General features: G+C 33.3%; 29 protein-coding genes (2 of these 29 only partly in view). 22 read left to right on the top strand and 7 right to left on the bottom strand.

Annotated elements, in window-relative coordinates; genetic code table 11:
- From MY04_RS26570 to MY04_RS26545, 6 genes are all read left to right on the top strand, one after another.
- On the top strand, nucleotides 1-592 hold the 3' end of the coding sequence (locus MY04_RS26570) for a sodium/pantothenate symporter (RefSeq protein ID WP_066216073.1). Its footprint begins 911 nt before the window's first position; only the last 592 of its 1503 coding nucleotides appear in the window; the start codon falls outside the window, past its left edge; the stop codon is at nucleotides 590-592.
- Between the two features lie 73 nt (nucleotides 593-665).
- Nucleotides 666-3107 carry a TonB-dependent receptor gene (locus tag MY04_RS26565; protein WP_066216071.1) on the top strand — a complete coding sequence of 814 codons (2442 nt, stop codon included), beginning with the start codon at nucleotides 666-668 and terminating at the stop codon, nucleotides 3105-3107.
- Nucleotides 3108-3249: 142 nt separating this feature from the next.
- Nucleotides 3250-3993, top strand: a complete 744-nt coding sequence (gene fabG, locus MY04_RS26560; protein ID WP_066216069.1) for a 3-oxoacyl-[acyl-carrier-protein] reductase — start codon at nucleotides 3250-3252, stop codon at nucleotides 3991-3993.
- 11 nt (nucleotides 3994-4004) lie between these two features.
- The gene (locus tag MY04_RS26555; protein ID WP_084006157.1) at nucleotides 4005-4994 is read left to right on the top strand and encodes a 3-oxoacyl-ACP synthase III family protein; all 990 of its coding nucleotides are present in this window, start codon (nucleotides 4005-4007) and stop codon (nucleotides 4992-4994) included.
- A 12-nt stretch (nucleotides 4995-5006) separates the two neighbouring features.
- Nucleotides 5007-6545, top strand: coding sequence for a class I adenylate-forming enzyme family protein (locus tag MY04_RS26550; RefSeq protein ID WP_066216066.1), 1539 nt, complete (start codon nucleotides 5007-5009; stop codon nucleotides 6543-6545).
- 1 nt (nucleotide 6546) lies between these two features.
- On the top strand, nucleotides 6547-7473 hold the full coding sequence (locus MY04_RS26545) for an extracellular catalytic domain type 1 short-chain-length polyhydroxyalkanoate depolymerase (protein ID WP_066216065.1): 927 nt from the start codon (nucleotides 6547-6549) through the stop codon (nucleotides 7471-7473).
- A 109-nt stretch (nucleotides 7474-7582) separates the two neighbouring features.
- On the opposite strand, the gene MY04_RS26540 is transcribed toward MY04_RS26545, so the two are convergent.
- From MY04_RS26540 to MY04_RS26530, 3 genes are all read right to left on the bottom strand, one after another.
- Nucleotides 7583-9520, bottom strand: coding sequence for an acetoacetate--CoA ligase (locus MY04_RS26540; RefSeq protein ID WP_066216063.1), 1938 nt, complete (start codon nucleotides 9518-9520; stop codon nucleotides 7583-7585).
- A gap of 118 nt (nucleotides 9521-9638) precedes the next feature.
- Nucleotides 9639-9794, bottom strand: a complete 156-nt coding sequence (locus MY04_RS26535) for a hypothetical protein (protein ID WP_158297936.1) — start codon at nucleotides 9792-9794, stop codon at nucleotides 9639-9641.
- A gap of 45 nt (nucleotides 9795-9839) precedes the next feature.
- Entirely contained in the window at nucleotides 9840-11402 is a 1563-nt protein-coding gene (locus MY04_RS26530; RefSeq protein ID WP_084006155.1) for a PepSY-associated TM helix domain-containing protein, read from the bottom strand.
- Nucleotides 11403-11697: 295 nt separating this feature from the next.
- On the opposite strand from MY04_RS26530, the gene MY04_RS26525 reads away from it, so the two are divergent.
- Both MY04_RS26525 and mog read left to right on the top strand, forming a co-directional pair.
- Nucleotides 11698-12126: an RrF2 family transcriptional regulator gene (locus MY04_RS26525; RefSeq protein WP_066216059.1), complete on the top strand. Its 429-nt coding sequence runs from the start codon at nucleotides 11698-11700 to the stop codon at nucleotides 12124-12126.
- Nucleotides 12127-12307: 181 nt separating this feature from the next.
- Nucleotides 12308-12844 carry a molybdopterin adenylyltransferase gene (gene mog / locus MY04_RS26520; RefSeq protein WP_066216836.1) on the top strand — a complete coding sequence of 179 codons (537 nt, stop codon included), beginning with the start codon at nucleotides 12308-12310 and terminating at the stop codon, nucleotides 12842-12844.
- 99 nt (nucleotides 12845-12943) lie between these two features.
- Here the strand turns inward: mog and rbsK are convergent, their stop codons facing one another.
- Nucleotides 12944-13873 (bottom strand): ribokinase, encoded by a 930-nt coding sequence (rbsK, locus tag MY04_RS26515; protein ID WP_066216057.1) that lies wholly within the window; start codon nucleotides 13871-13873, stop codon nucleotides 12944-12946.
- Nucleotides 13874-14079: 206 nt separating this feature from the next.
- On the bottom strand, nucleotides 14080-15645 hold the full coding sequence (locus tag MY04_RS26510) for a sulfatase family protein (protein WP_066216052.1): 1566 nt from the start codon (nucleotides 15643-15645) through the stop codon (nucleotides 14080-14082).
- Nucleotides 15646-16125: 480 nt separating this feature from the next.
- On the opposite strand from MY04_RS26510, the gene MY04_RS26505 reads away from it, so the two are divergent.
- The 4 genes from MY04_RS26505 (at nucleotide 16126) to MY04_RS26490 (ending at nucleotide 27930) form a co-directional block, all read left to right on the top strand.
- Nucleotides 16126-18387: a GH92 family glycosyl hydrolase gene (locus MY04_RS26505; protein WP_066216050.1), complete on the top strand. Its 2262-nt coding sequence runs from the start codon at nucleotides 16126-16128 to the stop codon at nucleotides 18385-18387.
- Between the two features lie 290 nt (nucleotides 18388-18677).
- The gene (locus tag MY04_RS26500) at nucleotides 18678-22658 is read left to right on the top strand and encodes a fibronectin type III domain-containing protein (RefSeq protein WP_066216048.1); all 3981 of its coding nucleotides are present in this window, start codon (nucleotides 18678-18680) and stop codon (nucleotides 22656-22658) included.
- Between the two features lie 248 nt (nucleotides 22659-22906).
- Nucleotides 22907-26296 (top strand): SpoIIE family protein phosphatase, encoded by a 3390-nt coding sequence (locus MY04_RS26495; RefSeq protein ID WP_066216046.1) that lies wholly within the window; start codon nucleotides 22907-22909, stop codon nucleotides 26294-26296.
- A gap of 182 nt (nucleotides 26297-26478) precedes the next feature.
- On the top strand, nucleotides 26479-27930 hold the full coding sequence (locus MY04_RS26490) for a purine-cytosine permease family protein (protein ID WP_084006153.1): 1452 nt from the start codon (nucleotides 26479-26481) through the stop codon (nucleotides 27928-27930).
- A gap of 43 nt (nucleotides 27931-27973) precedes the next feature.
- Here the strand turns inward: MY04_RS26490 and MY04_RS26485 are convergent, their stop codons facing one another.
- Together MY04_RS26485 and MY04_RS26480 are read right to left on the bottom strand one after the other, a co-directional pair.
- Entirely contained in the window at nucleotides 27974-29044 is a 1071-nt protein-coding gene (locus MY04_RS26485; protein ID WP_066216045.1) for a glycoside hydrolase family 43 protein, read from the bottom strand.
- 216 nt (nucleotides 29045-29260) lie between these two features.
- Entirely contained in the window at nucleotides 29261-30259 is a 999-nt protein-coding gene (locus tag MY04_RS26480; protein WP_158297935.1) for an AraC family transcriptional regulator, read from the bottom strand.
- Between the two features lie 617 nt (nucleotides 30260-30876).
- On the opposite strand from MY04_RS26480, the gene MY04_RS26475 reads away from it, so the two are divergent.
- From MY04_RS26475 to MY04_RS26430, 10 genes are all read left to right on the top strand, one after another.
- Nucleotides 30877-33921 (top strand): SusC/RagA family TonB-linked outer membrane protein, encoded by a 3045-nt coding sequence (locus tag MY04_RS26475; protein ID WP_084006152.1) that lies wholly within the window; start codon nucleotides 30877-30879, stop codon nucleotides 33919-33921.
- A gap of 11 nt (nucleotides 33922-33932) precedes the next feature.
- The gene (locus tag MY04_RS26470) at nucleotides 33933-35489 is read left to right on the top strand and encodes a RagB/SusD family nutrient uptake outer membrane protein (protein WP_066216037.1); all 1557 of its coding nucleotides are present in this window, start codon (nucleotides 33933-33935) and stop codon (nucleotides 35487-35489) included.
- A gap of 224 nt (nucleotides 35490-35713) precedes the next feature.
- Entirely contained in the window at nucleotides 35714-38017 is a 2304-nt protein-coding gene (locus tag MY04_RS26465; RefSeq protein WP_066216035.1) for a hypothetical protein, read from the top strand.
- Nucleotides 38014-38538 carry a hypothetical protein gene (locus MY04_RS26460; RefSeq protein ID WP_066216033.1) on the top strand — a complete coding sequence of 175 codons (525 nt, stop codon included), beginning with the start codon at nucleotides 38014-38016 and terminating at the stop codon, nucleotides 38536-38538. Before MY04_RS26465 ends, MY04_RS26460 begins: the two co-directional genes overlap by 4 nt.
- Nucleotides 38535-39665 carry a hypothetical protein gene (locus MY04_RS26455; RefSeq protein ID WP_066216032.1) on the top strand — a complete coding sequence of 377 codons (1131 nt, stop codon included), beginning with the start codon at nucleotides 38535-38537 and terminating at the stop codon, nucleotides 39663-39665. Before MY04_RS26460 ends, MY04_RS26455 begins: the two co-directional genes overlap by 4 nt.
- A 5-nt stretch (nucleotides 39666-39670) precedes the next feature.
- Nucleotides 39671-40435 (top strand): hypothetical protein, encoded by a 765-nt coding sequence (locus MY04_RS26450; protein ID WP_066216030.1) that lies wholly within the window; start codon nucleotides 39671-39673, stop codon nucleotides 40433-40435.
- 84 nt (nucleotides 40436-40519) lie between these two features.
- On the top strand, nucleotides 40520-45286 hold the full coding sequence (locus tag MY04_RS26445) for a hypothetical protein (RefSeq protein ID WP_066216028.1): 4767 nt from the start codon (nucleotides 40520-40522) through the stop codon (nucleotides 45284-45286).
- A gap of 2 nt (nucleotides 45287-45288) precedes the next feature.
- Complete coding sequence (locus MY04_RS26440; RefSeq protein ID WP_066216026.1) at nucleotides 45289-49416, top strand: carbohydrate binding domain-containing protein; 4128 nt, start codon at nucleotides 45289-45291, stop codon at nucleotides 49414-49416.
- Between the two features lie 13 nt (nucleotides 49417-49429).
- On the top strand, nucleotides 49430-52747 hold the full coding sequence (locus MY04_RS26435; protein WP_066216023.1) for a hypothetical protein: 3318 nt from the start codon (nucleotides 49430-49432) through the stop codon (nucleotides 52745-52747).
- 27 nt (nucleotides 52748-52774) lie between these two features.
- Nucleotides 52775-57671, top strand: partial view of an RHS repeat domain-containing protein gene (locus tag MY04_RS26430; protein WP_158297934.1) — the 5' portion only. The gene runs 2345 nt beyond the window's last position; only the first 4897 of its 7242 coding nucleotides appear in the window; its start codon is at nucleotides 52775-52777; its stop codon lies off the right edge, out of view.

The following is a 57671-nucleotide window of genomic DNA, read 5'->3' as shown; positions in this document are numbered from 1 at the left end:
AGGAATAGCATTAGATAATGTACTCACAACTTATGTAAATCAAACACTCCCTTATGGGTTGGGACTTTTTATAACAATTGGGTTGATATCTGCAGGTTTGTCGACACTTGAAGGGTTAATTCAATCGTTAACAGCGACCATTAGTTTTGATTTACTCCCACGTTTATCTTTCACTAAAACGGAGGACACTTCCAATCATCTTTCTTCTAGAAAATGGGTAGTTATCTTTCTAATGTTGACCTCATTTGGTTTTTCTTATCAACAATTAATAGCACCTGATTTAAGTGTAGGCATCTTTGCTCAGAATGGAGTTTATGCCTACTTCTCGGCGGCATTTATTCCTGTACTTTGTGGATTATTCTTCCCCAAAGTGAATGCAAAAGTAGCCATGTCGAGTGCAGTAATTGCTATCATTGTTCATTTTGGATTGTATTATGGAAGAATCACTCCTTATATGCAAGAGGAAGTGAGAAATCCTGGTGTAGCTGCTGCCATTGCCATTATCACCGCAATTTGTTCGGCAATTATACTTCATCTCATCACAGGATTATCTAAATCTTCGGAACGAATAAAAGAGGTAGAAACCACATAAAACTAATTTCACTTCAACTAAACTAGCTAACCAACATATTTTTATTATTTTACAGTAATTTATCTAAACTGAAATGAAAAATTTATTACTCTCTTTGATCTGCATGCTTTTGTTTGCATTTCAATCTCATGCTCAAACTGGTACAACACTTAAAGGAAAAATTCAGGATGCTAATGGTGGACCTTTGATTGGTGCTACGGTTAAAGTAGTTGGAACTAAACTAATAACCGTAACAAAATCAGATGGAATGTTTCAAATTTTGAATGTTCCAAAAGGAGAACAAACCATTGAAGTTTCCTACATCGGATTTGAAACTCAAACCTCTAAAGTAACGATTGGAGATCAAACCCTTCCTGATCTTAGTATTGCTATGACAGAAGCAAGCACTATGATTGATGAGGTAGTTATTTCAGGATCAAGAAAAGCAGAAAAACTTACAGAAACGCCTGCAACTATTGAAGTAATCAATGCGGAAACAATTTCTCAAATGCCATCAATGACGGCAGGGGAATTACTATCAAGACAAAAAGGGGTAGATTATTTTAGAGCGGGTGTGGTTGGTCATGGTATCAATGTGAGAGGTTTTAACAGTAACTTCAATGCTAAGAATTTACAGATGACCGACGGTAGATTATCGACATTAATTGCTACTGGCTTGCCATTGGGACCAATGAATACTACCGTAAAGGAAGATATCGAACAAGTAGAATTGGTATTAGGACCTAATGCTGCTTTGTTCGGACCAAATGCGCACAACGGCTTATTAAACACCATCACTAAAGATCCGCGTAAACATGAAGGAACAACTATTGCCATGAACGTGGGTAACCAAAGTATGTTCTCTACCAGATTAAGACACGCAGAAAAGGTAAGCGATAAATTTGCTTATAAAGTAACAGCAGAATACTCAAGAGGAGAGGAGTTTGAATATGTAGATTCGGTGTACCTAACACCTACCAATCCTGTAGAAGAATTGGACTTGGATAGAAACTTCGAGTTCTTGAGAGGAGAGGCTTCAGTAATTTATTCACCTATTGATGATATGGATTTATCTTTAAATTATGGGGGTAGTAACAGTACATATTTAGCCCCTACCAATGTGGGTAGAAATCAGATAGTCGATTGGCAAGTGCACTATTTACAAGCCAAATTAAATTATAAAGGATTCTTTGCACAAGTATATCACACGATATCAAAAACAGATAAAACCTATTCCATTTCCGATTATACAAAAGGATATTATGGAGGGATTGGAGCAGGTTTATCAGAAGCAGAAGCTCGAGCTGCAGCGTTCGAGAGTGCTAAATTCGTAGACGACTCCAAACGTTGGAATGCAGAAGTGCAATACAATAAAGAAATCGGCATGTTTAACTTTGTAGTTGGTGGACAATGGCAAAGGGATATGGCGAATTCTCATGGTACTTATTTATTGGATAAAGACGAAAACGATTACATCACAATTGATCAAACAGGGGTGTATGGTCAAGCTGAAATGAAGCTGCCTACAGGAACAAAATTTGTAGCTGCAGTGAGAGCAGACAACCATCAAGTATATGGGTTTAATGTTCTTCCGAAAGCAGCTTTGGTACAGACATTTGGTAAAAACTCAGTGCGTTTAACTTACGGTCAAGGTATTGCAGCACCAACAATTCTAAACATGTATGGTGATTTATTCGGTGGATTAATTTTAGGTAATGCTGAAGGATTTACTATGGAAGATGGAAGCATGGTCGAGAAACAAAAAGTGGAACGTTTACAAACGATAGAGTTGGGGTATAAAGGTCAGCCAATCAAGAATAAACTATTTATTGATGCTAATGCTTACTACAATATGTCGGAGAATTTCTTGAGTCCAGTAACGAATATTGGAGTGGCATCAAAAAGAGGAAATGAACCTATCGAAAACGTTCAATCAGGTTATGATGCTTGGCAGGGTTTGGTATTCACTTACGTGAACTTCGGTCAGTTTGATACTTATGGATTCGATTTAGGAGTAAACTATTACTTCAGTGATAAATTGAGTGCTACTTTAAACTATTCTTACTTTGGATATGAAATCGACGAAAACAATATCGAAGACAACGATTTTAATAAGGATGGCGTAGTGAACTCGTTGGACTTATTGATTAATGCACCAACAAATAAAGCATCAATGGGGATAAACTATCATGGTAATAAATTCTTCGGTACAATATTCTCTCGTTGGGTACAAGAATACGATTACTTCTCAAGCTATCAAATTGCAGCAAAGACACAAGATTTAGTCTATAGAGGTGTTCCAGTAGTTGAAAATGCAAGAAGTGCAAATGCTTTCAACTATGGTCCACTAGGCGGATTTATCACATTCGATATTTCAGCAGGATATAAAATCAACGACCACTTAACTGTCGCTGGAATGGTAACGAACCTTTTCAATACGGAAATGAGAGAATTTACAGCAGCACCTCCAACAGGTAGATTATTCTCTTTAGAAGTGAAGTATAACATCCCAGGGTTCATCGGAAAAAACAACTAGAATTAAGAAGAAAGGGTGTTGTTTAAACTCAATCTGATAACACTTTAGTGTTGTCAGAAGAATTATCACAAGCCCACGGTTTCAACCGTGGGTCACCACAGTTAAAGCAACACCCTTAAACCCATCTAAAACTAAATACAACATGAATAAATTAAACAATAAGGTCGCTGTAATTACAGGGGGTGCCGCTGGCATAGGTAAAACCACCAGTCTACTTTTCGCAAAAGAAGGGGCACAGGTAATTATTTGGGATCTTAATCAAGAAAAAGCAGAGGAAACCATACAAATGATTAGTGAAACAGGAGGTCGTGCTCATTTTATGAAAGTAGATACCTCAGACTTTTCATTGGTTGAAAAAGCAGTGGAATATCTTATCAATGAATTTGGAAGAGTGGATATTCTTGTCAACAATGCAGGAATAACAAGAGATGCTTCACTTAAAAAAATGACGATTGAACAATGGCAACAAGTCATTGATGTCAACCTCACAGGTGTTTTCAATTGTACTAAACTCATTGCCGATCAGATGCTGAAACAAGAAAGTGGTCGGATTATTAATACATCTTCAGTAGTTGGTTTATACGGGAATTTTGGGCAGACCAATTATGTCGCCGCCAAATCGGGCGTTATTGGTATGACCAAAGTGTGGGCGAGAGAATTGGGTCGAAAAGGGATTAATGTAAATGCCGTTGCTCCTGGCTTTATTGCCACAGAGATGACTCAAAAAGTACCTGAAGAAGTATTAAAAGGAATTGAATCCAAAATTCCATTGGGTAAGATGGGCAAGCCAGAAGACATTGCTAAAGCTTACTTATTCTTGTCATCTGATGACTCGAATTATGTAAACGGAACAGTATTGAGTGTAGACGGCGGCATGGTGGTTTAAATTCTAGTATGATGAGAAAATCAAAAATTTTGGGTTCAGGGATATTCGTCCCCAAACGAACCATAAGTAATCAATATTTTGATGAAGCTTTGGGCGAAAACGTCAGTGATTGGTTAGAGAATAATGCGCAAATTTATCAAAGACACTGGTGTGAAGAAGATGAGTCTGTTTTAGACCTTTGTCTTCAAGCATCAAAAACGGCTTTAGAAAATGCGGCAATATCGGTAGAGGAAATCGATTTGATTATTGTCGCAACGGATACGCCGGAATACATTTCTCCTTCCACTTCCACTAAACTTCAAGATCTACTTCAAGCAAAAAATGCCGCGGCTTTTGATGTCAATTCTGCTTGTGCAGGTTTTATTACGGCTTTAGATATAGCCAATAAATACATCGCCTCGGATAAGAAATACAACAAAGTGTTGGTATTGGGTGCTTATGCGATGAGTAAATACTTGAACAAAACCGACAAGAAAACGGTCACACTTTTTGCTGATGGGGCAGGGGCGTTTGTTATGGGACACACTATTGATGAGAATGAAGGGTATTTATCAAGTAATTTGATTTCACAGGGACAGTATGCCGATTGGATGGGAATTTATGCAGGGGCTTCTCATCAACCGACCACCCCAGAAGTGATTGAAAATGGAGATCATCAACTCAAGTTTATCAAAAGGTTTCCAGGAGATTTGAATCATACCATGTGGGCGAAGATGGCTCGAGATCTTTGTGAGGAAATCAATATATCTCCTTCGGATGTCGATCATTATTTCTTCACCCAACTGAATATCAATAGCATTATTGAGACGATGAAATTATTGGATCAACCAATGGAGAAAACCACAACGGTGATGCATCAAAATGGCTACACGGGATCGGCTTGTATTCCAATGGCTTTTGACGAGGCTATTCAAAAGAAGAAAGTGAAAAAAGGGGATTTGGTTTTTCTCATCGGATCTGGTGGAGGACTGACCTTTGGAAGTATTGCTTATCAACTTTAAAAGAACAACATTATGAGTAAGGATTGGATCGGAAAATGGGCGGATTATTTAGGAGATAAGAAGGCAATTTATAGTGTTCATCAGAAAAGAACGGAAGTGTATGCGACGATTAACCAGAAGGGTGAACAGTTGGCATTGAATCTTTATGAAGCTGGGCTTAGAAAGGGTGATCGAATAGGAGTGATTGCTGAATTTTGTATTGAATATATTTATTTGTTAGCTGCTTCTCAAAAAGTGGGATTTGTACTTGTTCCAATCAATTATAGATTATCAAAAAGTGAGTTGAAATACATTATAAATGATGCTTCTCCTAAGCTTCTTTTTGTGCAAGATCAGTTGATTGAAAAGGTGCCTCAAAAGTCAGAATTACCTTCAGTAGACTATTTGATGATGACCTCCTTATTAGAAGATTTGTTTATTAAAAAGTCCTCTGTGCTTACCACTTCATTGTTCGAAGAGTTTGTTGTTGATGAAGATGATCCACTCTTTATTTTATACACTTCTGGTACTACAGGTTTTCCAAAAGGGGCTTTGTACACTCATAAAATGATGTTTTGGAATGCGGTAAATACCGGACTTCGTTTGGGTATTACAGATCAAGATCATACTTTGATTTGTGTTCCTCCTTTTCATACGGGAGGTTGGAATGTGATGCTAACTCCTATGTTTTTTCATGGAGGATCTGCCACTATCCTTTCTCATTTTGATATCGATTTGGTTTTTGATTTATTGGAATACGACCAAATTACTCAATTGTTCTTGGTGCCTACTATGCTAAAATTGATGTGTGATCATAAACGATTTAAACGCGCCGTTTTCCCTAAACTACAATTCATCATTACAGGAGGGGAAGCTTTGCCTTTAAGCATTATTGATCTTTGGAAAGAAAAAGGAATTGATATTCGACAAGGGTTTGGAATGACTGAAGTCGGACCCAATATATTCTCCTTACATCATGATGATGCCATCCGAAAAATTGGTTCGATTGGCACACCTAATTTTTATACTCAAATTAAACTAATTGATGATGATGGAAAAGAAGTGAATGATGGCGAAAAAGGGGAACTCGTTTGTAAAGGCGATTTAGTTACTCCGGGCTATTGGAATAATCCCGAAGCTACTCAAAAAGCATTTATTAATGGTTGGTTTAAAACTGGTGATGTCTTGACCCGAGATGCAGAAGGATTTTACTATGTCGTCGACCGAAAGAAGCATATGTTTATTTCGGGAGGCGAAAACGTCTATCCTTCTGAAGTTGAAAAAGTGTTGATGTTGTGCGATGGTGTAAAAGATGTTGTTGTTACTTATGTCCCAGACGAGAAGTGGGGGGAAGTAGGTTTTGCTTTTGTGATTCAACAAGAAGGTGATGAGTTATCGAAAGACCAGCTTCAATCACACTGTTTGGGACATTTAGCGAAGTTTAAACACCCAAAACATTATCAGATGGTTTCACAATTTCCTGTAGGTCAGACAGGTAAAATTGATCGAATTACTCTTAAAAAAGAAGCTGAAACGATGGTGAAAGAAGTATCCACTTTAAAACTTTCTTAAAATGAAATATCTATTTTTATCTTTCCTACTCATGATGATCATCAATACGATAGAAGCACAACACATGCAGAAAATAGAAGATTTTGGAACGAATCAAGGAGAACTTGATCTGTACTTTTATCAACCAAATGGAACTGATAATGAAGAGTTACCCTTGTTAGTTGTATTACACGGTTGTGGTCAAAATGCTGAGGAATATGCAAAATATAGTGGTTGGAATGTATTGGCCAATCAATCAAAATTTAGAGTCATCTATCCTCAACAAAAGCTGGAAAACCAACAATACGGGTGTTTCAATTGGTACAATAAAGAAGACGTGACGAAGGGAAGTGGCGAGGTGCAATCTATTGCAGAAATGGTTGATTTCATCAAAAAGAAGCATCCCACTTCAAAAGTGTTTATCAATGGTTTGTCTGCAGGTGGAGTGATGGCGAATGCCTTGCTTCATAATTATCCAGAATTGTTTGATGCAGGTTGTATCATTGCTGGAATTCCGTTTACTGATGGTGTTGGCATGGCGAAAGCTTTAGAATTGATGCAAAAGAGTACTATCAACTGGACGCAAGACGTACTTACCTCTGCCCAAAAGCCCGATATGATGATTATCCATGGAAATAAGGATAAGGTGGTGAATGTAAGCAACGCAGAGCAACTACTTCTACAGTTTTTTCATTTTTATCAATTAGACCCTATGCGGATGGAACGTCATTCCTCTTCTAAGAAAATAAATGATCAATACACTGTTCAAGTATCAAAATATCAATCCAAAAATCTTCTAATTCAAAAAGTAATTATGGATGGATTAGACCACGGGTTACCAATGGACCATCTTCCCAATAATGAGAGTTATAAATATTATCTTCAGACGGGGTACAATAGTACTTTAGAGATTGGGAAGTTTTTTGGGTTGGTCGAGGTGGAGGAGTAAAAATAATACACATTAAAAATTACCAATAAACAGCATAAGTATTTAGAGAAGAATAATCTCTGTATCAAAATGCCCAGGAATTAGCTCCTGGGTTTTTGATACGAGTAAATTACTTTTGTAATTCCTTAAGATCTTTATACAACTCCAACGCCTCAGGATTCTGTAAAGCATCAGTATTTTTCACTGCTCGACCATGTATCACATTCCTCACCGCTAATTCCACAATCTTTCCGCTCCTTGTCTTAGGAATATCACTTACCTCTATAATTTTGGTAGGAACATGTCGAGGCGTTGCATTTTTTCTGATGATATTTCTGATCTCATCTTGAATACTATGGTTTAATTCAAAACCATCTTTCATCACCACAAAAAGGACCACTCTGCAGTCGTCTTTCCAGTCTTGTCCGACGGCAATACATTCCTTTACGCTTTCCACTTTCATGGCTTGTCGGTAAATCTCTGCTGTTCCAATACGTACTCCTCCTGGGTTGAGCACCGCATCCGATCGACCATAAATTATCATTCCATTATTAGAGGTGATTTCGGCAAAATCGCCTTGTGCCCAAATGTTATCAAAACGAGCATAGTATGCATTGTGGTAACGCTTGTTTCCTTCATCATTCCAAAAATAGAGAGGCATGGTAGGGAAAGGATTTTTACATACCAATTCTCCTTTTTCTTGACGAACAGATTGCCCATTATCGTCTAAAACATCTAAGTCAAGTGCCAAACCTTTGCATTGTAATTCGCCGGCATAAACACCAACCGTGGGATTACCGGAAGCAAAACAACCAATCAGATCAGTTCCTCCAGAAATGGAGCTGAGCACCACATCTTTCTTAAAGGAATTGTAGACATAATGAAAACTCTCTACAGAAAGCGGAGATCCTGTAGAATGAATTGATCGAAGTTTTTCTAAACGATGGGTTTTCATAGGATGAATATCTGCTTTTTCTAAAGCACTAATGTACTTAGCACTCACCCCGAAAATACTGATGTTTTCCTCATCAATTAGATCTATCAAATAGTTGGGTGATGGATAAAATGGACTACCATCTGCCAATATCAAAGTACAACCTGATACTAGACCGCTGACTAACCAATTCCACATCATCCATCCGCAAGTGGAATAATAAAAGAAGACATCTTCTTCCGAAAGATCAACATGCAATCGAAGTTCCTTAATGTGCTCCAACAACACGCCGCCCGTTCTATGAACGATACACTTCGGTTGACCTGTAGTACCACTACTATACATAATGTATAGTGGGTGATTAAATTCGACCTGTTCAAAAACGATTTCCTTCGCATTATTATCGGTGTAATCGTTCCATTGCACTGCCTGAACAATATCTTCTAAGGAAACATTGTAATCTAAATACTCAAAAACAATAATCTTTTCGATACTGCTTATTTGTTCAGCAAGCTGATGAACCTTTTCCAAGCAGCCATGTTTTTTCCCATTATAAGAATAAGCATTGGCAGTAAATATCATCTTCGGAGCCACTTGTCCAAAACGATCCAAAACACCTTGATAACCAAAATCGGGTGAGCAAGATGTCCATATAGCCCCAATACTTGTGGTGGCCAACATCGCAACAATAGCTTCAATGCAGTTGGGGACAAACCCAGCAATTCGATCGCCTTTTTCCACTCCATTCAATCGCATTTGATAAGCCAATCGAGCTACCGATTTATATAACTCTTTATAAGTGATGCTTTTTCGGTCGCCATTTTCAAAACGTCCAACCAAAGCCACTTTATCGTCCTTTCTTGAAAGGAGGTTTTCAGCAAAATTTAAAGTGGCTTCTGGAAACCATTGTGTCTCCGAAATATGTTTTCCTGGAACAATAAAGGGAGGGTTCCCTTTTTCCCCTTTTACTTGATATTTATCCCAAATAAGCGACCAAAAGGCCTCATTGTTTTCTACGCTCTTCTGATGAAAAAGCTCGTAATCGTAATTTTGATCCCCTAAAAATTCTTGAAAAAACTGATACATCTGCGTCTTTTCAATCTCAGTGTTAGTAGGTGTCCAAAGTTTATGCATGTGTGTAGTGTGTGTTTATGGTAGTTTGAATATAGAAAGCAATTTCAAATAAAAAAAATCCCGATCGTATTCATACGATCGGGATTTTATATATATATAAGTTTCTTAATTTTTATAACTATTGTACATCTTGTCCAATGTAAACATGTGTTTGTGGCACATCTGCTCTTAAATTATGATCTTTTGGTAATACTAAAAATACTGTACCAAATACTAATACAACACCTAGGGCGATAGCCACAAAACCTTTTAGCAATTCGAATAAATCTTTCATAATTTAAGTTATTTTTGATGAATATAGTATATAAAACGCTTCAGATTAGAGGGAGTTGGATTTGTTTGGTTTTGTTAAAAATTTGAAAATCTTCTTACGTTTTCTGTATATATATTCATGTACTCCACTAATTGTAATGAATAGGAAAAACAAAGCGATAAGTGGTATAAATAAGATGCCGTACTTACCCATAATGAAGGTAAATAGTCTTCCGTTATGCAGCTCGAACATGTAATTCCAAAGTGGAAATTCGTAATTTTCTTTTAGTGCTTTAGGCATAGGATAATAAGCATCTTTTGGCGCATTGAACATGGACATTAAGCCATGCTGGAAGGTAGAAATAAAATGTACTCCATCGGGTGATTGGAAGTAACCCATGATCATGTAATCGGCAGGGCGTTCCATTCCTTCATATTTTGGTACCGACTGATTATAAACAATATCATAGGAGTAAGGATTGCCTTCTTTATAATCAAATAGTCCGTAAAAAGAGCCAATTAGGAAGTGCCCATCTCCTTTATAATCAAATACTGTAGCACCCATCACAAAGATATTGACGTCCCAATTTTGTAATGAAAATACTGCATCAGTTTTTAAATCACCTTTATAAATACCTTCCTTGGTGTCTAAAATGAGTTCTTCAGTATCTGTATTAATGGTAGCATTTCTAATACTATGATACCATTGATTCTCAGTTAAAGCATCCGGTACATATTTTAAAGGAACATGACCATCGACCAATGCCACCAAAGCTGGAGGTCGCATAAAGAAGCCTGTTCCACCAATAATCAATAGGAATAGACAAACATACAAACCGATATTGGTGTGGTTTTTAATCATCCATCCCATGGTTTTATTGACCTTCTTTTTCTTTTCTTTATCAGTTGGCTTCTTCTTTTTTCTAAAGGTGATATACAAGGCTGTAATGCACAAGAAGACCAATATAAGGGATACTAAATCATAGACAATTCGACCGGGCATTCCCCAAAGCCAACCGCTATGTAATGCAAAAGTATAGGAGATCAAATTATAGGTGGTCATTTGATCTTTACTGATGTTTAAATCGGAGAAGTGATCTAAAGTAGAACGATTACCTTTATATACATGATTTTCTGTGACGACGATCAAGTTGTCTTTGTGAGGAAGGACTTTCACTACCTTTTCTCTATAATTTGATGGGAGTGGAATCAGTTTGACTTTCTGAGTAGGAACATCCACCTGATACAAACCGCCATAAGTACCCACCAAAAGACTATTTGATGTCGAATCCAAAAATAGATCATTGACTTTACTGTAATAAGAGGAAGAATCAATGGGTAATTTATCAAACGATTTACCCTTATCAGAACTTAGCCAAATTCCTGCATTTCCACCCATAATAACAGTGTCTACACCGATAAATTCGGCATCACGAATCATTCCTCTATTCCAATGTTCAGGAAGGTAATCGTTGGGAAGAAAAGTGTTGGAAACATTAAATGGGGCACATAAATCGATATGATTGAGGAGGATACCAGATATACTCATCCAAATTAGAACCAAAGAGATACTAATGCCGATGTACTTGTGCCACTTCTTAGAGAAATTATATAATTTTTTACTTATCAATTTTTAAAATTTAGAACCAAAGCCTGCATCACACAGGCTTTGATATACAACCTAAACTCTATCAAACTCTTTAAGAGTTGAAGAGGGAGTAGCAGAGAAATATCTGATAATGAACTTAATTCTGTTTGTTAACGTAAATTTAATCCGTTTTTAATAAAAGACAAATAGGTATTCTATTATATTTGAGTTAGAGTTGTTAACTTTATTCAATCATCTTTATTGGGTGAAATTCGTTACCTTTTTTGGTGATAAAACCCGTTAAATTTGTATATCGTAAATAAATTTCCATTACCCGATGTTATCAAAAGCATGTACATATGGCATTCGTGCCTTGGTTTATATCACACAAAAAACCGAGGAGGGTAAAAGAGTAGGAAGCAAAGAAATTGCTGAGCACACGAAAGTACCAGAGCCATTTATCGCAAAAATCTTACAGCAAATTAAAAAAGTTGGGTTAATTGAATCTGCGAAAGGACCAAAAGGTGGATTTTATATGTTGGAAGATCAGTTGAATGTGACCTTATATAAAATCGTAGAAACAATCGACGGCGACGATTTAATGACTAGCTGTGGTTTGGGTTTCGAACATTGTTCGGACGAAAAACCCTGTCCACTACACAATCATTTTAAAGGGATCAAATCTGATCTCAATAAAATGCTGATAGAGACTACTATTTTAGACTTAGCTAAAGGTGTTGAGAAAGGAGAAGCTTTCTTAATTTAGCAAACATTAAAAACATGGAACATCATCAAAGAATCTAATTTTTTGATGATGTTTTTTTATGTGCAATTCCTAGTAAGAGCGAATTGCATTCGACTCCTACAAATAAATGGTAAAAAAAACTTGCACAATCCCCCAAAACAAGATTAATTTGAACCACCAAAAAATCACATCCAAACAAACCATGAGCAACAAAGAACTTAAAATTGGCATTATCAATGTATCAGACAGAGCAAGCAGAGGAGAATATGAAGACCTTCCAGGAAAAGAAGTCAGAAGACTGATGAATCTATGGTTAACCACACCATGGGAAGAAGTCTATAAAGTAGTGCCCGATGAGCAAGATCAATTAGAAGATCGTATGATCAAGATGGCAATGAAAGGTTGTAGTCTAATTGTGACTACAGGTGGAACAGGGCCTGCACTTAGAGATGTAACACCAGAAGCAACAGAGGCAGTTTGTGATAAAATGCTTCCTGGATTCGGAGAACAGATGCGTCAGGTAAGCTTGCAGTATGTACCAACAGCCATTCTTTCTCGTCAGACTGCAGGAGTGAGAGGAAGCACACTAATAGTGAACCTACCCGGAAAACCTAAATCTATCAAAGAGTGTTTGGAGGTTGTTTTTCCTGCCATTCCTTATTGCATCGACCTAATTGGTGGTGCATATATTGAAACGAATCCAGAAGAGATGAAGGTATTTAGACCTAAACAAAAATAAATATTCTGTTATCTCAATTAAATAAAGAAAGCTTCAATTTTTGTCAGTTTCTAGACAAAAATTGAAGCTTTTTTGATAAAGAGTTATTGATGAATCAAGCTATTTTTTAGCAGTGTTCTTTTCTATAAAATCAATGACTTCTTTCTGATAAGGAATTGAAGTCTGAGCACCGTCTTTTTGAGTGGATAAACCGGCAGAAGCATTGGCGGTATCAATAGCTTCCAACAAAGGTCGATCATTTGATAATACAACAGATAATGCTCCACAAAATGTATCTCCAGCAGCCGTAGTATCTTTTGCATTGACTTTATAAGCGGGAACAATTGTATCTGTCTCTTCATTTTTGAGATATACTCCTTTTGATCCTAAAGTAATCAATACATTTTTCACTCCCTTGGCCAATAATTGATCGGCAGCGTTGACCATACTTTTCTCATCAGTTATTTTAATACCAGTGATCAATTCCGTTTCTGTTTCATTTGGTATAATCATATCAATCAGAGGAAACAAATCTTCCGGAAGTTGACCAGCAGGGGCAGGGTTAACAATTACTTTTAGCTGATGTTTTTTAGCAATTTCTATTGCCTTTCTTACCGTAGGCATGGGCGTCTCAAACTGAACCAATAGTATATCATGTTCTTTGATAAAAGATTCAGAGTGGGTAATGTCTTCTGGACTTAACGTGTCATTTGCTCCTGAAGCCACAGAAATACTATTTTCCCCTTCCTCACTCACAAAAATTAAAGCTACACCAGAAGGATTGTTTGGATCAACATACATATTGGTTGTATCAATATTTTCCCTATCTAATCCTTTTTTAGCTTCCTTGCCAAGCGTATCATTTCCGATTTTACCAATAAAAGATACGCGTCCTCCAGATCGAGCCGCAGCTACTGCTTGATTCGCTCCTTTACCACCTGCTACTTGCATAAACTTCCCACCCAAAATCGTCTCGCCAGGTGCAGGAATTCTAGGTGATTTCACCACCATATCTGTATTTGAGCTGCCAATAACTATAATTTTTTTCATGATATTAAGTGAGTCTTGCACTGATTAATAATGATAATCCGATGATAAAAAATAAGAACATGAAGAATAATAAAGGTTTTTTCATTACCCAAGTATTCCAAATAAAATTAGAAATAAATATACCGATGGAAAATAAAAAGCAGCAGCAAATGTTCGTTTCTTTGGGTCCAAGTATCTCTTTGCATAACACTTGAACCATTTTTAGCTTAATCGATTACTTTGTATTTCTTTCTTAACCCATCTAACTCGGTTTTTAGTTCTTTGACTATATCGGCATACTTATGGTCGTTGTAAACACTATTCATTTCGTTGGGATCTTTTTGTCTATCGTACAATTCCCACTCGTCTACATCATCATAGAAATGAATAAGTTTATAGTCTTTTTTTACAATAGCATAATGCTTTTTCACCATATGATAAGCCGGGTAAGCATAATAGTGATAATAAACCGCTTCACGAGTCCATTCCTTGTTATTACCAGTAAGAATAGGCATCAAGCTTTCACCTTGCATATCATTAGGAGCATCAATATTGGCAGCTTCCAGAAGAGTTTGAGCAAAATCTAAATTTTGCACCAAATCTTTATTTACTGATCCAGCTTTAATCATAGATGGCCAACGAATTAGGAGAGGGGTTTTAAACGATTCATTATAAGCAAATCGTTTATCGAACCATCCATGTTCTCCTAAGTAAAAACCTTGGTCAGAGGTGTAAACCACAATAGTATTTTCAGCTAAACCACTTTCATCTAAATAATCCAATACGCGACCTACATTTTCGTCTACCGACTCGATACAACCCAAATAATCTTGCATGTATCGTTGATATTTCCATCTCATTTTCTCTTCCTTAGACATCTTTGGCCAATGCGTTTCAAAATACAAGTTGATGCTATCAACTACAGGATCGTATGCTGCTTTTTGTTCTAATGTTGCCCTGTTGTAAGGGTAGGTAAATCCATTTTTATATAAAGGTACATCAGGGTCGATTTGTCCCATTCTTTTAAGTGTTTCCGGTCTAATCTTACTATCGTGATTGTAAGTCATATGCGAATAAATATTCATCTCCGCAGTTTTAGCGGCAGTGCCTCTACCTGAGTAATCATCAAATAATGATTCGGGCTCAGGGAACGACATCTGAGAATATTTTTTGAATTTATCAGCTCTTGGCCACCATGGTCTATGTGGAGCCTTTTGCCAATACATCATCATAAAAGGTTTATCTTCATCCCTTTTTTCTTTTAACCAATCGATGGTTACATCGGTAATCAAATCAGTTACATATCCCATAAGCGTTGTATCGCCCTCAGGAGTTATAAAATCTGGATTGATATAATTTCCTTGATCAGGTAAAATCATAAAATCGTCGAAACCTTTGGGATTATTTCCAAAATGCAGTTTTCCATACATTGCCGTTTCGTATCCTGCCTTTTGGAAGATTTGCGGAGAGGTCATTTGAGTGGTATCAAAAGGATGAACATTGTCCATTTTTCCGTTGATATGTGTGTGTTTACCAGTTAGAATTGTCGCCCTTGAAGGAGCACAAATAGAATTGGTCACACAAGCATTTTGAAATAAAATTCCTTCATCAGCAAGTCGGTCGATGTTGGGTGTTTGAATAAGTTTAGATCCGTACGCACTGATCGCCTGATAGGCATGATCATCGGACATTATAAAAAGGATATTTGGTTGTTTTTGTTTTGAAGCCTTTTCGGTACAACTCCAAAAGATCAGGCAAGTAAATAGAGCTAGTACTAGTTGATGTTGTTTCATAATTACATTAAAATTTCATGCTTCAATGTACACTATCCTGAAGGAAGTCCACTTCACTTTTAAGAAAGTGCATAAGAATTAATACGATTTATTAATGGATATGAAAATTGAAAAATGATATAAAGTATATTCTTAAATCTAACTTACTAACTGATGTACAATTAAGCTAAAGCGGTAAAAAATGACCTATATACCATAATTTAAAAGGTAATGTCTAGTATTTTTTAGGAGTAATTTCTCTTCTAACCTCTGTGATTTTACGAATCCACAGAAGTTAGAAATCACTCTAGACACTCTATTTATACAACTATTTTCTTCTGTTTACCCCTTTTTCTTCTAATTAATGAATCGCAAACTATTCTATTTTACCATCGCCTACTTTCGTAATACAATCCGAGCAAATTATAAAAAGGTTGATAGTATTTATTCGGTTTGAAAATGAAATGTGTTAATGAGATTTTTTAAAATAGGGAATATCAGATGAAATATTTTAGTAAAAAACTATTATCAATTTTACTGGTGTTAGCAGTAGGTAGCAGTTGTTCTCAACTCCCTACGCAACAACAAGAAATTGAAACTGTAAGCGTAACTGATTATGTAAATCCATTTATTGGAACGCTAAATAAAGGAAATACTTATCCTGGTGCTGTATTGCCTTGGGGTATGGCTTCTCCTAACCCACAAACAAAAGATTTTAGATTAAGAGCTGGAACCCCTGCAACATATGAACATGGCGATCCTTTTATTTATGGATTCAGTTCAATTAACCTTTCAGGTGTAGGATGTCCTGGTGGAGGCAGTATTCCGATCAAATTATCAACGGGTGAGTTGGACTTATCGTCTGATAGTTTTAAATCGTCGTACAATTCAGAAGTTGCTGAACCGGGTTATTATAAAGTCATCTTAAATCAGCATAAGTTAAAAGCTGAGATGACGGCAACGAAACGTTCTGCTCGTTACAATTTCTCTTTCAATCCTGAAGTAAAAAAATCGAATATGTATATCGATTTAGCTTCTCAGATGAGTCATATGAAAGGAGGAGAAATTAATGTAGAAGAAGACGGAACAATTACAGGTTACCAATTGGATGGGGAATTCTGTGATTGTGAAGGTATTGCTAAAATCTATTTTGCCTTAGAAGTGATTGGGGAACCAAAAGAAATTAAGGTATTCAAAGATCAAAAAGAAATAAACAGTAAAAAGGCATTTGGTAAAGATGTGGGTGTGGCTCTATTATTTGATAATAAACCATCTACTTTAGATGTGAAAGTAGGTATCTCTTTTGTTTCTGTAGCTAATGCAAAGTTGAACCTAACACAGGAACAACGCGATCTTTCTTTCGAAGACATCAAGCTTGCTGCTAAAGCAGAATGGGAAAAACAACTTTCTAAAGTTGAAATTGCTGAAGGAGATATTACAGATAAAACTGTGTTCTATACTGCTTTATACCACAGCATTATTATGCCGCACGTAATTAGTGATATAAATGGAGAATATCCATTAATGGAAAAAGAGGGCGTTGGTAAAGCAGAAGGATACACACGTTATTCAGCTTATTCTTTATGGGATACATACCGTTCTGTACATCCATTAAATGCCTTACTTTATCCTAAGGAGCAAAGAGATATGACGGTAACAATGCTGGAAATGTATAAAGAGTCGGGTTGGTTACCAAAATGGGAATTGTACGGTAATGAGTCGTGGGTAATGGTCGGAGACCCTGCTGTTCCTGTTATCGTTGATACCTACATGAAAGGCATTACAGATTTTGATACAGATGTTGCCCTAAAAGCCATGTTAAAAGGAGCAACAACTAAAGAAAACAATCCTCTTCGTCCGGGAATCAAAAACTATATTGAATTAGGTTATTGCCCTATAGATGATAGAGGTGGCGATCCGAAGGATTTCACTTTCCATAATGGTATTGTTTGGGGACCTGTTTCAACTACATTAGAATACAATTTTGCTGATTATACCATCTCAAAATTTGCAGAAGCTTTGGGTAAAGATGATGTAGCAAAACAAATGTATGAGCAAAGTATGTCTTTCAAAAAACTATATGATGCTGAAACTCAATTCTTCCGTCCTAAGACAAAAGCCGGTGAATGGATGGAGCCATTTAATCCTTTAGACAGACATTTTGATATCCGTTGGAAAGGTAGTGGAGGAAAAGGATATTGTGAAGGTACAGCATGGCAATATAGATTCTTTGTTCCTCATGCTATGAAGGAGTTGAAAGAGTTAATGGGAGAAGAAGCTTTCTTTACGAATTTAGAGGCAATGTTTGAGGAAGGACATTTCGATTTATCAAACGAACCGGATATTACCTTCCCATACTTGTTCAACTACTTGGATAAAAAACATCATTACACTCAAAAATATACAAAAGCAGAATCTGAAAAGTATTTCAAAAATGCTCCTATTGGTATTCCGGGTAATGATGATGCGGGTACCATGTCTGCTTGGTTAGTGATGACGCAATTGGGAATTTTCCCAGATGCTCCAGGTATTCCAACCTATCAATTAACTACCCCGAAATTCAACCATGTTCAGTTACACTTAGACGAATATGTGTATGGAGGTAAAGTAATTGCTTTAGAGAAAAATGGTCAGGGTGATTATTTTGACAATGTCACTAATGGTAATGGAGAAACTTTAAAAGGGTTTAGCATTGAGCATAAAGATCTGATCAATTCAGGTAAGCTCGTGTTTAACACTCAATTGTCAGCAATTGTAGAATAAAATTTATATATAAGTATTTAGCTAAAGAGGTGATTGTATTTTTGTGATCACCTCTTTTTTTAATCATGAACTCACATTGAAATACAATGTTTATTTAAAGCCATTTGTCGTGGTATAAAGTCAATTATTATATATGATAGGCCTTATTTGTCTAGTATACTACTCATTGTTATTTTCTTTATTTCTTTAAAAAAATAGAAATCAGTTTTCTGATAGCGTGTTCTTTACACTTATAATTAGAGGCACAACCAACTAACGCCTTATGTTTTTTTAATGAAATGAAAACCAGTATGAAAGTTTTGAATTACTACTTATTTGTCTTGCTATTTTTCAGCATTTCAACGTATGCACAAGATTGGCAACAACTCAACCCTGGAGCAGGAGGTAGAGTGCAAGGGGTTTCTTGTGACCCTTCTACACCTGGTAGAATGTTTGTGGCTTCCGACATGGAGGGATTCTACTACTCCAACGATTATGGTACTTCTTGGAATTGGTCAGGTAAAGATTTACCTACCACTTTTGTCCTTAAAATTGAAGGTAGAGGAAACAAATTTTTTGTAGGACATGCAAAAGGGTTAAGTAAAAGTACCAACAAGGGAAGTTCTTATACTTTAGTACAGGAAACGGCCGACAAAACTATTGGGGTGATTGAAATTGATCCATCCAATACCAATAATATCTATGCAGGTATTAATTGGAGAGGAAACGATGGTCACTTAAGTCACTATCCTCAAGAAACAACCGACACAAAACAAATTTGGTATAGTCATGATGGAGGAAATACTTGGAACACCTCATCGTGGGCTAACTTTGGTAGTGGTGATCCAAGAGTGCAAAGTATTCAAGTCTTGCCAACCAATAGCAATCATGTTTACATTGCCACAAGCGATGGTCTATATAAATCGACCAACAAGGGAAGTAATTGGTCTAAAGTAAATGGTCCTTCTGGTATTGATAATCAATATTGCTGGGGTGCAGATTTTACAAAAGACGGAAAATGGATATATGCATTGTATAGAAAAGGTGGGTTCACACGACTGTTTGCTCAAAATATAGCTTCAGGAACTTGGACGGACCTAGGTAAGGGAGCATGGGATAGTCATAATATGTGGGAGCCTCTTGTATACCAAGATGATAATTCGTCAAAGCATTATGTATTGGTGAGTCAGAGAGACCAAAATCCAAATGAAGGTTTATTCGAAGCAGAAGTAAGTATTAATGGATCGACTCCATCGGCTTCTTTTCAAGTAATTATGTATCATAACGGAACAAGCAATGCTTTAAACTACGATATTGGATGGAACTACTATGTGACGAACAATAGAAATAAAACGTATTATCCGGGTACATGGAATAATACAGGTTATACTCGTGGGGTATTTACCCAATCTCAACAATCGTATTTCACAGGTGATGCCGCCAAAGGTAATGCAGATTGGAGAGTGGTGAGTACGGGCTATGTAAAATCTCTAAATGGTTTAGATTTTTATAGAAGTAGAGGTACTGCATCCACTTTCACCTATGATGTAGCGGGTATAGATAACTATTTGATTCAAGGTCAAGCAGACAACTTGGCTTTAGAAAGTTGGGATAATGGTGGTTCTTGGGTACAATCTAGAACAACATTTGGAGTACAAGATGGTCATGGAGTTCATGTTATTCCATCCAATCCTGCTATTGTTTTAATGGATGCAGCAGCTGGTTTTGGAGGTGGTAATCCTGCCGCTAATTCAAACTTATTGTACAAAGTAATTGATAAAAACGCACCGGATCACAATTGGCAAAGATTAGCATTTGGTACTTCTGATACTGACAAAAAAGGACTACCTAAAAACCGAATTTGGCAATTCCATGCCGATCCAAATGATTACAAAAGGTTATATGTGATCACGCACACGGGATTATACTTATGTGATGATATTGTAAGTCTCATCAACACAGGAGCTCCTTATTTTAGAAAAATACATACAGGTTCGACTTTAGGAGCCGGTTTTTCTATCAATTCATCGAACACCAATGAAGTATATTATAAAGATAATTCAGGGGTGTATAAAGGTACTCGTAATGGAAATGGAGAGTATTCTTGGACGCAAATGACAAGATCATCAGGACAAACAAATAACTTACAATGGGGTGGTGTGGCAGTCATCAATAAAGGAGGTAATAAGTATGTTTATACTTACGAACGCTATAAAGGTATTGTAAGAGCAGATAACGGAGCCACTCAATTTGGAGCAAGTGCAGTGCTTTGGGATGCCGATCTATTTAATTACTTGGAAGAACCTGCATGGTACGATCCTGCACATCATATTATTCAAACAAGTGCCATGTATGCCGATGGAGATGACCTGTATATCACTTACCATGTATGGGAAGATGTTCGTTGGGGATATGGTATAATGAAAGGTACAGTACAGAACGATGGTAGTGTGAATTGGCAAGATTGGACATCAGATTTACATTATAGTACGACAAAACAAATCAAGAAAATTGGTAGTAAATTATATGTCGCCACTCAGGGATCCGGAATTTTTACGAGAAAGTTGAATGGTGGACAAGCGGATGCTTTACCTCCAATAGATGAGCAAGGATGGGAAAGCCCTAACGCAAATCAATATTTTATTTTTAGTGATGCAGCCAAAGCTAACGACCTTTCATGGGACGCTTCAGGTAATGTGTTATCATCATTTAGTTCTGGGCAAGCAATTGAAGGAACAGAATCTCGTTATGTGGAAGGTTTGGATCAGTCGGTTGCTCCAGGTGCGGATCATTCGTTAGTCATCAATTTCTCTAGCTTAAATGCAAGTGGCGGTACGTTAAACTTAAGTGCTTATGGAATTGGTGGTAGCTTAAGTAACATCAATATTAAGATTGGAAGTACAGACGGTGGATACCATGATGTATTGAACAATACCATTTCTGCCAACTCTTGGTCAGATATCTCTATTCCTTTATCAGGAGGAACTTTTGATGCCACTAATTTTAATAAGATTATTATTGAAAGATGGGGTGGAGGCGTAAGCAAATTCTATCTGGATAAGATTTTTATTAATGGCACCGAAGTATCTGATGGAACTGGAGGAGGAACTACACCACCACCTACAGGGAATGGCGATTGTGATGCTGTTTCTAGTGCAGGGAAACCAAATCCTCCATGTCAGGTTTGGGTAGAGTCTACTGGAACGACCACTGCCAAATTACATTGGAACGATAACTCTGATAACGAAACCTATTTTGATATTCAAGCACAACTTGCAGGTGATACCTACAGAGCATCAGGTATGCCTGATGGCGGAACAAATGCAACTTCTGTAGATATCTCTGGATTAGTTGAAAATGGGACCTATACTTTTAGAATAAAAGCAGTAAATGGTAATGGTGGTTCTGTTTGGGTGGAAACGGATCAAGTAACGTTGGGAGGAGGATCTTCTAACGTACCGGTGTCTGGGGTGACTTTATCAGATACTCAATTGAGCATTGAAGAAGGCAATACGGATATTGTGGTCGCTTCTGTTTTACCAAATAATGCAAGTAATACCAACGTCACTTATTCATCAAACAACACTTCAGTAGCGAGTGTTAATAACTCAGGTTTAATTACCGCTGTTAATGCAGGTACGGCAGTGATTACGGTAACAACTCAAGATGGAGGTTTTACAGATCAAGTAAATGTCACTGTTACTTCAGCTTCAATACCACCAACTGGAAATGGAGACTGTTCTGCTACTTCTGGAGGTGGAAAGCCAAATCCTCCTTGTGGCGTTTGGGTAGAAGCAACCTCTGCTACAACGGCTATACTTCATTGGAACGACAACTCAGATAATGAAACTTATTTCGATATCCAAGCTCAATTGGAAGGCGATAGCTTTAGAGCATCAGGTATGCCTGATGGTGCAGCTAATGGAACTAGTGTCGAAATCACTGGATTGATTGCAGGTGCGAAATATATTTTCAGAATCAAAGCAGTGAATGGAAGTGGAGGTTCTGTTTGGGTAGAAACCGATCAGGTACAATTATTCTCTGGAGGTAGATTGGCCGGACAAGAACATGTGTTTGATAAAATGGTGATTGCTCCTAACCCAAGTAATGGACAATTCATTATTCAAAGTGATACAGCAGGCACCGGGTTTATTGTAAATCAGCTCGGTGTGAAAGTAAGTGATATTACCTGGCAAGAGGGAAGTACTTCATTTAGTTTGTCATTAGCATCCGGAATGTATGTTTTAATATCAAATGACTCGAATGAAAGAAAGAAGTTGATAATTAGATAGTTAGCGGTTGGGGTAGGGTTAATTCTCTACCCCTTTTTATTTAATTTTCTGAATCAAAAGAAAAATATCAAAAAATAAAAGTCCATAAAAGAGAGAAAAGACCACATTTGAATACAATCAGCAATCACCTTAAAACTGAAGTTTGACGAAGGGAGAATTTTTCCAAGAGTCAGATCAATAACTACACACATTATTACTTTTTACGACTGAATTTAAGGGCAGTTTAAATATCAAAACACTTTATTCTTATGAAATGGATGAACACTATAGCTATACTACTAATTTGTTCGATTAGTGTGATAGCCAACGATTTTGATCACGAAAAACCAACACCCTACATTAAGTATTTAAATACGTTGGATGGTCTTAGTACTTTCGATATCAATACGATTGATGAAGATCGTCAGGGAAGAATTTGGTTTGGAAATAAAGGTGGAGCCAAAGGTTTTGATATTTATGATGGAAAAAAATTCGAGAAATGGTCTACAGTAAAAAATAATTATTTGATAAAAAATGCCTTAAAATCACATCAAATTAAGAATGGTAAAATTTGGATTCTATATCAAAATTTTGGTAACCAAGGTTCTTTGGCTGTCTTAGAACCAATTAAAAAAGAAGTGCATTATCATCACATTATCAAAGATCAGAAAGGAGAAGAAAAAGACTTAAAGCAAATTAAATTTATTGATATGTTCTTCACGAATAGTGAGGACGCGGTGTACTTACTGGACAATCAAAAAAAGCTATATAAACTAACACTAGATAAGGATGCTAAACCTGAATTTATATCAGAAATTAACTCACCTATTGATGCTTCTAAAGCAAAATATGCTCAGACAAGTGTCTATGTGGATTCAAAAGAAACACTATGGCTTTCGCATGGTTTTAAATTATTCATGAAGAAAGAAAGTGATGTAAAATTTAAAATGATCCAATCGGATCACATGAACAAAGATTACATTATCAATAGGTTCTATCAGGACAATAATGGCAAAATGTTAATCCTTACCAATTTTGGTTTGTTTACTGTTCATCGAGGAGTGATGGTCCCGGTAATTAAAGACAGTAAACATCCAATTAATAAGACAAGAATTACAGCAATGTACCATGATGAACTGGGCAATTATTGGTTGGGAACATGGGACGGTTTGTACAGATCCGGTGGTTTAACAAAAAAATCAAAGTTTGAGCTGATAGATAAGAATATTAAATCGAAGGTTTTCAATTGTATTACAGGTGATTCTTTTGGTGGTATTTGGTTCTCTGTAAAGGATTTTGGTGTGGGATACATCGATTTATACAATACTACTTTTGGGATTATTCGTAATAAAGATAAAGAAGGAAAGAGCAAGAATGTCAACTACTATTTAAAAGATTCCAAAAACAGAGAATGGATGCTTACGAGTCAGGGTTTGAGTGTAAGGGATCTAAAAACAGGTAAGAAAGGGGAGTATAAAAAGCAACAGAAAGAATCTCATAAAACATTACCACAGACAGATGCCTTAGGTGTTTTCGAAACGTCAAATGGTGAAATTTGGGTGTACTTTGTCAATCTCTATTTATGTAGAGTGGTGGGGAATGATGTGACCAACCTACATTTAGATTTTAGATACTTGAACATGAATATTGTGCGAAATATTTCGGGTATTGAAGAGGATGAGAATGGTGTTTTTTGGATTTCATCTATAGATAAAGGTGTGGCTTCTTACAATCCAAAATCATTTAAACTAGATAGTCAGCCTTACGATGAGTTTAAGAAGGGAGGTTTATCTATTGTTAAAGACCCACGAAGCAACAAAATGTGGTTTAGTACTTCCAAAAAAGGTGTATTTAGTTTTGAAATTGATGGAAATAGTAAAGTGGGTAAGATCGAAAATTTCAAAGTGATTAATCAAGAGAATAAAGAGAATCTACCGATTCGTTTCTTACAATTTGATGAAGATTATACCTTATGGGGAGGAAATAGAAATAAGAAAGTTTTTTACAAAAAGGATGAGGAGAAAGAGTTTACTACTTTAGCTCAATTTGATCAGATAAAAGATCCTGTATTTAATAATATCAAGGTAGACGGAAGAGCTATTTGGATTGTAGGGGATCACTTAAATTATTTTGATCTTGATGATGAACACTTGATATCGTTTTCATCAAATAGTACTAAAAACAACTTATTTAGTAAATATGAGATAAATCAAAATCATAATGGAGATATATTCTTCTGTGGAAGCAATGGAGTATTATTTACCAATAAAAAGAACATCAAGTTCTCTCCTTATCAACCTAAAGTATTCTTTAATGGTCTACAGGTAAATGGAGATTGGGTAGATGTTGGCGAAGAAGTAAATGGCAGGGTTTTACTTTCCACTTATCTAGATCATTCTAAAAAATTAGAATTAGCTTATGCAGAAAATGAAGTGGCTATTTCTGTAAGAGGTATTTATCCACCTGCTCCAAATAAAATTACCTATAAGTATAGATTGAAGAAAGAGAACAATAAGGATCAAAAATGGCTGACAACAAAAAATGAGGTCATCAATTTTGGTGCGGTAGTTCCTGGTACTTATGAAGTAGAGATTTTTGCAGAAGACCATCAAGGGAATGTATCGAAAAAGAATGTACTCTCACTAAAGGTGAAAAAGCCTTGGTGGATGTATCCAATAGTTTGGGTAGGCTTTATGGTCTTGTTTATATTGATTGGTATTATCATCTATAAATCTAAAGTGAAGCAGCACAAAGAGAAAGCGAAACTTTTGGAAAATATTGTTCAGGAAAGGACCAAAGAAATTCAAATGCGAAATGAAGAATTGCATCAGCAATCTGAGGAATTAGAGCAACAAAGAGATCATTTATTTGAAGCAAACCAAACCATCTCAACAAAAAACGAACTGATCACCCAGAGTTTGAATTATGCGAAAACAATTCAAGAGACCATTCTCCCGATTGATGATCAGATGGAAAGTAGTTTTACAGATCACTTTGTTTATTATCGACCAAAAGATATCGTTTCAGGAGATTTTTACTGGATGGCAAAAGAAGAGAATAAGACCATTATTGCTTGTGTAGATTGTACAGGGCATGGTGTACCAGGAGCGTTAATGTCGATGGTTGGAAATGCTGTATTAAATCAGATTGTTAAAGAGAAAAAAATCTTTTCGCCGAAAGTAATTTTGGAAGAATTAGATAGTCGAATTAAGAAAATCCTTAAACAAGAAAAAGGGTTTAATGATGACGGAATGGATTTATCAATTTGTTGTTTGGAGAGACAAGAACAAAAAATAAAACTGACTTTCAGTGGAGCGAAAAATGACTTGTATTATGCAAGAAGTTTTGAAAATGAAGTATCCGTAATCAAAGGTACCAAGAGACACATAGGTGGAAAAATTGCTTCCTCCAAAGAATTTGAGGAGGAGTCTATGTACTTCCTTCCTGGAGATAGAATTTACCTATTTACAGATGGAATTATTGATCTTCATAATGGGGAAAGAAGACGTTTTGGAAGAAAAAGACTAATTGAGTTAGTAGAAAATACATTAGATACTCCTGTTTCTATACAAGGAGAGAAAATTGTGAAACATGTAGAGGAATACTCTGAAAATCAATCACAAAGGGATGATATTACCTTTATGGCAATGTCGCTGTAAATTCTTTTGATTTATCTAATATTCTTACAATTTACAATTCAAAAGACTTTTAGAACATCGAATGTCTATATTTAATATTAGGATTAATATCCTCAATTAGCTGGTATTTATTTTTGTATAACAATGTAGGAAAAGTTATGGTTATACGAGCGGATTATTGATGTACTTATCGACATACTGAATTGAAATTATTAAATAAAATAGAGATAAAAGAAGCACTAAACGGCACGAATGAGTTTCCAAATGAAGCTGTACCCAAACATAAACTAAAAAGTATTGGTAGTTTTATTGGGGTGGTCATTGGCGAACATACCACCGCTACCGAATTTGTTATTGGGCCTTTATTTGTCTTGCACGGTGCCAGTGTTTCCGATGTATTTTTAGGTCTCCTTTTAGGAAACTTAATGGCCATGCTTTCCTGGGCCTTAATTTGTGCTCCAGTGGCTGTGAAGACGAGGCATACGATACACATTGAATTAAGAAGAATTGCTGGAACAGGACTTCTTACCATATACAATATCATAAAAGCAATGATGTTTTGTGTGGTTGTTTCCGCCACTTTAATTGTTTCCGCTTCAGCAGTAGGTCCCTTTTTAGGGGTAACTCCTCCCGGACTTACCGATTTACACATCTCTAGTTTTAATTGGGTATGGCTTATACTTGCGGTAGGAACAGTCGTGATGTTTATCTCAGTTTTAGGATTTGATTATATAGTAAAGTTTGCCAACGTATTTGCGCCATGGATACCATTGGTATTTATAGGATCGGGTATTGCCATTTTACCCAAATTGGGAGTACATAATCTCGAAGACTTTTGGAGAGTAGCCAATGAGTCTATTTGGACGGGAAATCCGGTAACTAAAGAAACCAATTATTCGTTAATTCATATTTTTATTTTCTCTTGGTTATGTAATAGTACCATGCACTTAGGTCTATCCGATATGTCCATTTATAGATTCGCTAAAAAGTCATCTTATGGATTTATTTCTGGTTTAGGGGTATATATTGGTCATTTACTCACTTGGTTATCTTCAGGAATACTTTGTGCGGTAGCCATCAAGCAAGGGAATAACAATCCATCTCCAGGCGAATTAGCCTATCTCGGAGCTGGTTTTACAGGGATCGTTTGTGTTATCTTTTCAGGATTTACATCCGCCGTACCCACGATGTATAGAGTAGGTTTGGCAGTTCAAAGTTCTTTAAAAAGATTCAAGTTTTGGCAAATCACTTTATGCATGAGTATCATAAGTATTGTCTTGGCATGTTTCCCTGTTGTAGTAGCAAAATTGGATCATATTTTAGGTATAGGAGCATTAATCCTATCACCTCTTGGAGCTGTTATTTTTGCCGATCACTTTATCTTACCAAAGTTGGGTCTAAAAACATTTGGAGCAGAGAGAGATAAGATATACATCAATCCACCAGTAATGAGTGCATGGATTGGTAGCGTATCGATCAGTTATGTGATTTTTAATTTTCTAGGTTTAGATTATTACTTCTTTGTTGCCTTCCCTTGTTGGGTATTCTGCTTGTTCCTATACGTAGGTCTAACACATATTCAACAAAAATATATGGTGAAGAAGCCAAGTTTTGATGTATATGTTAAAAATAATGATAAAGTAATGATGGAATAAATAGTCATTTTTATGAGCTATTGTATTCCATCATTTTATTTGATTAATTCCCTAAACTAATCTTTTTTACCCCTTCTTTCGTCATTTTAATCGGTTTGATATAGCCGTTTTCATCAAATAATAAAGAATCTATACAGACTTCTCTAGAGTGAGGGTTATCTAAATTTATCGGCCTCTTATGATACACTATATAATGAAGATCTTTATCAGGTATAGAAATCACAGAATGATGTCCTGCCCCTTTTCCAATCGTTTGATCTTGTTGTAATATTTTCCCCACCTTTTTGAAAGGTCCCACAGGAGAATCGCCAATAGCATAGGCTACACTGTAATCGGATCTCATCCAACCACCTTCAGACCACATGAAATAATATTTCCCTTTTCGTTTCATCACAAATGGGCCCTCTGTATAGTTTTCTGGTGTGATTTCCTTATAAAGCTCACCATCCTCAAAAGGAACAATTGAAGTCAGGTCATCACTTAGTTTTACCACATTACAATGTCTCCACCCCCCATAATACATGTAGATTTGTCCGGAGTCGTCTTTATACACAAATTGATCTATCGGTTGTGCTTTATTGTGGAACTCGCTGATTAGTGGTTTGCCAAGATAGTCTTTAAAAGGTCCTTCAGGACGATCGCTGACAGCAATTCCTATGCCTCCAACTTCTTCATCTTTCTGTATGTCATTTACTGAAAAGAACAAGAAGTATTTACCATGATGTTCGATAATCGAAGGTGCCCACAAAGCAAATGCCCCCCATTTAATGTTTTCCAAATCAAGAACATGCGAATGTTTTTTCCATTGTTTCAGATCCTTTGATGAAAACGCATCAAAAAAGGTTTGGATCTTGTATTGAGGGAGCAAAATAGTCCCCTGACTATTCTTTTGTTCTTGACTTAAATTAGCAGAAGTATCGACTCCTTGATAATGATCCGAGTAGGTGGGATAAATCCAGAATTCATCATCAAAAATTACGCCTTCTGGGTCGGCATACCAACCTTCTATTGCAGGGTTGCCTGTGTATTCAGCCATTTCATTTTGCTTTGTATTTTCTTTAGAGCAAGAAAGAAAGGAAGCACAAATGGCGGATAGATAAATATACTTTTTCATATAAATGAAGTTTGTTTCTTTTAAGATACTATGAGAAGGAATAGAAGCACTTTTTATTCTTAAATTAGAATAAATAGAACATTAACTGTGTATTAGATAGCATATGATATTGTTTATTTTTATCAAAAATGAGTTGTTACCATAAAAATAGAAAAGGCTACCTCAAAAGTGAGATAGCCTCTAGATATTAGGTAATAGTAAGTAATAGTAATATTTTTATCCTGTCATTAATGACATTCCATTTCCTTCTTCTTTCAATTTAATTCTAAACTGACGAGGAGTCATACCTGTAATTTTCTTAAAGTTGATATAGAAAACTGATTCAGATCTAAACCCACAGTCAACCGCTATGGCGAAGTTGGTTAATTTTTTATCTGTATCAGAGGCAATAATTTTCTTAGCTTCATCCACTCTTTTCTCATTGAAGAACTCGCTAAAAGACTTGCCAATATGATCATTTAACAAACGTGATAACATATAAGAAGGAATACCTAAACGCTCAGAAAGCAGTTTTTCATTTAGTTCTGTATTGATATGAATTTGATCTACATCGATTAACTCGTTGAGTTTTTCCATATAGCTATTCATAATCGTTTGATCCGTCTTATCCATCTTCACCACCAAAGTGTTACCTGATAATGCTTTAGGGAATTTTAAAGCAAAATAGATCGTAATTAAGATAATACTACTATTAAATAAGATGTAATTAAGCTGGATAACATCCCAAACAAAAGCAGATCCGTTCAAAGGGAAAAGAATTGTTCTGTAAACTAGTTGAAGAAGTGCGATATAAAAAGTAATACCAATGAAAGAACCTAAAACTTTAGGCCAATGTAAATCGTTGGCTTTCTTACTATCATTTTTCTTAGGCTGTAAAGATTTAAACTTTTTGAAAATCTTAAATCCAATAACACCTCTCCAAACAACAATACTTCCAAGAAGCATTAAATGGAATGGGGTACCAATGAAAGAATCATAAAGAAAGGTTTCAAAAGAAGCTATGTAGAATATTCCTGAAACCAATGCAATTGCTGGCGGAATAAAGTACCATGCTTTTTGTTTGTCTATTTTATCACCAAAGAGTTCATCTAAATACCATAAAATTAAAGCAGGTTGAAGTAGATCAAGTACATCAGAGACAAATAATAACTCAGGAAGAATGAATTTCACATCTGTATATCTAAATAGATATTGAAAAAGGATGTTGATAGACATTGTAAAAAAAACTCCTGAAAGAATTGAGTTAGATCTTGATTTCTTTAAAAAACCAATAGCAAAACTCATTAATAAGCTCTGGACAAATGCCCATAAAAACAATACATTAGCCATAGTTTATTTAAATAGATTTTGTTGATGGTAAGTGTTCACCATATAATAATTATTTCATTTCGTTAACTAAACAAGAAAAAAATGTCACTACAAGTTAAGCTTAGTAATTCTTAAATATCATATTAATTTATTTAAAGCGCAAATAAAATGTAGTAAATACACTAATGTTGATTTTACACTTTTTTCTCTCACGTCAACATATATTAAAAAGTTTTAAAAAATCTTTCAATTCTTTAAATAAAAGAAAAAATTTAAATATAGTTACTTGTAAATACCTGATAATGAACTAATAAAGATTTCACTGTCTAGTTTTGATTAGAGTAAAATCTAAAAATTTAGGACAGTAAATTTTAAGCGTAATAGTAACAAGTAATTTCACTTGTTTTTTGAAATAACAGTTTTGTGTAAAACTTTTCCTCAAGATTTGATTTGAAACGAGGTTAAATCTCCATTAAAATAATGGTGAACCACTAAGTTTATTTCAACTTTAAACTAATTGTGAAATGATTATCAAAAAACGATTATTTTATCTATTGCTATTGATGCTGTGTTGGGGAACATCCCATGCACAAGAACGAATGGTCTCCGGTGTTATCACAGACCAGAACAAACAACCCCTTCCGGGTACTAACGTTGTTGAAAAAGGAACAAGCAACGGAACGATTACAAACACAGATGGAGAATTCTCTTTATTGCTTACTACAGAAAATCCAGTCTTAGTGTTTACATTTATCGGATTTCTTGAACAAGAGATCACAGTAGGCCAACAAGATCAATTTGTTGTTCGATTAGAGGAAGATGTAGATGTCCTAGATGATGTGGTAGTTATTGGTTACGGTACTCAGAAAAAAGAAAATGTAACGGGTGCAATTACTAAGGTAGGCAAAGATGCTATCGAAGGACGCCCAGTTGCAGACTTCCAATCTGCTTTACAAGGACAAGTAGCAGGTTTACAAATTACAGGTACTGATGGTCAGCCGGGTGCTAATCCATCTATCCGTATTCGTGGTACAGGTACAATTACTGGTGGTTCTGATCCTTTGTATGTAATTGACGGAGTGATTTTACAAGATGGAGACGCATTCTCTACGATCAACCCTAGTGATATCGAATCGGTAAACGTACTAAAGGATGCCTCTGCTGGAGCTATTTATGGAGCAAGAGCAGCGAATGGTGTTATCATCATCACAACTAAAAGAGGTAAAGCAGGAGCAAAGCCACAATTTAATGTGAATATTTTTGGAGGGCCAAAAATGATCACGAACAAATTAGACATGTTAAATGCCCAAGAGTACCAACAAGTTATGAACTCTGTTTCTGATAATTCAGGATTACCAAGAATTCCAAGATTAGATGGAACAACATTAACTACAAATACTGATTGGCAAGATGAATTGTTTCAAACGGGTTACCAACAAAATTATGAATTAAGTGGTAGTGTATCAGGTAAAAATGGGTCGATATATGCATCGATAAATCATTTTGATGAAAAAGGTACTATGATCAATACTGGTTTTACTAGAACCTCAATGAGAATCAATAGTGATTTAACGATTAAAAGATTCAAATTTGGTAATACCATATCATATACTCGTTCAAATTATAACTTAGGTTATATTGGAGATAGAGGGCCAACTTTTTGGGCATTAGCTTATTCTCCTGCTGTTGAAGTGTATAATGAAGATAATTTAGGCGGATATAACGGTATGGGTAAAGAAGATGGAGATTATAATTTTATCCAACCAGTAGCTACTCAAAACTTATTACAAAGAAACAGAATAATAAATAGAGTTATTGCTAGTGTTTATGGTGAAGTAGAAATATTACATGGCTTGAATTTTAAAACAAATTTAGCAGCAGATATTTCAAATTCACACCATAAAATGTTTATGCCAGAATTTGAATTAAACGATACTGGTAAACCACCATATTTATTCTCACTGGGAGCCGAACTTGATGAGGAAAGAAGTGAAAGAACAATGTGGTTATGGGAAAATACGCTAAACTATAAAAAATCATTTGGTAAACATAACATTGGTTTGTTAGCTGGTTATACAATGCAACATAGCCGTAGAAATACAATGGGTGTAGCTGTATATGGAGAAAACCTATCAGAATCAATGTCTATTTTAAATGGTTCTTACCTTATAAAATCAGATCCTTCATCACCTTTATTTGATAAAAATACTTTATCCTATATTGGTAGAGCTATATATGATTATGATGGTAAATACATGGCAACTGTGAATTTTAGACGTGATGGATCATCAGTGTTTACTAAAGAAAATCGATTCAGCAATTTCATGTCGGGTTCAGTAGGTTGGTTAATATCAAAAGAAAGTTTTATGGCAAATGGCCCATTTGATTTACTTAAGGTAAGAGCTTCTTATGGTAGTCTAGGAAACGATCAAATTAATGATAGAGCTACTCAACCTATTTTAGATTCTAAACCAAGATACGTGTTTAATGGAGAATCAATGGTAACGGCTGTAGCACCTGATGGTCAATTATTTAATAACACCTTAGTATGGGAAAAACAAGTGCAAACAAACATTGGTATTGATGGAGCTGTTTTAAAAAATAAATTATCATTTACTGTAGATTACTTTATCAAAACATCTGATGATCTGTTATTAGATTATGCATTACCACATACTACTGGACATAAAAATGTGTATGTAAATGCAGGTGAGGTTCAAAACAAAGGTTGGGAATTTACTGTAAATTGGGGTGATAAGAAAGGTGATTTCTCATACAATATCGGAGCTAATGCTACTTTTATTAATAACGAAGTAACACGTTTAGCAGAAGGTTTGCCTTTTATCACTGAAGCTAAGAGAGCACATTTTGAATTCACAAGAAATAGAATTGAGGTAGGACAATCTCTTTACTCTATATATGGTTTTAAATCAGATGGTATATACCAATCACAATCAGAAATTGATGCAGGTCCAACACCTTATGGTAGTGTTGTAACAGCTCCTGGTGATATCAGGTATAAAGATTTAAATGGCGATGGTAAAATTACTGATGAAGATAGAACATTTATTGGTGATGCCTCTCAAGATATAACTTACGGTATGAACTTTAATTTGGGTTATAAAGGGATCGATTTTAATCTTCAACTACAAGGTGTTTATGGTAACGATGTTTTCAATACAACGAAATTCTTTACCCAAAGTTATCATAGAAACTTTAACATGTCTACAGATGTTTTAGGTGCTTGGACACCAGAGAATAACTCACAAACTCAACCAAGAGCAATAGCTCAAGAACTAACCAATAATGACTTGATTTCTGATTGGTGGGTAGAAAAGGCATCTTATTTAAGAGTGAAAAATATTCAGTTAGGTTATAGCTTAAATGAAAGAACATTAGCAAAATTAGGTGGTTTAAATAGGTTGAGATTATATGTAGCTGGACAAAACCTTTGGACATTTACAAACTTTACAGGATTAGACCCGGAAGTACCTTTAAATGGTATTTTACCTGATGGCCCTTATCCAATGTCTAGAAGCTTCATTGGTGGTATACAAGTTGGATTCTAAATTTTTTAAAAATGAATAATAAATTATATAAATCAATTATAACAGTTGGTGTATGTTTATCGACTGTATTTACAACATCTTGTGAATCATTTTTAGATGATGCTGATGTTCAAATTGATGTTGCAACAGATAAATTTTATAAAAGTATTAGTGAAGCAGAAAGTGCCACTAATGCAATTTATACTCCATTACATTGGTATGGTTTATACAAGAGACACAGGTACCTATTGGACTTTATGAGTGGCGATATGGTCACTACTTCGGGGGCTAGACAATTATTGGAATATGAAGGATTTAAATTTCAAGCCAATACTTCTGAGCTGATACCAAAGTCATGGGAAGCTAGTTATACTGGTATTAATAGAGCTAATGTAGTTTTAGAAAGGGTACCTGAAATAGATATTTTTGATGATGAAGTAGAAAGAAGAGATCAATTCTTAGGAGAAGCACACTTTTTAAGAGCTTTCTACTACTTTAATTTAGTGACTCTTTATGGAGGAGTTCCTATCGTAGAAAACTCTTTTGATGGTAACCTAACTGAAGATTTTTTGAGACCATCTCGAAATACTGAAGCTGAAGTTTATGCTCAAATTGAGTCTGATTTATTGGCAGCTCTAAATTTATTAAAGCCTTCATACGGAGGAAAAGACAAAGGTAGAGCAACAACAGGAGCAGCACAATCTTTACTTGGTAAGGTGTATCTTTATCAGCAAAAATACGATGAAGCGAGAACTGCTTTGAAAAAAGTAATTGATGGTGAGTATGCTGCTTACGATTTAGTCCCGTTTGAAAATAATTTCACGAAGGAATTTGAGAATAACCAAGAATCAATTTTTGAGATTCAGTTTATGGGTGGAATTGGTTCTCCATGGCCTGACTATGATACAAAAACATCATCAAAAGCCAATTGGGTATCAACAGCCATTTCTCCTTTCCAGTTTGCAAATGCAATTCCTTCTTTAGAGGTAGACAGTTATTTTACCGGTTTCCCTGAAGAGAACGATATTCGTAGGACTTTTACAATTGCAAGACCTGGTGATATTTGGAATGGTGAAGAGATAACAGCAACACCTCATCTTGATAATGGTTGGAATAAAAGAACAACAGAACGTGATGAAAACTACATTATCGGTTGCCGTAAATTTGCAGAGGATAAATCCAACCCTGGTTTTAACCAATCTCCAGTAAACTTTAGACAAATGCGTTTTGCGGAAGTATTGTTGATGTTTGCTGAGGCTGAAAACGAAGTAAATGGTCCTTCAGCAGATGCTTATAATGCAGTGAACAGAGTAAGACAACGTGCCGGAGTAAGTGATCTTCCAACAGGCTTAAGCTCTTCAGAGTTCTTTGTAGAATTAGTACACGAAAGAAGAAAAGAGTTCACTTTCGAATTCCAACGTTTCTTCGATTTGGTAAGATGGTCGAGAAGATCTGATGCAGCGTCTTTACCTGATTTTGCAAAACCTACATATATGCCAGGTTTTACAGTGGGTAAAAATGAATTGTTACCAATCCCTGCTGTACAAATTCAGCAGAATCCTAACTTGACTCAGAACCCTGGGTATTAATTATTAATAGGAAAAAAAGGATTATAATTAGTAGTATCAAGTTTAATCTTGATACTACTAAATAAATAATATTTTAAGAATTTCTATAAAAATAAAAATGTGATTTTTTTATTAATTGGTTTTCTTTCGAATTATAATTCCTAAGAAAATTTGACAAAATACAGTTGTTGTGATTGATTCTTTGACTTAAAATTGCATTATCATAAAAGCAAAACTAAAAGAAAGTGCGATTATTTTTTTTAATACTAATTATTTTTCTTGCTGATGTGTCATTAATATATGGACAAACAGCATATTATTCTCAAAGCTCTATAGGTGAATTTTCTAACAATAATTTTTGGAATACGTCACCTAATGGTGATGGTGATAGTAGATCTATAAAACATGTGGATGATATTTATTTTATCCAAAAAAATCATACATGTTACATAGTTAAAGAAACAACAATAAATGAATTGACGATATTTGGTAAGGTATTGATAACTGGGAATCCTGATCCATATAATGTTACAATTAAGAAGGATTTTAATTTAGAGCCTGAAGGTTTAATAGACGGTGAAAGTTTACATGGTATCATTGTTAAAGGGAATTGTAAGTTATTGGGAAAAGTAAATCACTTGCCAAATATTTATTTTAAACCTGAAATAGCCAATGAATATAATCTTGAAGTAACAAACTCAAGGTCATATAATAATATAAATTTCAACTTTGATGGAGTGAAAAATTCAGTCTATTTTTTAAAAAATGATTTAAACTTAAATGGCCCAATAGGTAATATTTATATTAAAAATTGTGAGTTTAATCTAAATGAAAATAAACTAATTATACCTGGTAGTAAAAAACAAATATTTGTTCAAACAGGAGGAAAGCTATCGATAAATGATGGTAGTAAACTTTATTTAAGTGGTCGTGAACGTGCATTAGTTGTTGAAAAAGAAGGAGAGTTATCAATATTGGGTCAATCATCAAATTATTCTACAATCGAAGGGTATCAAAATAGATATAGTTTAGATGTTTACGGTAAAATTTCTGCTAAATATTATCATATTTCTGATTTAACAGGTGATGGTATTACATTAAAAAATGGATCCGAAATCGATCCTCTTTTTAGTTTTGATTTTGGGATTTTTGATCAATGTTTTTCAAAAGCCACTCTTAATATAGAAGCAAATGTAATTTCTGATGACTTACAGATCGATGAAGTTACTTTTAATACTAATAATATTAACATTAGTAGAAAAACTAACGAAGGAGGAAAGATTTATTTTAGAAATACTAAAGGTCTAAATATTGATAGTGAAAATGATCCTTTTGATCTAATTGAATGGATATCAACAAAAGAAAGAATGGTTTGGCAAGGAAACTCTTCTAATTGGTTTGATCCTTCAAATTGGTCAAACAGTGAAATACCTAATGCTACATCTAATATTTTTATTGATGCAAAGAGCTATGACCCAATTATTAAGGTTGAAACGGAAGTAAATTCCATAACTATTGCAGGTAATGCCTCGTTGACATTAGAAAAATCATTAGTAGTAGTAGAGGAAATAACACTTGAAAAGGAAGCACAGCTTATTTTCACACCTCTTCAGAAACTAATTTTAAAGGGTGATGCGATCTTATTTGGAAATATATCAGGTGATGCTTTTTTGAGTTTTATTTTAAGTGATAAATCCCAAAGATCGTTTAGTGTTCCTAAATATTTAATTGATAAAATAAAAATTGATATTGGGAAAGGAAATAAACTAAGCACCTTATCAAATTTATTGAATGTTAATACTTTAGAGGTGAATTCAGGCCTTTTTAGTACGAAAGTAAAAGGTATAGCTATTAATGAAAAATGTTCGGTTAATGATCTAGAAGGATCTTTTGAAAATAAAAATGTTACACTTTATAATGTAGAATTAAGTGGAGGGACATATCATAATTTGGAAATAAATGGTAATGTTAATGTATTAAAAACAATAGGTGTAACAAATAGCGTAACTATACTCAATACTTCTTCAAGTCTGGAATTAAATAATAACAATTTTTATTTATCAGGTCATTTTAATAATCAACATGATGGGAAAGTTACACAATCTAAATCAGCTACTACTTTTTTCAATGGTACTTCTCAAGATTTTTATGGATCAGCAACATTTGGTTCACTTGAAATAAGTGGTAATGGCAATAAAAATTTTAAAGAATATACTAAAATCAAAATGTTGTCAGATTTTAAGGTGATAGATCAAAATTCAAAAATTAGAGCCTATTCTACGACAGGTGAAACTATTACTGTAGGAGGAGATCTGTTATTTTCATATGATAACATAATTACGACTAATAGCAATCTTTTTCATGTAGAATTAAATGGAATAGGAGAACAGTCTGTTTCATTTAAAAATAACCGAATAGGTAATTTTAGGGTTACAAATTCAGGTTATAAAAAAATTGATGATTTAGTTGAAGTACAAGGAAATTTAAAAATATACAGAGGAGAATTAGTCTATCCATTTAATAAAGGACCTAAACTTATAAACCAATGAAAAGGCAAACAATCTTTTCTTTATTATTGATATTATTTTCATGTTCAAGTATCAATAAAAAAGAATATTTAAATTGGGTGGAGGATCCATCAAATAATTTATATCAAGTATTTGAAGACTCTATACAATATTTTGAAATCCAATTACAACCTGAGCGTTACAGAATTTTAAAATCAAATTACTCTTCAAAGTTGAATAATAATTGGAGTAATACGTTAAATTTTTTAATTGATGTAACACCGAAGAAATCATTTTCAAATACATTCTCAACTTATTCTTCAATAAAAAATTATTATTCTTATTCTTTTGGGAAAAGTATAAATATATGTCAAAATAATAATATAATTAATAATGATTTTTTTCATCTTGAATCTGGTTATTTAAAATACAATACTTTTAGAGTAAATGTTTTTTTTGATACTGAAAAATTAGATTGTTCTAAACCTTTTGAACTGGTAATTGGTGATTCAGTATTGCATTTTACAATCTCAGAAGAACAAAAAATTAAATTAATTATATGAAATTAAACCAACATATATTTTTTCTCTTGACACTTTTATTGAGTTTAAACGCATTTGGTCAGATTGATTCAACCTCTAATATGTTGGATAAGTTTCAGTTAGATTCAACTTTTTTAAGTGTTGAAGCATTTGAAACAAAACTTTCCTCAAAATATGATAGTTCAGAATTATATACAACCATTGATTCTTTGGAGAAATTTAAAGATGAACTAACAACAAAATTAGATACAATAAATTACTATATTGATCAAGTTGAATATTGGAAAAATACTATTGAAGAAATAAATTCATTAGAGGATTTATTAAATAAATCTACTCGATATTTTGAAAGAAAAAAAATTCAAAATAAAATTCAAAACTACAGAGAAAAACTAAATATTAATAAGTTAAAGAATTCGATAAATTATTTAGATTCTTGTCAGAAAGCAGCAAATAAAAACTTTGAAGATTTAGGGTTTGGAACACCAAAAGAATTTTCAAAAAAATTTATTGAAGGGCAAGATGAACATTTTAATTGGATTGAAAATAAACAGACTGACCTACCATCTATTTCAGATTCAATACCTTTATCTTCTATTTCTAATTTGAATTTTGATAGTGAATTAATTTTAAAGGAAAAAAAGAAAGTATTAGAAGATAAAACAAAGGAGTATGTTTTAAAAAAAAGAGGACTTTCTTTACCAGAAAATATGTTGGCAAGAATAGATCTCAATATTCGTTCTTATGATTCATTAGATTTTAATATTGAACCAACATTAGGTTACCAATTCCCCTTAGGAATATCAGTTTCAACAGGTGTTGCTTTGAACATTAAGTTAAATAAAAATACTGAAAAAGTACTAACTAAGTTTGCTTCCAAATCAACACTACAATATCAAATACCAAAATTACGGGTCTTTTTTGTAGAGATTGATTATTATATAATGGAGAATATGGTAGAATACAATTTAGATTCAACAAAACAAAACAAATTTGAAGATGTATTATTGGTGGGTCCGGTTCTTAACATACCAATATTAGACTTATTAAAGATATGTTTTTCAATGAAGTATAATGTTTTCGAAAAGAAAAATGATTTTTCAATTAATGATACTTGGAATTTTAATTTAGGTCTATCGCTATTCTAACAATTATGAAGAAACTTGTAACTATTAGTTTACTTTTCATTATACATTTTAATGTTAATGGACAAACTAAACCCAAAGAAGAATTTTTGTCTGTACATTTAGAAGCAGGAGTAAAAGTAAAAAAGAATTTATTTGTACATGATACTTTGGATGTCATTTATGAAGAAAGATATAAAAGAGGTACTAGTAAGTCAATTATTTCTTTTTATTCAGTAGAAAATCAGCTTCTAGGGAAAGATACATTAAAAATTCAATTTGGATTCAATCGTTTATACCTTGATTTAACGAAATATGAATTTCTATATAGAAATAAATGGTACGTTTTAGAAATAGAAGAAAAATACGGACAATTATGTCAATTACAGTTTTATTTTGATAAGCTACCACAACCTTTCAGACCTATAACTACATTAGAAAAAGTCTCCTTAAATTGTGAAGAAGGAGAGAATTCTTTATTTAAAATTAGAACTGAATTAAATGGAGGAACATCTCCATATGACATTACCTATATTATTTCTAAGGATAAAGAACAAAAACAACTTTTATTTGAACCCTTTAGCTTAAAAAATAAAGAAAAATTTAAAGATTATGATCTATTAGTTGAAGCATATCAAGGATTTTATATAAAATCAATTGTTATGGATAATTGTATGGAAGTATATGAAGAATTGATTTTTACAGATTGTAAAGAATCTACTAAAATACAAGTCAACTTAAACTTACTTCCTAACTTGAATCAACAGGAAAGCAACAAGCAAATAGATCAATAATATAAGCTATATTTAGAGTAACTAAACATGATACAACTTCTAAAACGGGAAAGATTTCAAAAGTCAATCACAGTCTTTCTTTTATTGAACTTTATACAAGCATTGGTATTACCAATAAGTATCCAAGCTTTAACAACTGGTCCAAACCAACCTGAAGTACAGAATTTTACACCAGCTTCTACTAATGATATGGTAGACTTGTTTTCAGGTGATTTCAATTATAATCTACCTTTATTTGAATTACCTGGCCCAAATGGAGGTTATCCATTCAATTTGGCTTATTCAGCAGGAATTGGTGTTGATCAAGAAGCAAGTTGGGTTGGCTTAGGTTGGACTTTAAATCCAGGCGCAATAAACAGACAGGTTAGAGGTATTCCTGATGATTTTAAAGGGGATCTTGTTACTAAGAAAATGAAAATGAAATCTGATAGAACATTGGGTTTGTCGGCAGGTGCTAACTTCGAAGGTTTTGGGTTTCCTTTAGTAGGAGGGAATTTGGGTATATATTATAATAATTACAGGGGTATAGGTTATAATGTAGGGGCAGATATTATGTCTACTATAGGTAAATCAGGTTTAAGTGTGGGTGTATCTGCATCTTTAGACACACAAGATGGACTCAGCTTGAGTCCGAGCGTTAGTTATACTGAAGCATTAGAAAATAGTAATTTTAATTTAAATGCTGGTTTTGGTTTTAATTCTTTGAAGGGAGCATCTGATCTTCAATTGTCTTTGAGTCAGTCAAGTAACGGTAAAAGTGTTAATACAAAAGGAATGAAAAATGGGAAAGTGTATCATAACGAAACAGGTCGAAATATATCTTTAACAAGTTCGTCTATTAGCTTTTCTAATACAGGGTTTACTCCTTCAATTTCAATGCCTACAACAACAACTGGAGTTCATTTTGATGTAAAAACAGGTTTAAGTGTAGTAGGAATTTTTGCTAATGCAAAATTTTCAGGTTATTATACTCAAACAAAATATAAAGAAGATCCATTTTCAATTGGTGGATATGGTACTTATTATCATCATTTAAAAGACGATGAATCAAATGTACTATTAGATATAAACAGAGAAAATGATCAAATGCTTACCAATGAAACTAGAAACCTTCCTTCACCTAATTTAATGTATGATATTTACAGTTTATCTGGACAAGGATTTGGAGGATCATTTAGAGCAAAACTAAATTATATCCCTTTCTTAGGTGATCAAAAGAAAACGTCTGATTATACTTTAGGAAAAGCAGGGTTAGATTTAGGTGTAAAAAAATTCGGAGTAAGTGGTACTGCTGTAACTTCTAATTCTGTTTCAGGTTCATGGGTTGATAAACAGAATGACTTTAGAAATACAAGTAATATTACTAATCGTTATTCAAAATATAAAATGTATGGAGAAGCTTTATTATTTAACTCAGATGAATTTAGCAATACGCAATTAAATTTCACTGATGCTATCGATTATGCTTATAATGATATTGGAAAGTTTAGAGAAGAAGAAAGTATAATCAATGAATTAAGTAAAACTGTTTCAAATTCATCCATTATTCCTATCGAAAACAAATATCTAAAAGATGTTAATAATGTAGTACCAGAGTTATTAGCAACAGTAAATGACAATATCTTCAAAAGATCAGAAACCCATTATAGGGATCATCATATTGGAGCTTTTATTACAACAAATACTTCGGGGTTACGATATATTTACAGTTTACCTGTTTATAACAAAGTAAAAGAAGAATATACACTTAGTGTTTCAGGAAGGGATATTGAAGCAATTAATTCGACTTTAGTTGAAGTTGAAGACTCTGAAGGACAGGTAAAAAATACAGATAAGTTCCAAAGTAAAACTTCAACAGATCCCTATACATATGCACATTTACTTACGGCTGTAATAGGACCTGATTATGTTGATTTAACAGGAGATGGTATATCAGAGGATGATTTGGGTTATTGGGTGAAGTTTTCTTATACTAAACACACAAATGATTTTAGATGGAGAGCTCCTTATACTGGTATGAATTACTCACCTGGTAGTCTGAGTAATTTGTCTGATGACAAAGGTTCGTTTTCATATGGGGAAAAAGAAATCTATTATTTAGACCAAGTTGAAACAGCAACTCATATAGCCAAATTTATTACTTCAGAAAGAGAAGATGCTTTAAGTGCTTTTGGTCGGTTTTCTACAGATGGAACAAGACAAAAACAAAAAAAACTAGATAAAATTAAATTATTTTCAAGAGAGGAAGGTGTTAATGGAACTCCTTTAAAAACCATTCATTTTAATTATACCAAAGATGATAAAGCATATTCATTATGTAAAGGAATTCCTAATCATTCACTTAATACAGATGCAAACAAAAACTATGGAAAACTTACTTTATATTCTTTACACTACACCTATGGAAATACCAATAAAAGCTACCTAAATCCATATAGATTTGAGTACAATGAAGGAGGTGAAAATGATAAATATAATACACAAGGACAAGATAGATGGGGGACATATCGAAGCGTAGCTTTAATCAATAATTTACCCTCAATATTTTTCCCTTACACAGAACAAAAGGATAAAGAGAATTTAGATAAAAATGCGGGCTTATGGAGTCTTTCAAAAATTATTATTCCTTCTGGAGCAATTCTGAATGTAGCTTATGAATCAGATGATTATGCTTATGTGCAAGATAAAGAAGCTATGGTAATGGCAAGAATAAAACATACAGAGAGCGGTGATATTAATGAAAATTCTGAGTTCACATTTGATGTTCCTAGTTGGGTTAACTCTGATGAAGATGTACAGAAATTCTTTGATTTTGAAGCAAATGATGTTGCTCAAGTTGCTTTTAATGTGAGACTAAATGCCAATACTGTAAGAAACAAAAAAAATGATTTTATGGGCTATGCGTTAACAAATAGAAATAATATTAAATATGATAATGAAATAAAAAAAGGTAGAATTAAATTCAATACAATAAACAAATACAATCCTTTATCGATGGCAGCTTGGCAATATATTCAAAAATCTGAACCAAGCTTATTAGGAGTTACAAATGTGTTAGACAGTGATTCGGATCTTGGAGCTACTGTAATCAATAGTTTTTTCGCAGTTGTTGATTTAGCAGATCAGCTTTCTCAATTTTTAATTAGTTATTATAGTCATTGCTCAGTAAAAGGTATAGGGCAAAAAATGGATGAAAATTTTGCTTTTATTAGAATTAAAGCACTAAAAGAAGACGACTATGAGAATGAACATTTAATAAAATATGGAGGAGGGCATAGAGTAGCTCAAATATCCATGTATGATGGATGGAATGATGAACAAATCCAGTATGGTCAATTATACAAGTATGAAATAAATCGTAACGGAAGGAAAGAAAGTTCAGGAGTGGCCGCTTATGAACCTTTGATTGGAGGAGAAGAAATTCCTCAGCGAAAGGCTATTTATACAACACGAAAAATTCCAATGAGAAATAACGAATATTCTCATTTTGAATTACCTATAAATGAAAATTTATATCCATCCGCTTCAGTTGGATATAGTCAAGTCGAGGTTTATGATCTGGTATCGGCAAAGGCTGCAGGTATTGAATTAAAAACAGTAAAAGCTGTTAATGATAATTTCAATCCTATTAAGTTATTTTCTTCATTTGGAGCTGTGAATTTGAAAAGAAGTAAAAAAGGGAAATCAATACATCGTTTTTACACAGCAAAAGATTTTCCAGTTAAAACGTATCAAACAGAAATAAAAAAACAAGAGCATGATTTTTACGAAAATTACTTTGTATATCTCTCAAAGGAGAAAAGTTTTACCGGTTCTCAAGGTTATAGTATCGAATTGAATGATATGCATGGAAAACCTAAAGAAATTGCATTCCATAATCAAAACGCAGATGGTAAAATAGAAAAAGATCCATCATCATTTACTAGGTACTATTATGATGATAAGCTTGAATCTAATACCTTAAATAATAAAGTAAATGTTTTGATAAATAAAGGCAACGGATTTACTGTAGAAACCAGAGATATTGGTGTGGAGGTAGATGCTTTTGTCGATACAAGACATTTTTATTCTGAACAAACAACTACAGGAGCCAATTTTAATGTTGATTTAATTATTGCATTTTTTCCTATATCAATACCAAGTCTTATACCAAATCAATTGAAAAACTTTGAAGAAACATCAACAATGGTTTCGAACAAAATTATTCATAGGAATGGGATATTACGAAAAGTGGAGATGATGGAAGAAAACAGGGTGTCAATACAAGAAAACCTATATTGGGACGAAAATACTGGCAATGTTATTTGTACAAAAAATTCAACGCAATATTATAACTCAAAGGAAAAGGAACCTTCTAAAGTTGATTTTATTTATAACTTGAAAACACCAGCTTATAGTGTATATCCAAGAATGGGTAAAGCAGCTGTAAATGAAGATTTAATTTTTGAGGGCAACCTTTCCAAGTTTGAACAAAGAAAACAAATTATCAATGAAGATGAAGGAGCATTAAACGTTGATCCAAATGAGAATATTTTTATCCTTTCAACATCAGAATCAATTACAGATAAATTAATTATTGGTGATGAATTTATTTTACAATCTACCATAGGGAATCCCAAAAAAGTAGTTTTTGTGGGTTATTCTAATAATAAAGCAGCTTTTGAGGTATTAAATGTTGGGAATCAAGATTTGAATAATGGTTTTGAAGGAACATTTAAAATGGTTCGTTCAGGAAATAGAAACATTTTGGGAGCAAATGTACAAGAGATGAGCCTTTTGGGAGATCCTAAAAGTTACTCTATACAAACAAATAATAATTCAAAACGATATTTATCTCCAAGATTTAACTAAAAATGAAAGCGATATATAAAATATTGATACTTATTTCAGTATTACTTTTAGGAGGATTTAGTTGTTATGGTCAACATACTTTATCTGTCGAATTAGAGGTGGGTACGAGTGCTCCATTTTACCCCAATGAAAAATGTACCCTTATTCTAAGGTTAACTAATCATAGTTCACTAGTGGGGACCCCTAGCAACTTAGGTATGTATCATACACTTTATGATAAGGATGGTAATATATTATCTTCATCTAAATTAATTGCTAATGATAATGATCCAAATAATTATGGGAATTGGTTATTTCCGTTAACTGATACTGAAAGAGCTAATGGTATTGTTGGGAAATTAGAATACACATTTTTACCTAGTGATATAGGTTATGTGGAGTTTACTCCTTTTGGGTATATTGTAAATGATGCGGATGGTTATTTTAATACTAAAATTGAAGATGTTTCTCCTTTAAAAGTGAGAGTAAATTGTTCGGAAGATAATTTATCAATGTTACTTTTCAATTATCCTGGTTTTGGGCAAGGAGATTATAAAGACTTTATTACTCTAGATTTGTTATGTCAATTAGATTTATCAAATCAATTTAGTAAAGTAAGTGAGGGCCCTACATATAATGATCACTTTGAAATTTTGGATGAACAAAAAAATTCAATTAATGATCAAACAGTAGTTGATTTTACCAACGATTTAGAAAAATTTATTATTTATCAGCCAGGTGTTTATTATTTAAAACATACATTTAATTATAGCTGTTATGGGGGAGAAGGTACATCAACTAGAGAAATAAAATACACAATAAATTCTTTAGATGCTACGACTCTTGTCGATGAAACATTCCTAGAAAATTTTAGTGCTGCTTCACTTCAAATATATTGTGATCCATTGGATTTAGGTGGTAATTATAATTATATCAAACATAAGGATGTTAATAATGAATATTTTACTTTATATAGAGAAAATGAATCATCTGAATATGTAGAGTTAACTTCAAAATCAAATTATGCAGAATATGACATAACAGATCTTTCCGATTTTATTATACATAAACCAGGAAAATATAAGTTAAAGCATGCATATTCTTTTTGTAGTGATAAGAGAATAGAAGTGGTGAAATTTTATGATTTTGATGTTACCCAGCTTTTAAACCCCTATGAAAGTAGTGTTTGTAAAGCTTGTGAAAGCAATAGTAATTTATGTGAAAGTTTAGAGGAAAGTTTTTCTAATTCAAACTATGGTAATTTTAAATCAATTTCACTTGTGTACAGAAATGATTGTGAATCTGAAAATAAACAATTTCCTTCTGAGTTAACAAATGGAATAAAATTCTTAAATGTTTATTATGGTAATACAATTTATTTAGATTTTATTTCTAGTGATTGTCTTCAAAATAAAAAATTTAAATTTACTAATATAGCAGACCCTACAGACTATAAATGGTTTTATGATAATGAAATTACTTTTACTGGTGATCTTTTTAAAAATGGAGGGGTGTTTTTATTAGAAGCAAAAACAGATATTGATGCTTGTAACGTTTTTTCATCTTCTCATTCAAGAACTCTTAAAGTTTACGTTTGTGTGACCACAATATTAGAGCCTAAATACAAGAATGGAAATTTAACTTTATGTCAAGAAGATCCACTTGATTTAGGATATAAATTTGAGCATGAAGAAATTCATTATCCGGTAGAATATTATGAATGGGCATTTGATCCTACAAAAGTGTTTAAAATCAATGATGAATATTTTACATTACTACAATTATTAGAAGAGGGGTCAGGCTTTGAATATTTAAGTAATGAGAATAAAATTAGCGATAATAATATTGATGACGCCAATAGTCATTTGGGTGAAAAGTGGATTGAGATTCGCTCAATTTACACTAAAGATGGAAAAACTGTAAAGAGTTCCCAATTTACAGATGGAGCAATTAAAAAAGTAAATGTTTCCTTGTCAAGACCAGCTCCTTTTGATCCAAATCGACCTGAATACAAAGCACAAAATATTATTGAGGTAAATGCAAATGAAGAACTTAATATTAGTGATTTTATTCATGATAAATTTACTAATTCAAAAGGACAAAAAATATCTTACAGTGGTGTATTGTCTTATATAGATATCACAAATTCCAAAGATTACAAAAACAAAAAGGCAAGGCGTATTGGTAATAATAATGATACTTTTATTCTAACTGAGGAAGTAACAAAAAAAGAATTTTTAGTATACAGGGAAGCAAATTATCCTCATTATTATTACGATGAAAAGAACAAAGAAATAGTATATGAATATAAATTATTACAATCTGATCCAACTCGTTTAGTATTTGTTGGTAAACCTACAATAAAAGAGAGTGTAATTTGTCCATATAAGTTTAAATTTGTCAACCAATTTAATGCCTCAATTTCAGGTGTAAAAATTGATTATATATGGGAGACGTTTGATAGTAATAACAAAAAACCAGAAGGAGGCGAAAGTAATTACAATACTTTTATTTTTGATTATGCACTAAATGCAGAAGGCAAGCCAAATGAGAATTATGAAGTTCATCTAAAGGTGAACTATACCTTACTAGATGACTTTAATTTTGGCTTCTCTAATGAAGGATGTAATAATGATCAAGAGTTTCCTTTAGAAATAAAAATTGAAGGAAAACCCACCAAAATTGCCCCATTAAGTGTACCCGCATTATTTGATTTTGGAATAACAACCTATCATACACCAGATTCTCGGATCTATGAAAATGGATTATCTATTTCAGCAATAAGTTATGATGATAAATGGTTTATTGACGGGGTGAGTAATTTTGAAAGAATTAAATTAAACAATTTATCTCCTTGGATTGGTGGATATTCAGGAACTTGGAGGCCTCATAAAACATTTACGTATTTGGTAAATAGGCAAAACACTTTTACTCTACATAATTCATATGTTAAAGTAAAAGAGGAAGGTGTTATGCCTATAGAGTCATTTAAATGGAAAGGTAATGCAACAATGATTTTTCCAGAAGAACAAGAAAAGTGGATTAATACAACTACTTCTTCTAAATATGGCAAAAGAGGACAGGGTATTGAAAGTAAAGACGCTTTAGGCAACTTTGGTGCAGCATTATATATTCATAATGGAGAGTATGTAAAAGCAGTGGTATCAAATGCAAGACAAAATGAAATGTTTTTTACTAGTTTTGAAGAAGATAATAATGATGCATTTTTTTCTAATACTTTTACATACAGAATTCCTGTTATAGCAGGAAAAGGTATGTTAGCAGTTGTTGGAGATTATCAGGAGAAATTAGATGAAATATTTACTTATGATCAATCTGTTGTATTTGTTAAAGGTGTTGAGTATCAAAAAGAAATACCTTCTACTTTTATTTATAAAGCATTAGTGAGTTGTAAATTTGATTACCTCTTGGATGAAACCAATTTAGATCATGATACAATCTTTCCAGAAATGGATGAGGAAGGGGGTAATGAAAAACGTTATACTCTGATGGGATTAGATGGCTTCGGGATGCAAGAATTAGATGATTGGAAAGGAGAAATAATTGCACATAAAATTGATGAAAATTTAAAAATTATCTTTCAAGAAAATGATCTTTCTCATTTAATATCAACAACTGAAGCTCATACTGGCAATAATTCTCTACGTATCGTCGGTACAGAAAACATAAAACTAAAACATCTAGATTTAGAAAAAAATAAAAAGTATACTATTTCATTGTGGGTAAAAGGAGATGATGCTAACCAAACTATTCAAAGTTTTGAAGATCAATTTGCAATAAATATAGAAGGAATAACATTTACTCCAAGAGGATTAATTATTGAAGGATGGCAAAGACTTGAAGGAACATTTACATATAACCAAGAGAAGTTTGAAGGATTGACTCTTGCTTTTTCAACTACAGATAATGAAGAGGTGTATGTGGATGATCTCAGAATCTATCCTGCAAATGCTAAACTACAAACCTATTATTATCACCCTTCAAATTATAGGTTGATGTCAATTTCAGATGAAAATAATTTTGCGACTTTTTATTCATATGATGAAGAAGGAAACCTACAATTGACTAGAAAGGAAACGGTTAATGGAATTCTTACACTTCAAGAAGTTCAATCTAACATTGTAAACTAAAAGAAAAAAAAGAATGTCTAAAAAAATAATTTTATTCATGGGTTTAATTACTTTTAGTATTACGAATACTATTGGTATAAATAATCCAATAAATTTTAGGGAAACATTATTAATTGGTAGTGAAGAATTTTGTTCACTTACCATAAAACAAGATCCAAATGGATATTGTATTGATAATGAAGTTATAATAGAAGTAAAGTCTAATGGAGTAAAAGTTTCTTCATTTAAGTATTCACTATTCTCAACTATTGAAAACGATTATATCATTGAAAATGTTACTACAAGTGGGGCAATTTCAATACCCGAGTCAGGGTCTTATTTTATTGATGTATATTATGGAAGTTGTATGATAGGTGATGCCCTTTATGTATCATCTCCTTCACAAGTTAGCACAACAATTTCAACATCATTGGTAGATAATAGCACAGAAAATAATCTTAGTCAAAGAGTTAGTTTTAATAAAGAGCAAGGATTAAATTATTCTATTTATCAAGGCAGAATTTCTGATAAAGGAAACGCTGTTTGGATAAGTAATCTTACTAACGATTATTTTGATATTACTGAAGAAGGATATTATTATTTAAAAGGAATTTGGGAACATGCTTGTGGCGATGGAGAAGTTTATTCTACAGAAATACATGTTTTAAATAACTTTGTCACTTACGATATAGATGTGACAGATGTTTGCGGAAACAATGATAATGGTGCTATCAATATATATTTTGGAGGGAAAGAATATAATAATTTTAAATTATTTAAAAGTAATGTAGCAAATCCCTTACAAACTTATAATGAAGAAAGTAAAGTAGTTGGACATGAATTTAGTAATTTGGCAGAAGGTAATTACTATATAGTAATTGATGATCCCGATGTTGGAGAAAGACAAACAGAGATAATTACTGTGGGGAAGGAAACATTACAAACTTATTCCTTAATTGTAAATGAATCAGAAAATAGGACACATATCTGTGAAGGAGAAAAAATGACCTTTACAGCTACAAAATCATCTTCATTTAATACAAAAACAAATTATACCTGGCTAATTACAGATACTAGATCAGGAGTTGTTATAAAAGAAAAAACAAATCAATCCTCAACTTATTCAGATATTTTTGAAGAATCTGGTTTTTATAGAGTAAGTGTCTCAGTACAATATAACGGATCAAATTCTTGTGTACCTTTAGATATTAGTGGATCCTCTGAAAAAATTGAAGTACATGAAAACATTAATTTACCAACAACACTACCTTCACCAACAATTATAGAAAACAGTGTGGACTGTAACTCTATTGCTACTCTAACTTTTTCTACATTAAACCATGATGTGAGTTATTCATTGTATAAAGACAATATAGAAGGACAGCCTTTACATACCATAATTGGAAATAATCAAGATAAAACAATGATTGTATCCGAGGATGGTGATTATTGGTTGAAAGCTAGTTGGGATAATAATTGTAGTAGTGGTGAATCTATTACAGAAAAAATTCGAATTGAAAGAATAAAGCCTGTTATTCCACACATAAAGAACCCTGATTATATTACAAAATGCGGGAATTTATTACCATCAGTTCCAGTAATTATTGAAAATCCAATTAAAGGAATTACCTATAAATTATTGAAAGGAGGACAACTCCTACAACAAAAAAAACACACAATTGGTAATACCTTAGAATTTACAAATCTTGAAATTGGAGATGACTATCAAATTATAGCAACCAATTTATGTGAAATACTATATGACAAAACAGTTACATTTAAAGTAAGAGAAAAAAGGGACCTTTCATTAGTTACTATTGATAAATCAGAGGTATGTAGTTTAAGAAATGAGACTTTGACATTTACAATACCATATGCAAAAGATTATGAGAATGGTATAAGAATTTATCTAAATGATCAAGAATTTACTGTAGTTCCTTTTTCATTATTTGTTCCTAATGCAAATGGAATAGATTATTCTGTTACTATATATGATGCACAGCCTGGTTTATATAGATTGTCTAAATCATCATTGTACTTATCATGTGGAGGTTCTGATGTAGAGTTCTCAATAGATGGGATAGAACCCCTCACTCCTACTGTTACCGGAATCACATCATCATATGTAATTGATTCGGAAGAGATGTATGATTTTGAAATATCACCTACTTATTCAAATTCTACAAGTATACATGAATGGTATCTCTTAACTGATGAACAAATTTTCGATGTAGAAAATAAACACTTGTTTAACCAAATTTCAACATCTGGAAAACTCACTTCTAGTATAATTACATCAAATTTAGAAGTAGGAAAAACAAACAAATTAGTATTATTTATTGATCGATTTGAAGCTTGTAGTCAAGCTATTTTTATAGAATGTAATCTTACGATTAATCCTTTTATAGATTATGGTATTTTTCATATCAGAGATCAAAACAATTTACCATTACCAACAGGTGAATGGAAATATCAAAATTTGAATTTCGATGATGAAAGTATTGAAAATGTCTTAGACAAGGATGGCTTGTATGCTTGCACAAGAGATGGGAGGTTAAGGTTTGTTTATATTTGGACTCCTCCTTCATCCAAATTATTCGAAGTGGCAACAAATGACGGTTGTGAAAATGGTGGTTATTTTAATGGTATTAATTCAGTTGAATATCAGGATTTAGAAATGACAAGTTACCCCTCAGGTAGAATAGTTAAAGTGAAAATAAATAACATAACTCAATCTAATTATACACTTGAAACTAATAATCAAATTTTTACTAAGAATGGAAATATAGTATTAGAGAATACCAAAAAAGGAGATAGTTATTCATATAATTCTATGGTACAACTTAGTTTAAATCTACATGGTTTAAATACAGATATTTCCACGAGTTTTATTGACGGTTTGTCTAGTACTTTCTCAAATTCTAGCTTAATATTTTTATGGGAAAATACATCTTACCAAAAACCTTATTCTATTCAAGTTTTACATATAAGTGAAAATACGCAAACATTCAGATCGATTAAATCAAAAATTTCTAAAATAAGTTTAGTAAATAAACTGAAGGAAATAATTGAGACTCCCTCTACAAGTCAAGCAAAAATTTTAAATGACCCTCTTGAAAGAATTGAAGCGTTAACTTATTCGGTTAATACTACAAATCAGGGGATCTATATTATTACTATAAGTACTGATAAACCTTATAATAATGAAGGTTTCACACAATCTTTTGTTCTAGAAAAGAATGGAGATCATACACAAGTAATTTGTATTGATAAAGAAATTGGGAATAATACTCCTACAATCTTAACACATGATTTTCAATTCAATTTTCGAGAAACATCTACATTTCAATAAAAAACACCAAATTAAACTAACAATAAAGTGATAAAAAAAATCAAACTTTTGTTTTTACTGTTGAACAGTTTAAGCTTTGTAACATTGGGGCAAACTCAATTGCCAATATTTGATTATGAACTAGAATATTTGACAAAAAATCATTATTTCACTCAACATTCTGCTTCAATTGTAAACCAAACTTTGTTAGAAAATTGGGTTCAAATAAGTGAAGGAGATGAATTTCCAATATGGAAAGATTGTTGTACTGAAAATGGTAAATATTTTATTTTTGGTGTGTCATTAAATTTTGATGAAGCAAAGAAAAAAAAATTGGTGAATTATGAAAATTTACCAGAAATGAACCTTGAATTTTCATTATTGGATAATAATGGTAATGTAGTAGAAGCTGGTATAAATCTTTCTTTAGGTGGTGATAATACAACATTTTTAAGTTCGTTTTTGTTCAAACAGTATAAATTAAACAGAGATCTACACCAAGATTACCAACTAAAAATTACATCAATAACTTCTTCTAATATGGAAGATAATTTAGATTTTATTGATTTAAAATTACATTGGTATGAATATCTTGGTTTAGAACAAACATTATCTACTGATGGTAATGATGTTGTACTTTCTGATTTTGCTTCTGATATTGAAAATTGGTTAGCTGTTTCAACGCCAAAAAATTTAAATAGAGAACAACTACCAGAGAAAATTGATATTCATTGGAATGACATTAATAAGGCATTATTTTATGATTTAGAATGGATATATGTAGAAAAAGGAGAAAATGTTGATCCTTCAACTGAAAACTTATATCAAAAAATTAAAAATAAAGAAGATCAACAGAAATTCTCAGATGCTCTTCTAACAAAAGATCCTGCAAGAGTACGTATTAAAAATAATATTTATCAATTAGGTAATCAATATCCAAGAGGTATTCTTTTATTACGAGTGCGACCAGTTTCTTTTCACTCATCAAATATAAATCAACCAATATATGGCAATTGGGAATATACTTCTTGTGAACTAACGGGTTTTATTTCTTCTATAAATTGGCAAAAAGTTTCTACTTACGCTGAAGAAGGTAAAAATAAAACTGTAATAAATTATATGGATAATGCTTTAAAACAGAGACAATCAGTAGTAAATTATACAACAAATGTTAGTAATTATGCAACTTTAGTAAGCGAGCAGTTTTATGATTTACAAGGAAGACCATCTGTTCAAGTATTACCTGTTCCTTCTAGTGATCATAAACTAGCTTATCACGAGAATTTTAATACTTTTGAAGGTGCTGGTAATAAATCTATATATCAATTAACAAAATTAGAAAAAACATTAGATAGAACTGGATCTAACAAAATTGGTCAACTCATTGGTGAAGGGACAAATTACTACTCAGCATCCATAAGCGATGGACAAAAAGGAGGATTGGATAATGAGATTATCCAAAGAATTCCAGATGCCAATGGTTATATCTATTCTACAACAGAGTATACCCAAGATCAATATAATAGAGTGAGCCGATCAACTGGTGTGGGCAAGGAAAGAAACAACACGAAAAAGTTATATGGTCAAGTATACCAAGAAGAACTTAAACGTTTGTTTGGCAATCAAATAGGTCCAATTGATAACTACAGAAAAGAAACCGTAGTAGATCCTAATGGTCAAGTAACCATTTCTTACTATGACTCATATGATCGTGTTATAGCTACAGCTTTAGGTGGAGATGTTCCTACTAATATGGAAGGATTACCATTGGATACAGACAAAAATGCTGTAGAGGCCGAAACTACTATATTATTATTGACAGGAGGTATAGATAAAGAGGGTTATATTGTAAGTAAAAATAAAATTGATATAACTACCTCAGATCAAGCGATTACATTTGATTATAGTACAGGACTTAATTGCTTTAACAATCCTGTTAATGGGGGGGGAGACATACCAGGATTATACGAACTAACAATATCCGTCAAAGATTCTTATGGTAATACCATCAAAGTGATTGATGTTGATGGTGTGGGAAAAGATTATTGGCAAAAAAGTATCTCAGCAAGTACCTGTGGTAGTCGTTATGAAGATGAAATAAAAACCGATTCAAAGTTGGAAATAGATACTTACACAATTACCAAAACATTAAAGGTGGATAGGGCATTTATTGCAGAAACTATTTATAGTAGTTATCAAGCGATTTTAGATGATGAACTAGCTGAAAACACATTATTTGATAATGAAAAAGCAAAGTTTGAACAGCTCTATTCAGAGCAGAGAATTCTTGAAAAAGAGGCTTGTGATGCGAATAATACTATTCAAATAGTAGAAATTGATGAGATAACTGGAAATGAATTACCCAACTATTCAGATTTAGCGGATGATACTGAAGCAACAGCCATAGGTGTTGTTGAAGCCGTTTTTTCTTCTGTGAATTTAGAAACAGAAGAAAATAAATATAAAAAAGAGCTTTTCAATTGGAGAAATCTGGATCGTATCAAAGCAAGCTTTATCCATGATACTCAACAAACGTATATCATCAGTCAATTAAATACATTTTTTTCAAATGAAGATGTACAAACCCCAGACGTTTCAGGTTTAAATGACTTGGGTTACATAGATGCCTTTTATAAAAATGACCCGTTATTTTGTGAATGTCTAGAATATACAGAATCTAATGCCTTAGGAATTACCATTAATCGTAAGCCTGTAGATGGTGATGAGGGTAGTATCGAACATTATTTTAATGAAAAAATCTACGTCACTATTGATTCAGAAACTGGAGAAAAAGCTTTAGTTGATAATATTTTAGTAAAAGATATCTTCGCAATATTAGTAGGAGAATATTCCTTCTTAAAAAGGGTATCTCTATATGAACATAGCAAAGCCTATGCGGAAACAAAAATCACGGATAATTTTGATGAAGAGCTGTTTAAAGAAGCTTTTATTGAAGTAGTCGGACACTTTGAAAATGAAGATAAAAACAAATCTGAGGGAGATTGGAAAGGTGAGTATACAGATGAATCTGAAGATGGTCTAGAGGAAACATTGGTCGATCCACTAGGCGTTCCTCAATCACCTAATGATGGTCGTATCCTCAAATTAGTAAATCAACTAGAGCAAGGTATAAGCCTATGTAAAGGTTATGCAGAATCGGATATTGAACAATATATTTTTTCTGACCAAGATAGAATAGCTGTAGCTACTGCATTGTTTCATTATTTTGAAGAACACTATTCCATTGAAGACCCTTACTTAGATCAATTTAAGTTAAATGGTGTAGATGCAAGTTTATTATATGCGGCACTGTCAAGTTTCTTTGAAGCTCAAAGTTTTGAAGATGCAGAAATCTTAACCTGCCTTTTCCCTAAGAATGCCTCGGGAGAAATCGAAACGGAATCATCTGTATTTGATAAAGTAAAACAGGTTACTATTTCATCAGTAAAAAAGAGAGATTATATAGTGTATCCTTTGCATTTTACAGGAGAGATAGATCAACCTTATTTTAAATTGTCAGGAGGTTCACCCGATCAAGAATTGGTGTTAGACGATTTTCGTTTTGAATTTAGGTTTGCCCCTAAACAAGAATCAGGAGTGAAGAATCAATTGTTGATGAGTAACTTGGATACTTATCCTACCGATGGTTTTGAAATTCAATTATTAAATGAGCTAGACGGAGAAGGAAATACTATACAATTGCTCTTAATTCGCTTCTCTGAAGTGAGAGGATATAGAGTACCTTTAAATGCCTATGCCGACAATAATTTACTGGACTGCAGTACAAGCGGTACACACTCCTATATTTCTATCAATAGAGTAGGCGATAAGTTAAAAGTATTCCAAAATGGAGCTGGAATTTTTGAATGTTCTACAGAAGAAATTAGCTCACATTTTGATAATTTATATTTGGGGGGAGGTCCTCAATTATCTAGTTTTGAGTCCATGCCATATAAAGGTTTATTATCGGATATATCCATAGGTACAAAACCTTTATCAATTTCCTTAAACCCCGACGATTGGACAAAAAATGATGAATTACTTTTTACTTCCTATACTTTTAGGGTAAAAAATTACGATGCTATATCGTCCAACGATCATTCTATAGTGGGATATTGGCCCCTAAATAATCAACAACTAGGCAACAAACGAGCGAACGGTAAAGAAGGTAGTCAAATCGTTTTAATAAATTGGGAAGGAACTAATGAAATTGCTCAATTATTTGACGAGGCCTATGAATGTACATTCCCATTTATCTACTATGAATATGTTAATTCACCTGATTATATCTTGGGCAATCCCGATATTCAAGATTTGATAAATAATGCCTTAGATTTGGCGAAACAAAAAGAACGTTGTAGAGCCAATGTTGACAAATATTATGATGATTTAATCCTTCGTAAAACAAACGAAAGTGTAGCTGAAATATTAGCAGGTTATATCGAAGATGCCTATATAGCATGTAGCAGTAATCTTTCAGAAAAATTAGAAGCTAGCTACAAAGAACGAGAACACCACTATACTCTGTATTACTATGATTTAGCTGGCAATTTAGCACAAACCGTACCACCAGAAGGGGTGGTGTATTATGTTGCACCAAACTTTGATGGCATGCCTCACAAATTAGTCACGCATTACGCCTATAACTCCCTCAACCAATTGGTTTGGCAAATCACTCCCGATGCAGGCAAAACCCATTTCTGGTACGATAGAATAGGGCGATTGCGATTTTCACAAAATGCTCAACAAAAAGCCGATCAAACGTATTCTTATTCAAAATACGATGGTCAAGGAAGAGTGGTAGAAGCAGGTTTGTGGGCATCAAATAATGAGCCTTCTTATTTAGAAATAAATAAATTAGACTTTCCAACAGAAAATCTAAGCGAACGTATCTATACGTATTATGATGATATTGATGATTTATCAGTGCAAAATTCAGAGCTTT

The sequence above is a fragment of the Flammeovirga sp. MY04 genome (assembly GCF_001682195.2).
In the GTDB taxonomy this organism is placed as follows: Bacteria; Bacteroidota; Bacteroidia; order Cytophagales; family Flammeovirgaceae; genus Flammeovirga; species Flammeovirga yaeyamensis.
This window is presented reverse-complemented; position numbering and strand designations above follow the sequence as displayed.

Bases quoted from the DNA above. Each gene is read 5' to 3' on its own strand.
- fabG (WP_066216069.1), top strand. From the start codon at position 3,250: ATGAATAAATTAAACAATAAGGTCGCTGTAATTACAGGGGGTGCCGCT.
- MY04_RS26440 (WP_066216026.1), top strand. From the start codon at position 45,289: ATGAAAGCGATATATAAAATATTGATACTTATTTCAGTATTACTTTTA.
- MY04_RS26555 (WP_084006157.1), top strand. From the start codon at position 4,005: ATGAGAAAATCAAAAATTTTGGGTTCAGGGATATTCGTCCCCAAACGA.
- MY04_RS26540 (WP_066216063.1), bottom strand. From the start codon at position 9,520: ATGCATAAACTTTGGACACCTACTAACACTGAGATTGAAAAGACGCAG.
- MY04_RS26450 (WP_066216030.1), top strand. From the start codon at position 39,671: ATGAAGAAACTTGTAACTATTAGTTTACTTTTCATTATACATTTTAAT.
- MY04_RS26550 (WP_066216066.1), top strand. From the start codon at position 5,007: ATGAGTAAGGATTGGATCGGAAAATGGGCGGATTATTTAGGAGATAAG.
- MY04_RS26475 (WP_084006152.1), top strand. From the start codon at position 30,877: ATGATTATCAAAAAACGATTATTTTATCTATTGCTATTGATGCTGTGT.
- MY04_RS26460 (WP_066216033.1), top strand. From the start codon at position 38,014: ATGAAAAGGCAAACAATCTTTTCTTTATTATTGATATTATTTTCATGT.
- MY04_RS26485 (WP_066216045.1), bottom strand. From the start codon at position 29,044: ATGAAAAAGTATATTTATCTATCCGCCATTTGTGCTTCCTTTCTTTCT.
- MY04_RS26470 (WP_066216037.1), top strand. From the start codon at position 33,933: ATGAATAATAAATTATATAAATCAATTATAACAGTTGGTGTATGTTTA.
- MY04_RS26510 (WP_066216052.1), bottom strand. From the start codon at position 15,645: ATGAAACAACATCAACTAGTACTAGCTCTATTTACTTGCCTGATCTTT.
- rbsK (WP_066216057.1), bottom strand. From the start codon at position 13,873: ATGAAAAAAATTATAGTTATTGGCAGCTCAAATACAGATATGGTGGTG.
- MY04_RS26535 (WP_158297936.1), bottom strand. From the start codon at position 9,794: ATGAAAGATTTATTCGAATTGCTAAAAGGTTTTGTGGCTATCGCCCTA.
- MY04_RS26500 (WP_066216048.1), top strand. From the start codon at position 18,678: ATGAAAGTTTTGAATTACTACTTATTTGTCTTGCTATTTTTCAGCATT.
- MY04_RS26545 (WP_066216065.1), top strand. From the start codon at position 6,547: ATGAAATATCTATTTTTATCTTTCCTACTCATGATGATCATCAATACG.
- mog (WP_066216836.1), top strand. From the start codon at position 12,308: ATGAGCAACAAAGAACTTAAAATTGGCATTATCAATGTATCAGACAGA.
- MY04_RS26455 (WP_066216032.1), top strand. From the start codon at position 38,535: ATGAAATTAAACCAACATATATTTTTTCTCTTGACACTTTTATTGAGT.
- MY04_RS26495 (WP_066216046.1), top strand. From the start codon at position 22,907: ATGAAATGGATGAACACTATAGCTATACTACTAATTTGTTCGATTAGT.
- MY04_RS26480 (WP_158297935.1), bottom strand. From the start codon at position 30,259: ATGTCTATCAACATCCTTTTTCAATATCTATTTAGATATACAGATGTG.
- MY04_RS26525 (WP_066216059.1), top strand. From the start codon at position 11,698: ATGTTATCAAAAGCATGTACATATGGCATTCGTGCCTTGGTTTATATC.
- MY04_RS26505 (WP_066216050.1), top strand. From the start codon at position 16,126: ATGAAATATTTTAGTAAAAAACTATTATCAATTTTACTGGTGTTAGCA.
- MY04_RS26565 (WP_066216071.1), top strand. From the start codon at position 666: ATGAAAAATTTATTACTCTCTTTGATCTGCATGCTTTTGTTTGCATTT.
- MY04_RS26435 (WP_066216023.1), top strand. From the start codon at position 49,430: ATGTCTAAAAAAATAATTTTATTCATGGGTTTAATTACTTTTAGTATT.